At 54.1% G+C, this 48,580-nt stretch carries 45 protein-coding genes and 2 tRNA genes (1 of these 47 cut by a window edge); 22 read left to right on the forward strand and 25 right to left on the reverse strand.

Translation table 11 applies throughout. From position 1 onward, the window contains the following. Positions 1 to 276, forward strand: the end of a protein-coding gene (gene lexA, locus HMPREF0574_RS01655; RefSeq protein ID WP_004006934.1) for a transcriptional repressor LexA. Its footprint begins 408 nt before the window's first position; 276 of the gene's 684 nt are visible here — the last part of the coding sequence; its start codon lies off the left edge, out of view; its stop codon occupies positions 274 to 276. A gap of 20 nt (positions 277 to 296) precedes the next feature. Here the strand turns inward: lexA and HMPREF0574_RS01660 are convergent, their stop codons facing one another. Then, positions 297 to 2,432 (reverse strand): ATP-dependent DNA helicase, encoded by a 2,136-nt coding sequence (locus HMPREF0574_RS01660; protein WP_004006935.1) that lies wholly within the window; start codon positions 2,430 to 2,432, stop codon positions 297 to 299. Next, a complete protein-coding gene (hflX, locus tag HMPREF0574_RS01665) occupies positions 2,383 to 3,957 on the reverse strand; it encodes a GTPase HflX (RefSeq protein ID WP_004006936.1) in 1,575 nt (524 codons plus the stop codon). Before hflX ends, HMPREF0574_RS01660 begins: the two co-directional genes overlap by 50 nt. A 15-nt stretch (positions 3,958 to 3,972) precedes the next feature. On the opposite strand from hflX, the gene HMPREF0574_RS01670 reads away from it, so the two are divergent. The 3 genes from HMPREF0574_RS01670 (at position 3,973) to HMPREF0574_RS01680 (ending at position 6,716) form a co-directional block, all read left to right on the forward strand. Continuing rightward, a complete protein-coding gene (locus tag HMPREF0574_RS01670; protein ID WP_004006937.1) occupies positions 3,973 to 4,944 on the forward strand; it encodes a hypothetical protein in 972 nt (323 codons plus the stop codon). An 18-nt stretch (positions 4,945 to 4,962) separates the two neighbouring features. Beyond that, positions 4,963 to 5,607 carry a class I SAM-dependent methyltransferase gene (locus tag HMPREF0574_RS01675; RefSeq protein WP_004006938.1) on the forward strand — a complete coding sequence of 215 codons (645 nt, stop codon included), beginning with the start codon at positions 4,963 to 4,965 and terminating at the stop codon, positions 5,605 to 5,607. Between the two features lie 179 nt (positions 5,608 to 5,786). Further along, on the forward strand, positions 5,787 to 6,716 hold the full coding sequence (locus tag HMPREF0574_RS01680; protein ID WP_236585867.1) for a type III secretion system chaperone family protein: 930 nt from the start codon (positions 5,787 to 5,789) through the stop codon (positions 6,714 to 6,716). Here the strand turns inward: HMPREF0574_RS01680 and miaA are convergent. The 5 genes from miaA to recA all read right to left on the reverse strand — a co-directional run bounded on the left by miaA (position 6,657) and on the right by recA (position 11,374). After that, positions 6,657 to 7,616: a tRNA (adenosine(37)-N6)-dimethylallyltransferase MiaA gene (miaA, locus tag HMPREF0574_RS01685; protein WP_004006940.1), complete on the reverse strand. Its 960-nt coding sequence runs from the start codon at positions 7,614 to 7,616 to the stop codon at positions 6,657 to 6,659. The two genes, HMPREF0574_RS01680 and miaA, sit on opposite strands and share 60 nt — an antisense overlap. Before the next feature lie 10 nt (positions 7,617 to 7,626). Beyond that, a complete protein-coding gene (gene miaB / locus HMPREF0574_RS01690) occupies positions 7,627 to 9,123 on the reverse strand; it encodes a tRNA (N6-isopentenyl adenosine(37)-C2)-methylthiotransferase MiaB (RefSeq protein ID WP_004006941.1) in 1,497 nt (498 codons plus the stop codon). A gap of 96 nt (positions 9,124 to 9,219) precedes the next feature. Continuing rightward, entirely contained in the window at positions 9,220 to 9,705 is a 486-nt protein-coding gene (locus tag HMPREF0574_RS01695; RefSeq protein WP_004006942.1) for a CinA family protein, read from the reverse strand. 29 nt (positions 9,706 to 9,734) lie between these two features. Next, entirely contained in the window at positions 9,735 to 10,265 is a 531-nt protein-coding gene (locus tag HMPREF0574_RS01700; RefSeq protein ID WP_004006943.1) for a regulatory protein RecX, read from the reverse strand. Then, complete coding sequence (recA, locus tag HMPREF0574_RS01705; RefSeq protein ID WP_004006944.1) at positions 10,262 to 11,374, reverse strand: recombinase RecA; 1,113 nt, start codon at positions 11,372 to 11,374, stop codon at positions 10,262 to 10,264. Before recA ends, HMPREF0574_RS01700 begins: the two co-directional genes overlap by 4 nt. On the opposite strand from recA, the gene HMPREF0574_RS01710 reads away from it, so the two are divergent. Both HMPREF0574_RS01710 and HMPREF0574_RS01715 read left to right on the forward strand, forming a co-directional pair. Then, on the forward strand, positions 11,374 to 11,742 hold the full coding sequence (locus tag HMPREF0574_RS01710; RefSeq protein ID WP_004006945.1) for a hypothetical protein: 369 nt from the start codon (positions 11,374 to 11,376) through the stop codon (positions 11,740 to 11,742). The two genes, recA and HMPREF0574_RS01710, sit on opposite strands and share 1 nt — an antisense overlap. A gap of 7 nt (positions 11,743 to 11,749) precedes the next feature. After that, complete coding sequence (locus HMPREF0574_RS01715) at positions 11,750 to 12,655, forward strand: exopolyphosphatase (protein ID WP_236585866.1); 906 nt, start codon at positions 11,750 to 11,752, stop codon at positions 12,653 to 12,655. A gap of 85 nt (positions 12,656 to 12,740) precedes the next feature. Here HMPREF0574_RS01715 and HMPREF0574_RS01720 read toward each other — a convergent pair whose 3' ends face one another. From HMPREF0574_RS01720 to HMPREF0574_RS01730, 3 genes are all read right to left on the reverse strand, one after another. Beyond that, positions 12,741 to 13,601: a metal ABC transporter permease gene (locus HMPREF0574_RS01720; RefSeq protein ID WP_004006947.1), complete on the reverse strand. Its 861-nt coding sequence runs from the start codon at positions 13,599 to 13,601 to the stop codon at positions 12,741 to 12,743. Next, the gene (locus tag HMPREF0574_RS01725) at positions 13,601 to 14,449 is read right to left on the reverse strand and encodes a metal ABC transporter ATP-binding protein (RefSeq protein WP_004006948.1); all 849 of its coding nucleotides are present in this window, start codon (positions 14,447 to 14,449) and stop codon (positions 13,601 to 13,603) included. The genes HMPREF0574_RS01720 and HMPREF0574_RS01725 overlap by 1 nt, the downstream gene beginning before the upstream one ends. 125 nt (positions 14,450 to 14,574) lie before the next feature. After that, a complete protein-coding gene (locus HMPREF0574_RS01730; RefSeq protein WP_004006949.1) occupies positions 14,575 to 15,666 on the reverse strand; it encodes a metal ABC transporter solute-binding protein, Zn/Mn family in 1,092 nt (363 codons plus the stop codon). Positions 15,667 to 15,797: 131 nt separating this feature from the next. Between HMPREF0574_RS01730 and HMPREF0574_RS01735 the strand changes: the two genes are divergently transcribed. Next, a complete protein-coding gene (locus HMPREF0574_RS01735; protein ID WP_004006950.1) occupies positions 15,798 to 16,223 on the forward strand; it encodes a Fur family transcriptional regulator in 426 nt (141 codons plus the stop codon). Between the two features lie 22 nt (positions 16,224 to 16,245). Here HMPREF0574_RS01735 and HMPREF0574_RS01740 read toward each other — a convergent pair whose 3' ends face one another. Beyond that, positions 16,246 to 17,523: an alpha/beta fold hydrolase gene (locus HMPREF0574_RS01740; protein ID WP_004006951.1), complete on the reverse strand. Its 1,278-nt coding sequence runs from the start codon at positions 17,521 to 17,523 to the stop codon at positions 16,246 to 16,248. 37 nt (positions 17,524 to 17,560) lie between these two features. Between HMPREF0574_RS01740 and rlmC the strand changes: the two genes are divergently transcribed. The 5 genes from rlmC to HMPREF0574_RS01765 all read left to right on the forward strand — a co-directional run bounded on the left by rlmC (position 17,561) and on the right by HMPREF0574_RS01765 (position 22,867). Further along, complete coding sequence (gene rlmC / locus HMPREF0574_RS01745) at positions 17,561 to 18,817, forward strand: 23S rRNA (uracil(747)-C(5))-methyltransferase RlmC (protein ID WP_236585864.1); 1,257 nt, start codon at positions 17,561 to 17,563, stop codon at positions 18,815 to 18,817. 181 nt (positions 18,818 to 18,998) lie between these two features. Further along, positions 18,999 to 19,550 carry a hypothetical protein gene (locus HMPREF0574_RS01750; protein WP_236585863.1) on the forward strand — a complete coding sequence of 184 codons (552 nt, stop codon included), beginning with the start codon at positions 18,999 to 19,001 and terminating at the stop codon, positions 19,548 to 19,550. 295 nt (positions 19,551 to 19,845) lie between these two features. After that, on the forward strand, positions 19,846 to 20,325 hold the full coding sequence (locus HMPREF0574_RS01755) for a hypothetical protein (RefSeq protein ID WP_004006954.1): 480 nt from the start codon (positions 19,846 to 19,848) through the stop codon (positions 20,323 to 20,325). A 257-nt stretch (positions 20,326 to 20,582) separates the two neighbouring features. Continuing rightward, a complete protein-coding gene (locus tag HMPREF0574_RS01760) occupies positions 20,583 to 21,920 on the forward strand; it encodes an MFS transporter (RefSeq protein ID WP_050748343.1) in 1,338 nt (445 codons plus the stop codon). A gap of 50 nt (positions 21,921 to 21,970) precedes the next feature. Further along, a complete protein-coding gene (locus HMPREF0574_RS01765) occupies positions 21,971 to 22,867 on the forward strand; it encodes an aldo/keto reductase (RefSeq protein ID WP_004006956.1) in 897 nt (298 codons plus the stop codon). Between the two features lie 47 nt (positions 22,868 to 22,914). Here HMPREF0574_RS01765 and HMPREF0574_RS01770 read toward each other — a convergent pair whose 3' ends face one another. From HMPREF0574_RS01770 to HMPREF0574_RS01785, 4 genes are all read right to left on the reverse strand, one after another. After that, positions 22,915 to 24,228 carry an AAA family ATPase gene (locus HMPREF0574_RS01770; RefSeq protein WP_394339651.1) on the reverse strand — a complete coding sequence of 438 codons (1,314 nt, stop codon included), beginning with the start codon at positions 24,226 to 24,228 and terminating at the stop codon, positions 22,915 to 22,917. Between the two features lie 304 nt (positions 24,229 to 24,532). Continuing rightward, complete coding sequence (ileS, locus tag HMPREF0574_RS01775; protein WP_036324831.1) at positions 24,533 to 27,820, reverse strand: isoleucine--tRNA ligase; 3,288 nt, start codon at positions 27,818 to 27,820, stop codon at positions 24,533 to 24,535. Positions 27,821 to 28,172: 352 nt separating this feature from the next. Continuing rightward, entirely contained in the window at positions 28,173 to 28,391 is a 219-nt protein-coding gene (locus HMPREF0574_RS01780) for a helix-turn-helix domain-containing protein (protein WP_004006959.1), read from the reverse strand. Beyond that, the gene (locus tag HMPREF0574_RS01785; RefSeq protein ID WP_004006960.1) at positions 28,392 to 28,874 is read right to left on the reverse strand and encodes a DUF2975 domain-containing protein; all 483 of its coding nucleotides are present in this window, start codon (positions 28,872 to 28,874) and stop codon (positions 28,392 to 28,394) included. A gap of 214 nt (positions 28,875 to 29,088) precedes the next feature. Here HMPREF0574_RS01785 and HMPREF0574_RS01790 point away from each other — a divergent pair, with 214 nt between their 5' ends. After that, positions 29,089 to 29,478 (forward strand): MmcQ/YjbR family DNA-binding protein, encoded by a 390-nt coding sequence (locus HMPREF0574_RS01790; protein ID WP_004006961.1) that lies wholly within the window; start codon positions 29,089 to 29,091, stop codon positions 29,476 to 29,478. On the opposite strand, the gene HMPREF0574_RS01795 is transcribed toward HMPREF0574_RS01790, so the two are convergent. The 7 genes from HMPREF0574_RS01795 to guaB all read right to left on the reverse strand — a co-directional run bounded on the left by HMPREF0574_RS01795 (position 29,463) and on the right by guaB (position 38,709). Then, positions 29,463 to 31,340 (reverse strand): ABC transporter ATP-binding protein, encoded by a 1,878-nt coding sequence (locus HMPREF0574_RS01795; protein WP_004006962.1) that lies wholly within the window; start codon positions 31,338 to 31,340, stop codon positions 29,463 to 29,465. The genes HMPREF0574_RS01790 and HMPREF0574_RS01795 overlap by 16 nt on opposite strands. Next, positions 31,337 to 33,055, reverse strand: a complete 1,719-nt coding sequence (locus tag HMPREF0574_RS01800; protein ID WP_004006963.1) for an ABC transporter ATP-binding protein/permease — start codon at positions 33,053 to 33,055, stop codon at positions 31,337 to 31,339. The genes HMPREF0574_RS01795 and HMPREF0574_RS01800 overlap by 4 nt, the downstream gene beginning before the upstream one ends. Beyond that, on the reverse strand, positions 33,052 to 34,170 hold the full coding sequence (locus HMPREF0574_RS01805) for a GuaB3 family IMP dehydrogenase-related protein (protein WP_004006964.1): 1,119 nt from the start codon (positions 34,168 to 34,170) through the stop codon (positions 33,052 to 33,054). Before HMPREF0574_RS01805 ends, HMPREF0574_RS01800 begins: the two co-directional genes overlap by 4 nt. Positions 34,171 to 34,250: 80 nt before the next feature. Beyond that, positions 34,251 to 35,564: a tRNA guanosine(34) transglycosylase Tgt gene (gene tgt / locus HMPREF0574_RS01810; RefSeq protein WP_004006965.1), complete on the reverse strand. Its 1,314-nt coding sequence runs from the start codon at positions 35,562 to 35,564 to the stop codon at positions 34,251 to 34,253. Between the two features lie 56 nt (positions 35,565 to 35,620). Continuing rightward, entirely contained in the window at positions 35,621 to 36,361 is a 741-nt protein-coding gene (locus HMPREF0574_RS01815; protein ID WP_004006966.1) for a queuosine precursor transporter, read from the reverse strand. Positions 36,362 to 36,407: 46 nt separating this feature from the next. Continuing rightward, the gene (locus tag HMPREF0574_RS01820; RefSeq protein ID WP_004006967.1) at positions 36,408 to 37,130 is read right to left on the reverse strand and encodes an exonuclease domain-containing protein; all 723 of its coding nucleotides are present in this window, start codon (positions 37,128 to 37,130) and stop codon (positions 36,408 to 36,410) included. A gap of 43 nt (positions 37,131 to 37,173) precedes the next feature. Then, positions 37,174 to 38,709 (reverse strand): IMP dehydrogenase, encoded by a 1,536-nt coding sequence (gene guaB, locus HMPREF0574_RS01825; RefSeq protein ID WP_004006968.1) that lies wholly within the window; start codon positions 38,707 to 38,709, stop codon positions 37,174 to 37,176. Positions 38,710 to 38,970: 261 nt separating this feature from the next. Here guaB and HMPREF0574_RS01830 point away from each other — a divergent pair, with 261 nt between their 5' ends. Next, a complete protein-coding gene (locus HMPREF0574_RS01830; protein WP_004006969.1) occupies positions 38,971 to 39,261 on the forward strand; it encodes a WhiB family transcriptional regulator in 291 nt (96 codons plus the stop codon). Between the two features lie 176 nt (positions 39,262 to 39,437). Here the strand turns inward: HMPREF0574_RS01830 and ddaH are convergent, their stop codons facing one another. Beyond that, complete coding sequence (gene ddaH / locus HMPREF0574_RS01835) at positions 39,438 to 40,220, reverse strand: dimethylargininase (RefSeq protein ID WP_036324229.1); 783 nt, start codon at positions 40,218 to 40,220, stop codon at positions 39,438 to 39,440. A 118-nt stretch (positions 40,221 to 40,338) separates the two neighbouring features. Between ddaH and HMPREF0574_RS09345 the strand changes: the two genes are divergently transcribed. Then, positions 40,339 to 40,653, forward strand: coding sequence for a hypothetical protein (locus HMPREF0574_RS09345; protein ID WP_004006971.1), 315 nt, complete (start codon positions 40,339 to 40,341; stop codon positions 40,651 to 40,653). An 81-nt stretch (positions 40,654 to 40,734) separates the two neighbouring features. After that, entirely contained in the window at positions 40,735 to 41,616 is an 882-nt protein-coding gene (locus HMPREF0574_RS01840; protein ID WP_004006972.1) for an integrase catalytic domain-containing protein, read from the forward strand. A gap of 201 nt (positions 41,617 to 41,817) precedes the next feature. Here the strand turns inward: HMPREF0574_RS01840 and groES are convergent, their stop codons facing one another. Beyond that, positions 41,818 to 42,111: a co-chaperone GroES gene (gene groES / locus HMPREF0574_RS01845; protein WP_036324231.1), complete on the reverse strand. Its 294-nt coding sequence runs from the start codon at positions 42,109 to 42,111 to the stop codon at positions 41,818 to 41,820. 201 nt (positions 42,112 to 42,312) lie between these two features. Here groES and HMPREF0574_RS01850 point away from each other — a divergent pair, with 201 nt between their 5' ends. The 4 genes from HMPREF0574_RS01850 (at position 42,313) to HMPREF0574_RS01865 (ending at position 46,838) form a co-directional block, all read left to right on the forward strand. After that, positions 42,313 to 43,578 (forward strand): THUMP-like domain-containing protein, encoded by a 1,266-nt coding sequence (locus HMPREF0574_RS01850; protein WP_004006974.1) that lies wholly within the window; start codon positions 42,313 to 42,315, stop codon positions 43,576 to 43,578. 30 nt (positions 43,579 to 43,608) lie between these two features. Then, positions 43,609 to 44,721: a tRNA (adenosine(37)-N6)-threonylcarbamoyltransferase complex transferase subunit TsaD gene (gene tsaD / locus HMPREF0574_RS01855; RefSeq protein ID WP_004006975.1), complete on the forward strand. Its 1,113-nt coding sequence runs from the start codon at positions 43,609 to 43,611 to the stop codon at positions 44,719 to 44,721. 178 nt (positions 44,722 to 44,899) lie between these two features. Next, on the forward strand, positions 44,900 to 45,763 hold the full coding sequence (purU, locus tag HMPREF0574_RS01860; protein WP_004006976.1) for a formyltetrahydrofolate deformylase: 864 nt from the start codon (positions 44,900 to 44,902) through the stop codon (positions 45,761 to 45,763). Between the two features lie 22 nt (positions 45,764 to 45,785). Beyond that, entirely contained in the window at positions 45,786 to 46,838 is a 1,053-nt protein-coding gene (locus HMPREF0574_RS01865; RefSeq protein WP_004006977.1) for a diacylglycerol/lipid kinase family protein, read from the forward strand. 203 nt (positions 46,839 to 47,041) lie between these two features. Here the strand turns inward: HMPREF0574_RS01865 and HMPREF0574_RS01870 are convergent. Further along, positions 47,042 to 47,115 (reverse strand) — tRNA-Pro (locus tag HMPREF0574_RS01870). A gap of 75 nt (positions 47,116 to 47,190) precedes the next feature. On the opposite strand from HMPREF0574_RS01870, the gene HMPREF0574_RS01875 reads away from it, so the two are divergent. Both HMPREF0574_RS01875 and HMPREF0574_RS09350 read left to right on the forward strand, forming a co-directional pair. After that, a tRNA-Gly gene (locus HMPREF0574_RS01875) sits at positions 47,191 to 47,264 on the forward strand. A 248-nt stretch (positions 47,265 to 47,512) separates the two neighbouring features. Further along, positions 47,513 to 48,580 (forward strand): IS1249 family transposase (locus HMPREF0574_RS09350; protein ID WP_139041188.1); only part of this gene is annotated, 1,068 nt, incomplete at its 3' end.

The following is a 48,580-nucleotide window of genomic DNA, read 5'->3' on the forward strand; positions in this document are numbered from 1 at the left end:
ACCGGTTCGGGCGAATTGTTCATGCTCACGGTAAAGGGCGATTCCATGCAAGAGGGCGGAATTTTAGACGGCGATTGGGTCGTGGTACGCCACCAGAACGAAGCTCGCAATGGTGAAATCGTAGCAGCGATGCTTGACGGCGAGGCTACCGTAAAAGAATTTTCCCGCGCCGACGGTCACGTTTGGCTGCTGCCCCACAATGAAAACTATGCGCCCATCCCCGGCGACACAGCCACCATTTTGGGCAAGGTCGTCACCGTAATCCGCTCTCTGTGACGTTTGGGTCGCAGCCCGCTCTAGGGAACTTGCTTTTGTAGTCGTCGCAAAGCGTCCAACACTACCTGAGCGTCTTCCGTAGGCCACAAGGGTGGCAAGGAGGCTCGCAAAAATCCTCCGTACCGCGCAGTCGCCAAGCGTGAATCCAACACCGCGACTACCCCGCGATCCGTGGCTGAACGCAGCAGCCGCCCGGTTCCCTGCGCCAGCAACAGGGCGGCATGTGTCAGGGAGACTTCCATGAAGTCGCTGCCCCCAGCACGTTTAACCGCGTCACAGCGCGCCTCGATTACCGGGTCGCTGGGCACCGGGAAGGGGATGCGGTCAATCAACACTAAACGGCACGTATTGCCGGGTAAATCCACCCCCTGCCACAGGGAGAGAGTGCCCATTAAACAGGCGGAGGCGTCTTCGCGCATATCCTTGACCAGGGCTGCCATAGAATCCTCACCTTGGACCATGATGGGCAAATCGGTACGTTCTCTGAGCACCTCCCCAGCGCGCTCTGCCATCTTGCGTGAGGAAAACAGTCCCAATGCCCCACCCCCCGAGGCTTCCACCAAGTCGACCAGTCGATTCCAGAACACGTCGGGGTGCTCCCCCCGCGTGGGAGCCGGTAAGTCCCGTGCCAGGTACAAAATTCCTTGACGATCGTGACGGAATGGAGAACCGACGTCTAACGTCTCCGGCTTCGGAGTGTCGAGCTGCAAACCCATCTTGTGCATGAGCGGCGCAAAGGTACCCCCTAACTTGAGCGTGGCAGAGGTCGCGATGATGGCGTGTTCATTCCACAATCGATTCGCGAGCTTTCCCGCCACATCCAAGGGAGCGGTGTACAGCCGGGGTTCTTGGTCGCCATCACGTCCCCGAGTCAGCCACAGAATCGTTTCCCCGTTCGCAACAGATTCTGGGGTCATCGTCTCAAGCGTATCTAACAGGCTGGTCAGTGCGGCTTTCGCGACAGCAATCTTGGCTGCATCCGCGCGTTGCCCTCCGGTGGATTCTGTGTCAGCTCCGGCTTTCGCGCTTAATTCTGTCAGGGCAGTTTTCAGGGGTGACAGGGCCAGCATCCGGCATTCCGCTACCGCCGCGGGCATTTCCGTGAAACGGCTATCTTCCAAATTTTGCAGTGCCACGCCTAGCATGATGGCTTGCTGCGCGAGTTCCTCGCTACCGGAAACCCCCAAACTGGCTGCTGCTTTGGCACAGCTGGCCAACATATTGGCACTGAACTCAGTGGATGCCTGGGAACGTACCCTCTCGGATAGCTCATGAGCCTCGTCAATGATGATGGCCTCACACGGGGGTAAGGGATTCTGTTTTCCGGCAGCCTCCAGACCAATCATGGCGTGGTTAGTTACAACAATCTGCGCCTGCGCTGCCTTATCGCGAGCTGAAACTTGAAAGCATTCGGAACGAAACGGGCATTTTTCGCCGACACATTCCAAGCTGGACAGGGAAACCTGCCGCCAGGCTCGAGCGGTGATACCGCGCGGAGCTTCATCTCGATCCCCGGTCGTCGTTTCCCGAGCCCACTCGTAGAGTCTTTTCGTTTCAGCAGCAAATCCCTGCATTTGGCGTGTGGTTCTCGCCCCCGGTCCCGCCGTGGTCTCGCCACTTCCGGCAATCCCAGAAAACGGGGAATCTTCCATGGTGGAGAACAAATCGTCCTCGCTCCCTTCATATCCACCGTTCAATTTGTGCAGGCAGACATAGTTTTGCCAGCCTTTGAGGACCTCCACACGCAGGGCTGAACCGGTAACATTTTGCACCGCTTCCACCGCCAGGGGGGCATCTTTAGTGATAATTTGGCTTTGCAGAGCCAAAGTTGCAGTAGAAATCACCACGCGTGCGTCCTCGTGCAGGCAGTACAACAACGCCGGCAGTAAATATCCCAGAGATTTTCCGGTCCCAGTCCCAGCCTGAACTGCTAATTTTCCGCCTGAATGCAGTGTTCGTTCCACCGCAGCTGCCATCGCAGCCTGTCCTGGTCGTTCACTTCCTCCCAATAGAGACACCGCCGCAGTAAGCGCCTTTTGCAGCTCTGAACTGGGAATATAACCAGCAAAAGAATCCCCCGAAGCAGTCGGGTCGACCGCCGTCTCGTCATCTCTCGTTGGCGCCACTGTCGTCTCCCTCGCTGGTACCGCAATCATCTTCCATTGCTTGATTTAACAGTTTTGCCCCCAAAGCCGGAGGCACCCAAGCGTCTATGAAAGTGCCGTCTGCACGGTTCTGACGAGTCAAAAGTTTGCCGTCACGATATATTCGTTCTAGCAGACCCGTGTTTTCCCACTTCACCACCACCCGGACTCGTTGCCCCGGCCACGGTAGACGGTCAGCGATGGATTGCTGCAGAGCTTCGATGCCTTCCCCAGTCCGGGCGGAAACATAGTATGCCTCTGGTAAGGAATGACGCAGCAACGCGAGGGCGGGAGCCGAAGCCTGATCGATTTTGTTTACCACCATCATCACGGAAATCTCCTCGATACCCTCCACAAGTTCCAGAGTGGCATCCACCGCCGCAACCTGCGCCATCGGATCCGGGTTAGAACCATCCACAACATGCAAAATCAAATCAGCCATGGCGGTTTCTTCCAAAGTGGAACGAAACGCCTCAACCAGCTCGGTGGGCAGACGTCTCACGAACCCAACCGTATCTGCCAGGGTATATTCCCGACCCTCGGGAGTATGAGCCCGACGTACACTGGGATCAAGCGTGGCGAACAGGGCATCATGCACCAGCAGATTAGCCCCTGCCAAACGATTCAGCAACGAGGACTTACCAGCATTGGTGTACCCCACAATCGCGACCGCGGGTATTCCTCCCGCTTTACGACTGGCTCGTTTGGCCTCCCGGGTCGGAGCCAAAGCCTTCAGATTGCGCCGTAGTCTTGCCATCCGGGACCGAATTCGACGCCTGTCGAGCTCAATTTTGGTTTCGCCCGGACCACGAGCGCCGATACCATCTCCCGCGGCAGCGCGTCCCCCGGCTTGCCGGCTCATTGATTCACCCCAACCGCGCAGCCGCGGCAGCAAGTATTCCAGCTGTGCCAGCTCCACCTGGGCTTTACCTTCCCGTGAGGTAGCGTGCTGGGCAAAAATATCCAAAATGAGGGCAGTGCGGTCGATGACCTTAACTTTCACCACGTCCTCCAGGGCGCGACGTTGACTGGGGGCTAACTCATCATCAACGATGACCGTGTCTGCCCCCAGAGTAGCAACCTGAGTTTGCAGCTCGTGGGCTTTTCCCCGTCCCAAGAAAGTTGCCACGTCAGGCTTATCACGCCGCTGCAACAACCCGGCAAGCACGACGGCTCCCGCCGTTTTCGCCAAGGCAGCAAGCTCTTGCAGAGACAGCTCAGCCTCGTCTCGGTCGGCGGCAAAAATCCCCACCACGATGACTTTTTCTAGGCGAACCTCACGGTACTCGACCTCACTAATGTCCTGCAGCTCGGAGCCAATAGATTCTACCCGCCCCAAGGCATAGCGATCAGCCCATCGCTGGGCTTGCTCAGCAGTGTCGAGCTGAGACCAGGATGCCATGTCGGACTCGGGCTCCCCTCCCGCCGGCGGCACAGCAGCGGGCGAAAGGAAATCCAAGTTCGGGTAATCCTCCGTGTTTTCCTGCAAGTTATAGTCCTTCCGCCTAGAATTTAGGGTATCTCCTAGCCCATGCAAGTAAAGGTTTGAGCTTTGGCTTTAAAGGATACAACGGACCCCGGAGACGAAAATTTCGATGCTCCGTCGGTTCGGCGTGTCTCCCCATTTGGTCAGTCGCTTCCACGCACGGCTCCCGTCCCCAGCCCCACCGACGATCGCCTCAAGAAGCGCCACAAATCCTTGTTCAATGTGCCTGACTGGCGCCCCGAGGAAGAAATTATCCTCGAAGCTGCTGAGCTCGATTCCACCATTATGGTTCCCGAAAGACTGCGCCGAACTAAGCCGAAGGTCATTGACTCCACCCCCGATAGAACCCCCACGGATTCCGCGCATCCTGCCGAAACAGATTCTTCGACACGCCCTGCTGCAGAAAACTCCGCTACATCACCAGCTGCGGGAACGACCGCAGATCAGACTGTCTATCCCGAACCTGGCACCCCCGCTTCATCTCCCCCAATAAAACCCGATAAGCCTGCGGACAAGCCCGGCACCGCTGGTGCGTCCAATCCTTCAAGAGCAGCGCAAAAACCCATTATTGCAGGCACTTCACGTCTAGTTTCGCAACACCCGGAACGCCCTCATGTAGCTTCGGGTCGGTCTGTCGAATCAGCAAACTTACGCTCGCCGGTGGAAATCGCCAATATCGGGGCACAATTGCTGGGAAATTTGCTGGTGTTAATGATTCCCACTCTGTGCGTGCTGTTACTCTCCGGGTGGGGTCCGCAAGAAATCGCGATTATTTTTGAAGATTTTTGGTCCTTTCTCGGTCTGGCAATCCTGGTCACCATAGTTCTAGTCGTTTTGGACGAAGCGGCACAAGTCGTGGCAGCACGTCTGAGTATTCCGCAACTGTTGGAGTGGATGATTGAGTTCGTGCTTTCCGCCTTGGGCGCGGGCGCTTGCCTATTTTTCTTTACGCACAGCATTTTGGGGGCGTTCTTGCTGGGGCTGATTGTTAGTGTACTCACTTCGTTAATTAGCCACGTGGTCGCTAAACTTTTCTGAGACAAGTTAGGAGGTCCCTTGAGTTCGCAGCCTGCCGGCGAGCACTATTTCGCATCCACCCCCCATTCCGAGGGTTCCGTTCGGGAACTAACGGTTTCTCTAGCCGGTCGTGATTTTCGCGTCACGACTGCGCATGGAGTTTTTTCCGGACAAGGTTTGGACAAGGGCACCGCGGTATTGTTGCGCAAGGTTCCCCCTCTGCCTTCCTCACAAGAGCTGGGTGGTTCCGGAGTTTTGGTCGACGTGGGCTGCGGATGGGGACCGTTAGCATTGACTTTAGCCGCCGAGCGTCCCTCCGCTCAGGTTTACGCCGTGGATGTAAACGCCCGCGCCCTGGAACTGACCAGAGCAAATGCGACCGCAAACGGACTGCACAATATCCAAGTGCTGAGTGAAGCTGACGCTTTTGCCGCATTGGGACCAAACTCTGTAGATGTGATTTGGTCGAACCCGCCGGTGCGCGTGGGCAAAATGGCACTACACGCCATGTGGGAGGCTTGGCGAACTCGCCTGAAGCCCGAGGGGGTTGCTTACCTGGTGATGGGACGCAACCTGGGATCCGATCCGTTCCTGGCATATCTCAATGAGCACGGCTGGACCGGGGAAAAAATCGCCTCTTCGAAAGGATTCCGGGTACTGCAGCTGCGTCGCAGTGCCGCCTGACATAGTCCCAAAGACTCCTAGGTGATACGCCCTCCTTGTAGACTTAGGTAATTACATTCCCGCGCCGGCATTCCTGCGAAATGCCCACTTTCCTAGAAAAATATGACTTTACGCGGCGCGAAATTAATCGCGTCCCCGTTTTTACCCCAAAGCAAGAGCGTGCCCCGTAACATTTATGTATGCCGCAGCTGACCGCTCAACGTCCGCGGGTGGTGACACTAGATCGTATCTGCGAAGCTCTAGACGGCGTTTCTCGCAGTTATGTTGTGGACGTTTACGACTCTAGGCGCACAGTGATGATACCTGGCGCGACCGCCACCAGTTATATTGACTTGGTGTCGGGAATTTTGCGCGTGCGCTCGGTTTGGCGAGCCAGAGTTTCTATCCACGAACGTTCCCGGCTGCTGCCTTACGTCCTGCACCACAATCGCGAGGCGGTCGGTCCTCGAGTAGTGACTTTTTTGCACGATAATCACTATCACCTCTGCGCCCAAACGAGTGTCCAAGTCGCAGTTGGTATGGGCGACCAGCAGTTAGAAGCCCATCTGCTGCTGGCTTTGATTATGGCTGAACGTTTCTTTTCTGGCGTGGAAGCGGATTTTCCGTGCAACCAGAATGCGGAAAAGGACTTTTCCCATCATCTTCTGCTCCCGAAGCAAAACGTTATTCAGATTGTTCCGGGGTTTTCGGATAATTCTCTCACTGCACCGGTCAGCGTGGACTCAGTAGCTCAGGCAGCAGCCCGACTTGACCTGCGAGTGTACCGTGACGGCACGGTACTGCGCCTGCGTGATTCAGACGACTTGATAGTTTTGCGGATATTTGGGGAGGATACCTGGCTGTCCACATCTCTGCTGGTTGAGTTGGGGCAACCGTTTCTTGCCGAAAACTTGTTTACTGCCATCAATGAGTTAAATACCTGCAACGCCTTGGGCATAACTTCGGTTCTGGGGATGCGAACCCAGCCCTATCTGCGTTTTGATTATTTGGTTTCCGTAGGTGAAGGTTTGAGCGACCGCCAGTTAGACACAGAAATTGTGGCAGGAATGTCAGCGACCCAGAATCTGGCTGCGAACCTGCGCAAAAAAGCTCCGGCTCTGTTCCTCTAAGCCAGTTTGATTCCAGGTCATTTCCACCGTCCGCTTGTCGCGGCGGAACCACTTGATTTGTCGCCGCGACAGCTGCCGAGTCGCTAGCGCAGTGGCAGCGATACCGTCCTCCACCGTCATCTCCCCGCGCAGCACCGCCAGAGCCTGGCTGTACCCGGTGGCCTTTTGCGCGGTGATGCCCCAGGGGTGAACCCGGTCGGCAGCGAGTCGTGCCGTTTCCTCAAGCAGTCCTTGGATAAACATTTCACGCGAACGCGCGTTGATACGTTCGTCCAGTTCATCAAGTTTTCGCGTCAGGTAAAACACGTGGGTGTCATGCTGCCAGTATTCCCCGCGTGGCAAAGTCGCGGAAAATGGGCGTCCGGTAATTTCTATGACTTCCAAGGCCCTGACCAGGCGACGCGCATTGAGCGGCTCAATGGTTTCGGCTGCTTTCGGGTCCTGGCGCTGCAAGATTCCATGAAGTTGTCTCGCTCCGAGCTGTTCCGCTTGCGCCTCCCATCTAGCGCGAACCGCGGGGTCGGTGGGAGGAAACTCCAGCACATCCAGCAATGCTCGCACGTACAGTCCGCTACCACCCACTACCAGAGGCAAAGCTCCGCGAGATTGAATCTCTGCCACGTCGGCGCGAGCATATTTCTGGTAAGCCGCCACCGAGGCTTCCGCATCGGGCCAGAGCACGTCTATCTGATGATGTGGAATTCCCTGACGTTCAGATTCCGGAGTTTTGGCAGTGCCTATGTCCATGCCTCGATACAGCTGAAAAGCATCCGCACTAATAATCTCTGCCCCGCCCGGAAATCTGGCGTTTAACTCCGGGTCATGGGACATTCGCTGCGCGAAATCCAACCCCAGGTTACTTTTTCCCGTAGCAGTCGGACCCACAATCGCCACAATCACGGTTAAGTTCCTATTTTGCCAATCCCGACTTAATACCGGGGATTCCCAAGAGGGTGCCACGAGGTTTTTCGAGATGCGCCACTTCCCACAAATCTCCGGCGTGAGTAGGACGTACGGTGAATTCACCATCCGGAATGAGGGCGGAATCTGCCACGAGGTGATGCGGCGCGCCGTGGGTCACACGAACCGTCACGAAGTCTCCAGGACGAACTTTGATACCTTGCGGAACTGCAAAGTGAACCAGACGATTGTCCTGGGCGCGTCCGCTCATTCGAGCAGTGGCTTCGTCTTTGCGGCCGCCCGCAGTGACCAGGACTTCCACGATCCTACCCTCTTGTTTTTCGTTTTCCTCCAAGGTGATTTTTTCTTGCAGTTCCAAAAGTCGTTGGTAGCGTTGCGCTACAATTTCCGGATCCACCTGGTCGTCTCGGTCGGCAGCAGGGGTGCCGGGTCGGCGTGAATAAATGAATGTAAACGCGGCTTGGAACCGCGCCTCGCTGAGAACGTCAAGCGTGTCTTGGAAATCAGCTTCGGTTTCTCCGGGAAAACCGACGATAACATCTGTGGTAATAGCAGCTTCCGGTATCGCTGACCTGACTTCCCGCAGAATCCTTAAAAATCGTTCCGACCGGTAGGAACGCCGCATCTGCCGCAAGATTCGGTCCGAACCAGATTGCAGCGGGAAGTGTAGCGATGGCATTACTGTTGGAGTTTCCGCCATTGCCGCGATAACTTCCTCGGTAAAGGCAGCGGGATGGGGAGAAGTAAACCGGAGACGCTCCAATCCCGGCGTTTTTCCGACTTCTCGCAATAAATCTGCAAATGCGCCGCGTCTTCCGAAGCTCATTCCGTAACTGTTTACGTTTTGTCCCAAAAGGGTAACTTCCAAGGCACCTGCGTCTACTACCGCTTTGACCTCCGCCACGATGTCGGCGGGATTACGATCCCGTTCCCGCCCCCGCAGGGAGGGCACGATGCAAAAAGTACAGGTGTTGTTGCAACCTACCGAGATGGATACCCAAGCCGAAGCCGGAGATTGCCGATGCGCTGGCAGGACGGAGGGGAATACTTTCAGGCTCTCCTCGATTTCCACCGCGGCCTCTTGGTTATGTTCAGCCCGCTTCAGCAGTACCGGAAGGGCATCGATATTATGCGTCCCAAAGACTGCATCCACCCACGGCGCCCGATCAATGATTTTCGAGCCTTCCTGCTGTGCGAAGCATCCGCCCACTGCAATCATCATTCCGGGGCGGTTACGTTTCACATCTGCCAGCTGTCCCAAATGACCATAGAGTTTCGTACCAGCAGCCTCACGTACCGAACAGGTATTTAAAACGACCAAGTCAGCCCCACCGTCTCCGGCATTGGTGGCTCGTGCAGCTTTCTGCGGAACCTCAGCAACCGGCACCCAGCCGGCAGCATCAAGCAGACCTGCCATGCGTTCCGAGTCGTGTTCGTTCATCTGGCAGCCCAGCGTTTTCACCAGATATGTTCGCGGAGTATCCATCACCGGCTCATTTTATGTCATGCCGCTTGCGCCCGTCACTTTCGCTATCTAACGCAACCTCGACGTCTGCCGCGACCGGCGCCAGGTCTGGAATCCTCAGCCGAGATAAGACACCATTAACTCCAAGGCTGCCCGTACAAAAGCCACGCGGATTTCGGCACGAGTGCCAGGCTGGTCTATCGCTTGCACTTCCGTCCCCTGTGGCGTGGTCAGACTGACAAACCCTTTCCCCGGTGCCACGCCTTCATCCGGACCAGGACCTGCAACTCCGGTGGTAGACAACGCAAAATCAGAGTGAAACATCTCTCGTACCGCAGTGCTCATCTGCTGTGCAACCTGGGGGTCATACGCGGTGTTAGTTCGCAGCAGCTCAGAGCTCACACTCAGTACCGCGGTTTTCATCTCATTGGTATAGGTCACCACTCCGCCGCGAAATGTTTGGGAAGCTCCGGGAATCCTGACAAAGGCATCTGCCAGCAGACCCCCGGTCAGTGATTCCGCACAAGAAATCGACATCCCTCTCTCAGTGAGTTTCCCCAACGCCTTGGTAGCTAAATCATCAACCGGTACTGCCTCACTCATCGTTTCGTCCCTCCAGGTTCCACCCCTCGTCAACTCAGACCGTCCGCTTTCAAATCGTCCAGCACAGCATTAACTACTGTGGTGGCAAGCGCTGTGGAAAATCCACGTGTCGCCACATAGCGCCACAGCTTAGCTTTCAGCTTCCGGAAATCCTCAAAATTGCTCAAATCTAAGCCCCGCCGCGCTGCCGCAAGTTTGCTCTCTAGCAGGGTCCGGGCGTTTTCTGTTTCCCATTCTGGATCCTCAGCGTCCAAAGCCGCTATGCCCGCGGTGATTGATTGCGTATCTAACCCACGCTTTTCCAAATCCGCGACCAACTTCGCTCGTGACATTCCTGGACGCCGGCAACGTTGGCGTAAGAATTCCACGGTGTAGTCGCGGTCATTGAGCCACCCACGGGCAGCGAAAGCTGCCACTACGTCATCAATAGCCGTCTCGCCGAATCCTTTGGCAGCGAGATAGTCGCGCATCTGTGACTCAGTGACTGCCCTGCGATCCAGCAGGGACAAACCAGCTTCCGCGGCGGCATCCGCCGCCGCGTCCACTACCCGTAAACTCATGAGGCTTTTTGAACTTTCTTGGCGGATGCACCTTTATCTGCAGCTTCATCGTCCATCACGACAGCGAGTTTCTGGCTCGCGGCAGACTCCGGTTGCGATTCTGCATTCGGGTCCTCACGCACACCTAAAGCAATGAGAATCTTGTCTTCAATTTCGGCACTAAGCTCGGGGTTATCCACCAAGAACTTTCGCACGTTCTCTTTTCCTTGACCCAACTGCATTTCGCCGTAGGTAAACCAAGAACCCGATTTCGTCACAATGCCTGAGTCCACCCCCAGGTCAATCAGACCACCCTCACGGGAAATGCCCTGACCATACATGATGTCGAATTCCGCTTGGCGGAAAGGCGGCGCCATCTTATTCTTCACAATCTTGGCACGAGTTCGGTTGCCGACGGCGTCCCCATTTTCTTTCAGCGTCTCAATCCGGCGCACGTCGATACGTACCGATGCATAGAACTTCAACGCTTTCCCGCCGGTCGTGGTTTCGGGAGAGCCAAAGAACACACCAATCTTTTCGCGCAACTGGTTAATAAAAATTGCGGTAGTACCCGTAGCCGACAGCGCTCCGGTAATCTTTCGCAGCGCTTGGCTCATCAAACGAGCCTGTAAGCCCACGTGGGAATCCCCCATATCCCCTTCGATTTCAGCCTTCGGCACCAGAGCCGCGACCGAGTCAATGACGATGATGTCCAGACCACCACTGCGAATCAACATATCCGCAATTTCTAGCGCTTGCTCTCCGGTGTCGGGTTGGCTGACCAGCAGATTGTCAATGTCAACACCGAGCTTTTGCGCATAAACCGGATCCAAAGCATGTTCCGCATCAATGAAAGCTGCGTTTCCGCCCTGCTTCTGAGCATTCGCCACCGCGTGTAAAGCCACAGTGGTCTTACCGGATGATTCTGGACCATAAATCTCAATAATGCGCCCCCGCGGAAGCCCCCCAATCCCCAAAGCCACGTCCAGGGCTACTGAACCCGTAGGAATGACCGAAACATTTGTGTTCACAGCCGAGTCGCCCAGCCGCATCACGGAACCTTTGCCAAACTGCTTGTCAATCTGACCTAGCGCAGTTTGCAACGCTTTTGCGCGTTCGTCTTTTGCCATTGCGTATTCCTTTCATCTACGCGGCTCTCCGCCGCCCCAATAGTTCGGGTGTGATCGTTGAGCTCCTCTCCGAAGCTCTCAAGATGAACTTACGCCCCACCCCGGAAGCGAAAAATCGAAAGTTTTTTCACCTGTGGAAAAGTCCCTTTCAACTCATCTGTGGAAAACATTATATCGAACATGCGTTCGAATCATCCGACACGCCGACCGACCGCAAGAATTCCACACTACCCGCCCTTTTGCATCCATCCATTCCCACCCCGCTAAAGCAAGTCGACCTGGTCCCGCCCGAAGCTACTGCAACTTTTGACGATTCTTTTACTAAAGAAACCTGCGCGAGAAGCCACTCGAAACGCGTGATTGCCTAAAATTCTGGTGCATTTTGCCGATGTAGAGACTGTCGCTAGGAAAGTGACCGGAGTCTATTTAGCCACGGAGGGCGAGATGGCCACAATGTTTGCCATGCGTGATTTCGGGATACGGAATCTTTACGTTCCCGGAATGGCTCAGCGTGCCGAAATTCGCTCTTTTGCCCAAAAGAATGGCACACTCACCGATGAGCACAAAAAGGCTCTGGATGCCCTCGATAAGTTTGAAATGGAACAAGCCCGCGCCCGCGCTTTGGCAAAGCAAAAACAAACAAAATCACGAAATTTCGGCGCCTCCGCGGGGACTAGCATCTCGATTGGTTTTGCCGCTGATTCCGCGCAGGCCAAGAGTTTGGCACGCAGCTATGAGGCCGATGCGATGACATATTCAATGCAGGCTCGCGTCGCCGCGGACATGGGCAATGATGCCGCCGCTCGCTGCTTTGAGGCCAAAGCTCGCCAGGCAGTGAGCGACGCTAACAAAATGTATGCCAAGGCCGCTGAGCTGGGTCGACAGGAAGCTGAGAGGCGCAAGGAAAAAATCGAACGCGAAGGCAAAGAGCGAATTGAACGGCGCAAGGCGATGGAAAAAGCCCGCGAAGCTGCTGCCGAAGCGAAACGCAAGCGTCTGGAAATCGCGCAAAAGAAAGTTTCAGAGGGCTGGACACACCTGCGCGAAGCCGAAAAGGCAACTCAAAAACGCAAGAAGGCGGAAGCTGAGATGTGGGCTAAGCGCATCGAAGAAAGCCAGTTCTGGATTCATCAGATGCACCTGGTTCAGATGGGTCAACACCCTGACCAAGCCATCGCTCAGGCTCAGATTCAGGCCTTTCACGATGCAGCTACCTCAGTCGCCGTAGTCGCTCCGGACTTTACTCCCGCAAAAGCTCCTGCGGAGCAAGTAATCGTTTAGGATTCCGCTTCATTTTCCGTCACTGCACAAGGGCGGTGAATGGATCTTTCGGTCCTGGTATTGTTTTGGGGCTCGTCCCGTGATTTCAGGAGGACAACCCCTGTTTTCGCCGTGACCAGGTGGTTTGATTGCGCAGCGTTCCAACAGCCCAGCAAATCAGGAATATCAGGAAAGAAATCGTGGTGATATAGGGCGAAATTGGCAATCCCGGTCCGAGAGAGAGCAGGATTCCTCCCTCCGCGGCAATCAGGGCAAACAGCACTGACCAAGCGTGCTGGCGCAGTGGATTCGCAGAGATGCGCGCAGCCGCTGCCCCCGGCGTAATCAGCAGTGACAAAACCAACAACGCTCCCACCATCTGTACCGCTAGCGCCACGACCAAACCGAGAATAAGCATGAAACACAAATTCATCACGCGAGGGGAAACCCCTTTGGATAAAGCGACTACCGGATCTACCGCTGCATAATACAGGCGGCGCCCAAAACAAGCTATAGTGACCAAAACCAAGATTCCAACAACGGCAAATACCGTCAGCTGGTTTTCATCCACGGACACAATCTGACCCGTCAGGAGCCCAAATTTGTTGGCAGAACGCCCTTTGTAAAGCGCTAGGAACAGCACCCCAATACCCAATCCAAACGGTAGCAGCACTCCGATAAGGGCATTGGTGCCCCAGCGCCGGGTGTAGGTTGCGGACATTAATAGTGCCGCCACGATAGAGCCTGCGATAGCTCCCCCGGTGACACTGGCTCCGAGGAACAGCGCCACGGATGCTCCGGCAAAAGATAGTTCAGACGTTCCATGAACTGCAAAAGCCGCATCTCGCAGCTGCACCAACGGACTGAGAATCCCAGAAACAACAGCCAAAATTGCCGCTGCAACCAGCGATTCCCGAACCAGCGGTACCAGTTGCCAGAAGTCATGAAAATTGATGATTGCATCCATTAGTGACCCGCTTCCTTCGGATTGTGCGGCGACTCGGCTGATTCAAAATGGCTGGCATGATGGTGTCCATGCAGAGCTTCCTCTACAAAGCCGGAATCGGTCCCGTTCTGGGCACCCACCACGAAATAGGTCCCTCCCAAGTTAACGACGCGAACTTCTTCACCGTATAAAGCCGACAAAGTTTCACTGGACATGACTTCTGGCACCGAGCCGACCGCAGCTCGTCCGAGGGCGATATAGACTACTGTATCCAGCAGTTTCTCCACCGGGTTCAGCTCGTGTGTGACCAACAGAATTGCAGTGCCCTGCGATGACAGGTTGTCAAAAATCTTCACAATGTCAGCTTGGTGTTTGAGGTCAAGCGACGCCAAGGGTTCATCGACCAGCAGCAAATCGGGACGTTCCACGATGGCGGCTGCGATACGCAAACGCTGCAGCTCACCCCCGGAAAGTCCACTAATCGGTACGTCTGCGTAGCTCTGTGCCCCGACCAGGGCTAAAGCCCGCTCGACTTTATCCCGCGCGCCGGCGGAACTCCAGAATCCCAGTTTGGCTCCGTCAAGCCCTAAGTACACCACGTCCCGTCCGCGAATCTGCACAGATTTCGGGAAACGCCCATGCTGTGGAAGATACGAAATTTTTGCGGTGTCTTGGCGGAAAATAATGCCGTTGGCAGGCTTCACATCACCGAGCACCGACTTTAGCAGAGTCGTTTTGCCAGCCCCATTTTGCCCCAAGATTCCGACTACCTGCCCCGGTTGAACCCTGAGATTCAAACCGGAAAACACCTGCCGTGTCCCGTATCGCAGTGTCACGTCTCGCATTTCTAGGAGCGGTTCTTCCCCCATCTGAACTTTTCCTTCCCCGTCCCCCGGTTTATTTCCTGGCTCCGTCTACCTTAACGTATTTTGTCCGGGCTCCAGGAGCTGCGCTCTGATCTGAAGCCCGGACAGTTTTATACCCTACTCATGTATTACTTTAAAGCATTGTCAATCTGATCTAGGGCTGCACCAATCCAGCTGACATAGTCGCTGGCTCCTGCCAAGGTCTCGGTTAATGTCACCACCGGGATACCCTTCGCTTTCGCAGCGTCCTGCAAGTCCTGAGACACCGGGTCTTCCGTCTGGGAGTTAAGCAGCAGCATATCCACTTTCCCATCCGTAATCAGAGCCTTGGTATCAGCTTGCGTCTTCACGCTGGGACCAGATTCAGTTTCGGATTGTTCCACGTATTCCTCGGGAGTCAAGTCATGAATGCCGGCATCTTCCAACAGATAGTTCGCCAACGGTTCAGTGGCGAGAGAATGCTTTTCGCCCCGTGCCTTAATCTGTTCCGCCTGCGATTCCAATTCATCCAGCTTGCCTTGGAATGCTTTTGCTGCATCTTGGTAAGCCGCGGCATTATCGCTGTCTGCCTTGCTCATCGTGCTAGCCACAGCTTTCGCAACTTCGCTTACCGCGTGCAAGTCATAAAAAACGTGTTCGTTTACCGCGCAATGGTGGTGGTGATGGTGATGGTGGTGCCCTTCGTGCTCATGGCCTTCTTCATGAGCTTCTTCATGCTCGTGCTCATGAGCTTCTTCATGCTCGTGAGCTTCCTCATGCTCATGACCTTCCTCGTGCTCGTGCGCATCTTCATGCTCGTGTCCGGCCTCATGATCATGCCCCTCAGCGTCACCACAATCTATGCCTGCCAATTCCACAGCATTGAGCACAGTTGGTTTTTTGCCTGCTGACTTAGCCAACTGCAGCGCCCAATCGTCATAGCCGCCTCCGTTCACGATTACCACAGAAGCTTGGTTCACAAGTTTCTTGTCCTTGACACTCGCTTCGTAGGAATGCGGATCCAGGTTTGGCTGGTCAATCGACGTAATCACATCGGCTTTATCCCCCACCACAGCTTTAGCCACTGATGCCCACACATCAGTAGACGCGTACACCGTAGGTTTCGCCGCAGCGTCCCGTGCCGCGTCTTTGGTTTGCGTATCGTTTGTGGTCGAACAGGCGGACATACTCACGGCTAATGCAGCGGCGCCCAACAAGGCGCCAACAGTTTGCAACTTCATGTTTTCCTTTCCCTCACGGGTTTAGTTTTATTCTTATTGCGAATCGTTCTCATTATCACTCAACTGGAAAACACTGTCAAAACGAGACACAATGTTAGGCAAGAAGCGCAAAAATGAGAGGGAAACTATCAATGGGCAACGATAAACCGACACCCCCAAGCCCCGCCCGTCAGCGCAAAACGCGGCAGCTAGAAGCCGTTCTCTCCACCGTCAGAGGAGTGACCGATTTTCAATCTGCCGCTGATGTCTTTACAAAACTCCAACTCAAAGACAATCCTGTGGGGTTGGCGACCGTTTATCGTAATCTCGCAGCACTGGCTGATGAAGGCATCCTGGACACGGTAAGGTCCACCGACGGCACGACGCTGTACCGAGAATGTGAGAGCTCCGAACACCATCACCACCTGGTGTGCCGCAGCTGCGGAAAGACCGAAGAATTCCACTTGAAAGGGTTAGAGAAAACGCTCAACGAGATGGGTCAAGAAATGGGCTTTTCCGCATTGAATCACATAGTTGAGCTGACCGGCATCTGCTCGGAATGTGCCGATAAGGAATAATCCGTTTTTATGTATATTGAGTTTATTGCAAGATTTGTCCTTTGAGCAGTCCGATGAGCCTATCTAATACCCGCGGGTCTTGACGCAGACCGTTGTGCTCGTATTCACTGGTGACCCACAGCCGGCAATCCTTCAAGAGCCGGGCAGTCTCGACAGAAAACCGCAACGGCACATAAGCATCTTCGTAATACGCTGCCGCCGCGACTGGTACGTCGGCGCTTGCCAGACGCGTAGCGGAATACAATTGCTCCCATTCCTGATTGGCAATTATCTCAGCAGTTTCACGTAAAGGTCGCAGCTCAGATGACTCCTCAAACAGGTCACGAGGTAGGTGCTCTCCCGCGAAAAATGTCCCATCATCTTTTACTTCTGGTGGCATGGTACGGCTAGCCGCCCAGCGCGTGCTTACTCCGTCCGCATAACAAGACTCATGCAGGATGGCATAAAGCGGATTGCGTCCCCCAAATGGCAGCATATCTGCTAAATCATGACGAAATGCGGGCGAATACGGATCATTTTCCAGCAGTTCATGCAACTTCATACCCCCGCCTTGCGCTCCCAAGACAATTCCGACGGTACGCCACCAATCCGCGCCGACTTTATCACCGTTTGGTGTAACAACCTTCCCTTCCTGCGCCAGGTCATAAATCTGTCGCACCCGGTCGCGATCCTCAGGAAATCGGCGATAGTAGGTTTCGGATTTGTCCATCATTATCCGCCAAGTTTCCGCGTAAACGTCCTCGATGGGGCGACCCACCGCTGTCAGACCACCCGTCAGGATAGCTCCAGACAGACCTTCCGGATGAGAGCTGAGATAACGCACGGAAGTAAATCCCCCAAAGGACTGCCCCAACAGCGTCCAGGGCTCCCCTCCCAGGTAAGCACGCAGGGCTTCGGCATCTCGAACAATCTCATCAGCACGCAAGTGCGTCAGATATTCTGCCTGTGCAGATGGGGTCAGCCCCGCCAGGGGACCAAAATCCAAATCTGCCGAAACCGGGGTAGAGCGCCCCGTACCGCGCTGATCAAGCATGACGACTTGATAGTCCTCGAGAGCGCGCGGCAACCAAGATGGCTGTGGCGAAGGGTACAGTGAAGGTCGGGCTGCCTCGTGTCCGGGACCACCTTGCAGGAACAGCAGGTAAGGGCGCTTTTCCCCCTCCTGACCGGTGACGACTCGCGCAAAGATGTCAATCATCCCTGCAGCGGGGTTGCGGTGATCCAGCGGTACTTGCAAAGTAATTTCACGGAGTTTCAGTCCCGGCAACAATTTCACTTCTTCACTCATGTGTTTCAGCATAATGCCAGCCACCAGACTTAGCCGTAGACTTGGAGGTATGTTTTGCGAATACTTTGAGGCGCGAGTCTGCCGTTCGTGTCCCCTCATAAGAGAGCCTTACGACCTGCAAGTGCGAAACAAGGAACGGTCCATCCGCCGGGTTCTGGCGTCTCTCAATCGCCCCACCTCGCGCCGCACTCCCGCGCATCCCCCCGCAATAAAGTCGCGTTTCGAGTGGCTACCAACCTACCGCAGTCCGGAGACAGGTTTCCGTAATAAAGCAAAAATGGTGGTGTCGGGGTCTAAAAAGTCGATTGTCCTGGGACTGGCTCCCAACGAGAAACATCCCACCGGTATAGATTTGCAGTCTTGTCCACTGTATGCCCCGGCAATTCACGCCGCTTTCACGCCCATCAGAGCTTGGCTGCAGCGACTCGGAGCTCGTCCCTACAATATCCCCACTGCGAAGGGCGAGGTGAAATATGTGCTGGTCAGTGCTAATCCTGCGGGCGACTTGATGGTGCGCCTGGTGCTGCGTTCCAAAGCTGCCTTGCATCGAGTTGAACACACTTGGTCCGAACTCCAAGCGGAGCTGCCTAATCTGCGCGTGTTTTCGGTAAACATTCAGCCGGAACATACCACGGTTATTGAAGGTCGTGAGGAAATCATCCTCTCTTCGGAGAGATATATACCCATGCCCGGTATTGGCACGGATTTATGGCTAGCACCAGGAGCGTTCTTTCAAACAAATACCGCAGCTTCTCAAGCCCTGTATGCACAAGCTGCCACTTGGGCGCGGGAACTCCAACCGGAAACCGCTTGGGATTTATATTGCGGAGTGGGTGGTTTTGCCTTTGCCCTGAGTTCCGCCGGGGTCGCGCAAGTGACTGGTGTAGAAGTCGTGGGACCCGCTATTGACGGCGCGAAACATGCCGTTACCGAACTAGCGAGTGCGACGGCAACTGTTCCGGTAGAACCAAGCAATAAAAATGACGGCACTCCCAATACCCCCAGCGCAGCTCCCCGTCCACATTTCATCACTGCCGATGCAACTAAGTGGGCAGTTAACCAAACACTGATGCCACCAGATTTGGTAGTGGTGAACCCGCCGCGGCGAGGTCTGGGACCTGATTTATCGTCCTGGCTGGAACGCTCCGGCATCCCGCACCTCATCTATTCCTCCTGTTTCCCCGGGACGCTGGTGGAGGACCTGCGGCGGATGCGTTCCTACCAAATTAGGGCAGCCAAGCTGGTAGACATGTTCCCACATACTTCACATGTTGAGTGTGTCGTTTTGATGTCAAGGGCTGACTAGATGGGTCGGTCCACGCTACCCCTCCGTGAGGTGCACGAATCCGGTTCAGACTAATTTTGATGTTGAAAAATCAGTTTTATGCTAGAATGATTTCTAAAGCGTGAGACTCGCTCACAAGGGAGGCAATAAAATGGCGAATAGCAGGAAGTTCGTAGCAGTGACGAGAGATGTTAGACTAACTGTGAAGAGAGCTGATTCATTCAATATTAGTTATGTTAACTGCGAAAAAGGCAACTTTAAAATCGAAGAAGATCAATACGGTATAAGACTTATTCAAATAGAAAAAATATCACCTTTTTACTGGTTACAGTGGCTAACTAAAGGCAGTCCTGAAGTCATCGTTACATTGCCAGAAAATATCGATATCTGCGAGATTGAAGCTGAATCAAATCAAGCCATAATAACAGATATCAAGACTGACAAGATTTATGCAGAGGTACAAAATGGCAAGGTAGAAGCAAGAAATGTTGAAGTTAACGATATCTTTCTAAAATGCCTTAATGGTTCTGCGGTGGCTAAAAATGTAGAAGTAGCCAACGTATGCACGGTTGAGACAATCAATGGCGCGAGCGTTTTAGAAGGATTAATTGCCAAAGACGCCGGTCTGGAAGTAGCCTGCAAGAATGGCATTACTGAAATTTCTGATAAAAATAAAGCCAATCTTGGTTATAAATCAGACGAATGTGCTCACTATGTCGTACATTGCCTTAATGGAAAAGCTGTTGTGAAGTAATATGCTTAGGGCGTTTTTATATCTAACACCAACACCAGTTACAAAAACAGACCATTGATAACTACTGCAAGTTGGATGCTGAGATGACAAGCTAATCCGCGTTCTATGATGCGACTATTTAATCCACAGTGCACCCTGTTACTCAATAGAATGCAGATGTACTCGAGGTGCTTGCAATATACGTAAGGCGCTTGGCATTGCTTTCACGAAATGACACACTTAAATAAGTTTTCTCCTAACAGCTAGACATCAAACCGTCACAAGGCAAAGTTAGCAATTAATGGGATTAATACGTATGTTGTTTACAGAAGCAGTCGTATTATGTGCGGTATTTTTTATGCTCTGCTTTTTAGGAACCGGAACTGACGCCAAAAACTTAAAGAATTACAGTTCTTATCCTGATGAGGCACAGATCAGAATTCGCGCTATCCCGGAATACCAAAACCAATTCAAGACAAAGGGACAAATCGTAACCTTTATAACGAATTTCCTTCTCTTTCTGGTCATACTATTCTTTTTCGGGATATTTATCCGCCAGGGCAGCTTTACACACAATTTTCTCTCAATGTTGTTCCTCGGACAAACCTTGAACGTTTTCGACCTCATTGTGATTGATCTGCTCTGGTGGCGGCACACCCCTCGAATTCGGCTCTCCAAGGTACCACAACCTGATCTCTATCAAAATCCTCGAAAGCACCTCTACGCTTTCATTAAGGCTTTTATCATGTTCCTTGCCATAGCCCTGATTGACGGATACCTGCTGACGCTGTTTTGACGCCACCTCCTGAACACAAGACCGGTCCGAGGCTTACCACCACGGTTTTCCCGCCCCACGGGACTTGTGCACCGCCCCTCATGTCGGCTTTCGTCGGCAATATCACGGAAACTGTATTCGCGCTCTGACTATCGTTTACATTACCCCACACCTTGCTGTCTCAGGGTTGCACCCACAAAGCTTAAATTCTTTACAAAATTAACCCAAAATTATCCCAATTATTCCTGTTATCTAAAGTTTTGCGTTATGTTAAAGAGGTGAATAACCCGGAGCTAACTCCTGCAACGAGAGGACCACGCAGGTGGCCACGTTCTTGGACACCCGGCATCTTTCACGCCAAGACGGAGACAATTGCTCCCCTAGAGTTCCCTGTTACCAAATGGAAATTTGCCCTTCTGCTGACCCAAGTCGGCATTTATGCTTGTTTATTTGCTCCCATTCAGCTTCTCATCGGCATGCAGGCCTCGATGATAACGCGCGATTACAAAGAGATGGTGCTTTCCGTGGTCACCGGTTGCGGCGCATTTATGGCAATGTTCGCGACCCCCATTTTTGGAGCTTTGTCTGACCGGACTTATTCAAAATACGGACGCCGGGCACCTTGGGTCCTAGGCGGAGTATTATTTGGAATTTTCGCGATGATGGGGCTGACTCTGTCTTGGTCTCCTTGGGCTTTGGCAGGATCTTGGGTTTTGGTTCAGGGCGCGTTAAACGCGTCGTTCATCGCAATCAACGCCATTCCGAACGATTCGGTCAGGGTTGAGTACCGTGGCGAAATGGGTGGCTGGTTGGGCGCCGGTCAGAATTTAGGCGCTTTGCTGGGAGTAGGTTTAGCTACCTTATGCACGAGCCTGGTCGATGGCTACCAGGGAATCGTGGTGGCGTACGTCATTCTCGCTTTGTTACTGACCGTCTGTGTGGCTCCCTACCTGTTGAAATCTAATGACCGTTTCCTCGGCGCCCGTCGAGACCCCATCACCGTCACACAATTTTTCCGGCGCTTCTGGATTCCTCCGCACAAATACCCGGATTTCATCTGGACTTGGCTGTCTCGTCTCTTTATGTTCACCGCTTTCATGACCATAGCGCTTTACCTGCTGTATTACCTTGAAGATGTGCTGCATTACCCAAATCCAGCCACGGGTGTCCTGATTTTGTCCACGATTTACGCGGTGCTGACCATGATTACGTCTTTCATCATTGGTTTCGTTGCGGACTACTTGATGAAATACCGCCGGCTCATCTTCATTTCTTCGGTCATCATGGGCATTGGTAGCCTGATTCTCGCGTTCTTACAAACTTGGACCTGGACAATTTTCGCTGCGGTGTTTATTGGGATTGGTCACGGTATTTTCATTGCGGTGAGCTTTGCAATTACCACCCGAGTCCTGCCGCCTACCGATGATTCCGGTCGTGACCTTGGTGTCTTTAACATGTCCGCGACCTTCCCACAGGTACTGTCCCCCATCTTCGGAGTGCCGGTGATTGTCCTCATCGCCAGCTATTCCATGGGTTACACGGTTTTGTTTGGCGCTATGACCGTGATGTTCCTCATCGGCGGGCTGATGATATATAAAGTGAAATCTGTAGAATAATCGAGATTTCGGAGTAACCTCGGGTGGGATGACTGCCAGAATGGAGGGAAATGATGCCGTCACAAGTCATGGTGGACAGTTTTGGGGTCCCGTTACTTCCTCTCGGTGGAGATGACGAAGGGTCAAGCAAGCCCGTTGCGAGAATTCCTCAACTTGGTTTTGGCACCTATAAAATAGCTCCCGAAAATGCTCAAGAAATCGTAGAAAATGCGCTAGAAGTAGGGTACCGACACATTGATACCGCCCAAATGTATGGCAATGAATCGGAAGTTGGCGCTGCGCTTCAGGCATCGGGAATTCCGCGCAGTCAGGTTTTCTTAACCACTAAACTGAACAATCCCAATCACGAGCCGGATATTGCCCGCCGGGCTTTCACGGAGTCATTGCAGCGTTTACAAACTGATTACGTGGATTTGTTCTTGATTCACTGGCCGATGCCCGAGGCTTACGGTGGGGATTATCCCGGTTTGTGGCGAGTGTTGCAGGAGTTCGTGGCAGAGGGTCGAGCTCGTCATGTGGGGGTGTCCAATTTCGAGGTCTCACATTTGCAGCGACTGCTGAACGAGACAGGGATTTTTCCGCAGGTCAACCAGGTCGAAGCGCATCCGTGGTTTGCCAATAACGCAGTGCGTGATTTCACCAAAGCAAATGGAGGAGTTATTGAGGCTTGGTCTCCCCTGGCACGGGGACGATTCTTTGACACGCCAGCATTGCTCGAAACTGCCAAACGCTTGGGACGGACTCCTGCGCAAGTGGTGCTGCGCTGGGCTATAGAACGTGGGGATGTGGTTATCCCGAAGTCGAATCACGCTGAGAGGATGCGAGAGAACTTCGCGGTGTTGGAGTTTGAACTCGATGCGCCCGCGCGAGCAACCCTCGACAGTTTGAATCGAGGCGAGTCGGGTCGCACCGGTTCCCATCCTGACCGCGTGAACGGTGCGAAATAAACGTTTCTATGACCTCTGGATGATATATCACCAGCACGTTGCGGTAATCAGTCCCGCGGCTCCCGATACTTGTGAATCTGCCCCTCACCAGTGATACCGTCAATGGCGTAAACCGAGAGCCAACCGTCCTTTTCCACGCCAGATTCGAGGTCAATTACCCCTGGGTTTACAAAGTTTTCCCGGCTTTCGTTGCGGTGCCCGTGCAGTTGGACGATTTCAGGGTCCCCCATTTCGGGGAAATTCTTAAACTCGTAGCGCCGCCGATAGGTGTTGGCTCGGGTTCCGACTCCAAAGATAAAGTAATCATCGGGTAAATCGCAGTAGCCCTGACGGCGAATTTCCCGAATAGTTTCGGGATATACCCCACCGTGGGATACAAAGTATTCACGCGCCCCCTGGCGTTTTTCAAATCCGGATTGCGTTCCCGGCTCATCGGATCTGAGTGGTTTAGCGACTGTCCCTCCCACGCGGAAGTCATAGAACGGCACAGTGGAACGATACCAATCTTCGAGTTTCTGATGTGTCGCGCCAGCTGACAGCAACTGTTTCACAGATTCTTCTGTGGCGCTCTTCGTTCCTCGTCCTTTCAGTGCGTTCAAAAGGGATTTCTCGTGGTTTCCGGTAACCACTACATTGTCTACAGAGCGCAGGATTTTCCACACTTTTCCGGCATCGGGACCGCGATCAAACAGGTCGCCCACGAAAACCCATTTGGCATCTGGGGCACCAAGTTCTGCCACGGCATGTTCCAAGGCTCCACCACAAGACTGCACATCACCGACTACGCGTACCGGTCGATTGCCCAGGTCTACCTGGCAAGTTTTGAAACAATCCAGCATCTGTGCCGGGGTAATGGTCTGCGGTGGCGGAACGGAATCGAAACGATCCAAGAATGACTCAATATCGGGAATTCGGTCTCCCCCGCGTTTGAGATTACGGGATAACAATTCCTCACGGCTGACTTGAGTAAAGTCCACCGCCAAAACGTCGTAACCGTGCGAATCCGCTAGTGCTTCCCATTGGGAACGTGAGCGCGGGGAAGCATTGACCGCATCAATAATGACCGGAGAGCCTAGGAACATCAAATTATCGGCTTGTTCCTGCACGATGCGACGAGTCAAACGCTGCAAATGCTCGCCGGCGATTAATACCTTTTCTCCATCGAGAGCGGGGACATAACGGGAAAACATGCGACGCACTTCATCAGCATTGACGGAAAATTCGTCTAACTTATTTTCCTGCACAAACGTAGTCTTACCGGCTCCCTGCGGACCATACAGTATAAAAAGTTTGCGCATTTCTCTGCCACTTTCGCGTGTTTTCGCCTCTTTCTCTCGGGATTTTAGGAAGATTACCAGAATTACTGTGACCTGGTATCCACCTAGATGAGGCTCCTCTTACTTTTCATTTCTATCAGATTATCAGTGCTTTTTACAAACAATTGACTTCAAGACATTTTGGAATACAACCGAAAATAGCCGTGAATCGCTCGCTGTCGGTAGCGCCTGTCCCCGTACCCGTCTCAGTATTATTTCAGTCTTGTTGCCGCGCTACACAAAGTAACCTGAGAGACAAAATGCCACGGGAAAATGCATCGTAAATAAGTCGAAGGGCGATAATCAAGCAGATTACCGCCCTCCGCTATGAAATTTTGCAAAGAAATCCCTAAGCGTGCTTGCTTACGTTGATTTCAAATTCCGCACCCGTGCTGGGTTTGATTTCCACGCTACAAGCGAGAGTCTCGCCAGCGATGAGCGCCTCGTGAGTCTTAACCCACGCAACTTTTTCTGCCGGTACTCCCAGTTTCAGGTCAATCCGGTCAGCCACGTCCAGCCTCGCGTTCTTGCGAGCATCCTGCACCGCACGAATCGCGTCGCGCGCATAGCCTTCTGACTCCAGTTCCTCGGTCACTTCCGTATCCAGCACCACGAACGTACCACTGTCCAGAACATCGGCAACGGTACCTGGCTCGGCAGCAACCTTCGTCACTAACCCGAACTGTTCACCAGTGAGATGCACCGGCTGCCCGTCGAGTTCCACCTTGTCAAACGCTACCGTGTCACCATCCAAGTGCCACTGACCGGACTTTTGCGCCTGGAACAGCGCAGAAGTCAGTTTGCGTACCTCAGGCGCAAAAGCCTTGGGGTTGAGAGTCAGTTCTTGTGTCGACTGCAATCCGGACTCGGCGACGCTGAGTACCTCCACAGACTTCACGTTTACCTCGGAGGCAATGAGCGATGTGTAGTCACGCAGCGTTTCCGGATTTGCGGCGACCACTTGAAGCCGGTTCAGCGGCAAACGTACCCGCAGGTTAGCTCCCTTACGCAGAGCATGAGCAGCGGAAACGACATCACGGACCTCGTTCATGGAGTCTACGAGTGAGGCATCGTGCACAGCGTCATCCCAATTCGGGTAATCGGTCAGATGCACCGAGCGCTCTCCGGTCAACCCTCGCCAGATTTCTTCAGCTATCAAAGGTAACAGCGGAGCCATCGCCCGCATCAGAGCTTCTAACACGGTATAGAGCACGTCAAATGCGGCTGGGTCTTCATCCCAAAAACGCTGGCGGGAAATGCGAATATACCAGTTATTCAATACTTCGGTGAATTGGCGTACGTGTTCGCAGGCCTCCGGGATGTGGAAATTATCCAACTCCGTGCGCAAATCATGGAATAGCTGCCGGGCAGCGGACAGCAGGTAGCGGTCCATCATCGGCAGCGCGTTCACACGCGCCGCATCGAACACGTCCACGAGCTTTGCCTCGTAGCCAGCGCCCTTCTGACAGGTGCCGGCATAGAGAGTAAAGAAGTAATAAGCATTCCACACCGGCAAAATCGTTTGCCGCACCGTGTCACGGATGCCCTTATCGGTCACAATCAGGTTGCCTCCGCTGACCACCGGGGAACTCATCAGGAACCAGCGCATCGCATCGGCACCATACTTGTCAAAGACTTCGTTAACATCCGGGTAGTTGCGCAGAGATTTACTCATCTTGCGCCCGTCATCACCCAGGACGATACCGTGGGAGATGCAGTTTAAGAACGCCGGTCGATCAAACAGCGCGGTAGCCAGGACGTGCAAGGTATAGAACCAGCCACGGGTTTGACCGATGTATTCCACGATGAAATCACCGGGGTAATGCGTTTCAAACCAATCCCGATTTTCAAATGGATAGTGAACCTGAGCGTAAGGCATGGAGCCAGATTCAAACCAGCAGTCCAGCACCTCCGGGACGCGGCGCATCATGGATTTTCCGCTGGGATCATCAGGATTAGGACGAGTCAGCTCATCAATGAACGGGCGGTGGAGGTTCTCGATTTTGACTCCAAAATCACGTTCCAGCTCTTCAAAAGAGCCATAAACGTCAATTCGCGGATAGGCAGGATTATCTGATTTCCATACTGGAATCGGGGACCCCCAGAAACGGTTGCGTGAAATTGACCAGTCTCGCGCTCCTGCCAGCCAGTTACCAAAGATACCATTCTTGGTATGTTCCGGTGTCCAAGTGATTTGCTGGTTCAATTCCACCATCCGGTCACGAAACTCCGTAACTCGCACGAACCACGACGATACGGCTTTATAGATTAGTGGTTTGCGGCAGCGCCAGCAGTGCGGATAGGAGTGCTCGTAAGAGGCGGCTTTCACCAGGTAGGGACGCTGCCGCGCGTCACGAGTCGCTACCGGTCCGGTTTGGTCACGTAGATCCGCGATAATGTAGCGGTTTGCCTCAAAAACGTTCTTTCCCGCATAATCTGTGACTTCCGCGGTGAGGACACCATCACCGTCTACCGGCATGACCACCCCGATTTGATTCGAGGCACAAACGTTCATGTCGTCCTCGCCAAAGGCTGGGGCGAGGTGCACCAACCCGGTACCGTCCTCGGTAGACACAAAGTCGGCGCCGATGATGGTCCAGGCATTTGAACCGGGTCCCACGTGTCCCGGCTGGTCTGCCGTGCCATCAGCGATAGCGGCAGCTTTGGCGTCTTCAAAGTAATCAAAAATGGGATAGTACGCCTTGCCAATCAATTCGGAGCCTTTAAAAGGCGCGGATACCTGCGGGTTTTCCCCAAGTTCCTTTTCGTAGGCTCCCAAGCGAGCCTGGGCGAGGATTACAGTTTGTCCCTGCAGATCCCCTTGAGTCGGCGTGACCCGCACATAGTCGATGTCCTCCCCGACGGCAACCGCCAAGTTACTGGGCAGCGTCCACGGTGTCGTGGTCCAAATCAGCACCATCTCGTCTGTATCGCGCAGGCGCAGCCCCACTGTAACGGTCTGGTCGGTGCGGTTTTGATAGATGTCGTCGTCCATCTTAAGTTCGTGGTTCGACAGGGGCGTACCGTCGTGCCAGCAATAAGGCAGCACTTTAAAGCCTTCATAGATGAGACCCTTGTCGTACAGGGTCTTGAACGCCCAAATGACCGACTCCATAAAGGTGGGGTCGAGGGTCTTGTAGTCGTTTCCAAAGTCGACCCAGCGCGCTTGACGCGTCACGTACTCTTCCCACTCTTTGGTATATTTCAGCACGGAATCGCGACATGCCTGGTTGAAGGCTTCAATGCCCATCCCGCCCGGACCTTCGATTTGTTCCTTGTCCTCGATGCCCAGAATGCGTTCCGCCTCCAGTTCGGCAGGCAGTCCGTGCGTGTCCCATCCGAAGCGACGCTCCACGCGGTGACCCCGCATAGTCTGGTAACGCCCCACGATGTCTTTCACATAGCCAGTCAAGAGGTGTCCGTAGTGTGGCAAGCCATTAGCGAAGGGCGGTCCATCATAAAATACGAACTCGTTACTGCCGTCCTGCCCGGCTTCACGGGACTCTACTGAAGCCTGGAACGTATGGTCCTCAGCCCAAAAAGCCAGGGTTTCGGTTTCTTGTATGGGAAAATTCGGGCTGGCGTCTAGGGAAGTATCCCGGTGTTTGGGGTAAAACCCGCGTTTTTTCTCGCTCATCTTCGTCCTTATCGCGAATCGTTCATTCACGAGGACGCCTCCGACACTTTGTCGGTGGACGCGGTACCACCTCGCTTGCGCACGTGGTGCTGTCGTAGTCTGGGCGCCGACCTATCCGGTGCGGTCAAACTATGCAGGCGACCAAGTGAGCCGCTCAAGACAGCTGTGACGGGCCTACCCGTCGGAGTCTAGTGAGTCGCGTACTCGGCACGCGACCGTTCTTTCCGAAGCTCCCCGGCGATACCCGGACTCAATGACCCCGGACCGGTTCAACGCGGATTCCACTCTATCCAGTTTTTTCTCTGGACTCAAACAAGGTGACCTTTTGCCTGAGTTTCAGAAAGACCAACGGTTAGGACGGATTATCTCCCTGTGGGGTGTAGCTCAAAATGTCTCCCGGCTGGCACTCCAAAACTTGGCAGATTTTATCCAAGGTGGAAAAGCGGATTGCCTTGGCGTGACCATTTTTCAATATCGAAATATTCGCCGCGGTGATGTCTACAGCCTGTGCAAAGTCCTGAACCGACATACCCCGCTGGGCCAGCAACACCGACAGATTTACCGTAATCACTTAGATGACCTCCGCTAATTCTGCGGCATCGTCCAGCGCGGCTTGAAAAATACTCTTAGCCAGGCTGACCAGGGAGAACAGCCCCACTCCCAAAACTATTCCGCCGAGGAATAAAAGTGGCGGCTCCGGTCTGGTTGCCGGTGCAAAAATGCTCATATGCCCACCGGTTAGCGCGACGATACCGGGACCGATAGCAACCATGAGACGCGCTAAATTGATCCATTTCATGGTTTTAGCACTAAAAAAAGCTCCCTTGCTAACTGCCCTTACCAGCATAATCAACGCCACAATCAGTACCTGCACGCAAATGAGCGCCGCAACGGCTGCCAGCGCGTAGGGTACAACTAGGTGTCGAACCTCGGGGAACTCCTCTCCTGTTTCCCATGCCGCATATGCGCAAAACAACTGGAGCAACAACACCCCTGGAAGAGCTGCAATCAAGGCAATTTGTGACAGAATTACGTAAATTTGAGAAAACTTCATATATCGATTATCGATACTTATATATCGTTTGTCAATAGATATTACTGCACGAACTGGCACGTAGCCACGCCCGGTTGCACCTCTGGAACAATTCACTCACCGACCAAAGACCCATAAAACCTGTGAAAACGCTACAGTTTAGAGTGAACATCCTGCCAGAAAAACATCTGGGCACTTCAGATTGAAGCCCAACTAGCATCTACCAGGGGGACGTATGAAAGCCGAGGAATTGTGGGATCAGGCTCGTGCAGTGGCGCTGGAGCTGCCCGGCGCTGAGCCGTGGGTGTATTCCCCGCAGTGGGAGGCTGTAAAAGTTTGCGGGAAGTGGTTCGTGGTGATGGTGGAGGTCCACGACACTCCGGTCGTGAACTTGGCCGTATTGCCAGAGGACGGCCTGGCGCTAACCCAGCGCTACGCGGAAATCACCCCCGGCTGGCACATGAACAAAGACCGCTGGATCAGCGTATATCCCGGCGCGGAAGTCAACCCAGAACTGTTGAAAGAACTGGTCGAAGAATCTTACCTTAACGTGGTATCACGGCTGCCGAAACTGGTACGGCAAAAACTAGCGCGCCACTCCAATATCCATCAACCCCGCAGATGACGCAACGCCGATTCTGGATTTGCCAGCAGGTCCTCCGGTTTCCCCTGTTCCACGATGTGCCCTAAATCGAGCACTGCCACCCAATCAGCTTGGGCGATTTGATCCAGGTTGTGCGTAATCTCTAAAACGGTGGGACGCGGCACCATAGCGCGCAGATTATCATTGATGCCCGAAGCTAGAGACGGCGGCAAATGCGCAGTGTGCTCGTCCAAGATAAGGACCTGAGATTGACGCAGCAGGGCACGAGCCAGAGAAAGCCGCTGCCGCTGCCCCCCACTGAGGTCGGTTCCCTGCGAAGCCACTCGATGCTGCAGTCCTCCCGACATCGCTTTCACTTCCTCATCCAACCCTGCCATCGCCAAAGCCCACCAGAGCTGCTGGTCACTGGCTTGCGGACGGGACAAACGCAAGTTTTCGGCAATAGTCATATCGAAAATTGTTGATTCGGCGTTGACTAAAGATACAGCGTCGCGCAGGGACGCCAGTCGATAATCTCGCAAACTGCGCCCGTCTAAGCGGACCGTTCCCGTATCGGGATCATAAAACCGCAACAGCAGGCGAGCCAGGGTCGACTTGCCACTGCCCGTTGCCCCCACCAGGGCGGTCCACGAACTGGGTGCTAGTTTTAGGCTCACCTGTGCAATCGTCCCCGGCGTCGGGTTAGTCTGCGAAATCGTGTGGGTGGATTCGGGATAGCGGAAGCTAACATTGCTAAATTCCACTGCTACAGGGGTGGTTTGCGGCACGTCTTCCGTCCCCTCGCAAAGTTCCAGCCCGGCATGAGTCAGCTGGTAGACGCGCCGTGCTGCGGCGAGGGAGGTATTCAGTTCGGTACCGAAATCCACCACCGCGTTAAACCCATCCCAGCAACGCAAAACGGCAAAAATGATTGCTATCCAGGCTGCCATTCCCAGCGCCTCCGCCTGATAGAGTGGCGCGCCCACCGCCAGCAGAATTAGCACGGCAGCCATTCTCCACGCCGAGAGGAAAGCCCCTCGAAAAGCGGACTTGCTAGCTTCTTGCAGACTAGCTTGGACCAGCGCTTCACCCAACTTGTCACTGCCGGTCAGACGGGCACTGCACAAGCCGTATCCGACGACTTCCGCCAAGCCTCCCAACGAGTCGGTAACATCGACAGCAACGCGTCCACGAGCAGCAAGTTTTTTGCGTGCTGCCAAATGCCCAGAATATATACCGAACCAGGGTATCAATAGTCCCACTATGAGAATTCCTACCACAGTTACACCTATTTGCCAAGGTGCTACCGCAAAAGTCGCCACGGTAACAATGCTGGGAATCAGGAAAGCGGTCAGCGCTGGAGCAAACGTGTGCGCAAAGAAAACCTCTATACGATCTATATCTTTCGTGAGACGCGACAAGAGGTCCCCGCTGTGATTATCGGTCACGATAGCGGGAGCTTGGGGGAAAATGGCTCGATACGCCTGAGCCCGCAAGAGTTCCAAGGCTTTAAACGCAACCAGGTGCCCCCAGTATTGTTCCAGATAGCGTGCCAAACCTTTCAAAAGCGCGGTTCCAGTCATTATCGTCACTAACCCACCCACGTTAGCAAAGGAACTGTGGATGCAACCGCAATCCAGATAACTCTTCACCAGGTTAACCAGCAGCACTGCAGGTACGGCAAAGAGCACGATACCCAGAATTTGATCGACTAACCTAGCCATGGCGGACCCCGCGAGGGGACCCAGCACGGAGCGAGTTGAGGACAGCAACCAGCGGATGACTGACCGCACCCCCACCGCAGCTTCTGCGGAACCGCCTGCGGAGGAGGGTGTGCTATCGCTCTGGCATGAGAGAGCAGGTGCCGTGTTTGTTGAGCCAGAAGCGTGTTCCACAGGTTTCACCGAACCACCAGCTCTCCGTGCTCGACCTGCAAAACGCGGTCTGCCAACGCAGTCAGTGCTCCGCGGTGCGACACCATGATAAGCGTGTAGTTTCGTCCCAAGGCATTGAGGGCATCCAAAATTTTCCTCTCAGAATTCAAATCAACTTGAGAAGTCGCTTCATCCAGCAACAAAATTTTTCGACCACTCCCGATGGCTCGCGCCAAGCTGAGACGCTGTTTTTGTCCGCTCGATAGCCCCACTCCGTTCTCACCCAGAGGAGTATCCAGCCCCAGGGGCATCTGTTTAATTTCGTCGTCAAGATGAGCTAACCGCAGAGCATCCCATAACTCGGTATCAGAAGCCTCCGGGGCTGACATCTGGAGGTTTTCCCTCACGGTTCCGGTAAATAGCCAGGTGCTTTGGCTGACCAAAGCCGAGCACTGCGCTAAGTCGGTGTCTGTCCCGGAGATCATCACCCTCCCCTCACTCGGGGTCAAGAACCCTTTCATTACATTCAAGAGGGTGGTTTTTCCCTGTCCGGAATCGCCCACAATCGCCACGCGCTCACCCTGAGACACGCTGAGGTTGACTCCTTGCAAGACTTCGCGGCTCCCGTATCGCACCTTGACATTTTCCAGATAAACCGCGGGAATCTCAGTCTTCTCCGCCACAAGCTCATCATCTGGGATTCCCGCATCGCTGGGACGCGCCGTGCTGACGTTCCCACAGTGAGCAGCCGATTGGTTAGCGTGTGAGTTGAGGAATCCTGAAATGGCGCGACCGGCTGCCCGCCCGCTCATCGCTACATAGAAAAACGCCCCGAAGTGGTCAATCGGTTCCAGCAGCAGCATTGCCAATCCCAGCGCGGTAACGGATTTACCCAGAGACAGCTCCCCCAGGGACACCAAGTACATTGACAAGGCAGCTACAGACGTGATGACAAACAGTGAAAACACCGTATCCAGGACAAAAATAATGACTTGATTGGACCGCAGCAGACCCATAGTCGCACGTCGATTATCTTCGCCCACTGTCTCCAGCTCATCGCCCATGCGACCTGCCGCCCCCAGCAGCTGCAGAGTCGTCAGTCCCTGCAATACTTCCAGGTAGTTTGCCGCTAATGCCGCCCGCGCCCGCGCGGATTTCGCCGAAGAACGCCGAAAGAGCTTTCGAAAAAGCCAGACCGTCCCTACTGCTAACGGCAGGCACAGGGCCAGTGCGAGCGCCAGAAAGGGATGGACCAAAAACCCCATTGCCACCACTATCAACACTGGCGCGCTAAAGGAACCTTGTACCTCAGGCAGGAATCCTTGACGATACCGGGTAAACTTTTCCGCTGACTCGGTTGCCAACGCCACGATTTTCCCGGTGCTGTCCTGGTTCATCCGCGCGGGTCCAGAGCGGAATGCTTCGCGCAGCAGAACGCGTCGCACGTAATTTTCTTCACGTATTTGAGAGCGGGCCGCGCACCGTGAGAGCGAAAAATTCGCCCCAAAGACCAGGGCAATCCCCGCAATTGCCAGCGCCCACGAAAGGGCTGGTGCAGACGACCACTCGGGGTGGAGGTAATTGTCGAGAATGTCTCCTGCTGCGACGACCACCGTAATCATGCCGAGGGTCATGAGCCAAAACAGTCCCAAGATTCCACGATTAGCGCGGCGTCCATCGGCAGTTTGCAACGCGGCAAACTGGACTTTACCCGGTTTTTTCGGAACTACATGGGGGGCGTTCAATAGCTGGTAACCACTTCGACTCGTTGGAGTTCTTTGACGTCGGTATAACCCGTCGTTGCCATGGTCCGACGCAGGGCACCCATCATATTGAGGGTTCCTTCGGCATTATCAGCAGGACCGAACATAACCTGTTCCAGAGTGCCGACGGTGCCGACTTTGACCCGAGAACCGCGTGGCAATGTGGAGTGATGTGCCTCACTACCCCAATGCCAGCCGTGACCGGGCGCCTCAGAAGCCCTAGCCAGAGCGCTTCCCAGCATTACGGCATCCGCTCCGCAAGCGATGGCTTTTACCACGTCTCCCGCAAAACCAATGCCACCATCGGCGATAACATGCACATATCTGCCACCGGATTCATCCAAGAAATCCCGGCGCGCCGCTGCCACATCCGCTACGGCCGTCGCCATCGGCACATGTATCCCCATGGTACGACGGGTCGTAGATGCGGCTCCTCCCCCAAATCCCACCAGCACCCCGGCAGCTCCGGTGCGCATCAGGTGCAGCGCTCCAGTATAGGTAGCGACGCCTCCCACTATGATTGGAATGTCTACCTGATGCACAAATTGCTTCAGGTTTAGCGGCTCTATCTGGGAGGACACATGATCAGCGGATACGGTAGAACCGCGCACCACAAACAAATCCAATGCTGAATCTGCCACTTGCTCCCATAATTTTTGGGTGCCTGCCGGACTCATAGCCCCTGCCACAATGACATCAGCAACTTTGATTTCCTCTAACCTGGCACGCATCAGCTCCGGTTTAACCGGCTCAGTGTAGATTTCCTGCAACTTGGCGGTGGCTTTGGCTCCGACTTCGTCAAGCTCTGCCAGCTCTTCGTACAAGGGTAGGGGGTCATCATATCGAGTCCACAGTCCCTCCAGGTCCATGACTCCGACTCCGCCCATTTTCCCCAAGGCGATAGCATTTTGAGGGCTCATCACCGAATCCATCGGCGCGCCCATGACCGGAACCTGCATGTAATAAGCGTCAAATTGCCAGGCTAGAGACACGTCACGAGGATCTCTGGTACGGCGCGAGGGCACCACCGCGATTTCATCAAAAGAATAGGCTCGACGCCCCCGCTTGCCACGTCCAATCTGAACTTCTTCATTCATAGATTTAGCCTACCAAAATGCACCCCAGCTGGAGCGGCTGGCAGGTCCGAGAGTCAGGTCCCGGCACTCTATCGCGGTAATCATGCCCGCCCCAACTGGCTTAGAGTCCGGTGTTTAAAGTCCTGATACGCATCCTCACCGGCGATAATAGCCTGACGGATGCTATCTACCAAGTGAACGGTGTAATACTCGTTGTGAATGGTCAGCAGGGTAGAAGCCAGCATTTCCTTGGCTTTCAGCAGGTGATGCAGATAGGCGCGCGTGTAGTTTGTGCAGGTGTAGCAGCCACACCCCTCTTGGAGCGGGCTGAAGTCCTCGCGAAAAGCGGCTCGCGCCATATTAGTCCTGCCTGTGGGCAGATACGCTGCTCCGGTACGCGCCACGCGAGACGGAGATACGCAGTCGAAAGTGTCGGCTCCGTTTTCGATGCCGGCAAAGAAATCTTCTGGTTCTGAAATCCCCAAAAGGTGGCGCGGACGGTCTTCGGGCAGCTCCTGGCACACCCAGGAACAAATCAAGCCGAGATTTTCCTTTTCCAGGGCACCTCCGATACCAAACCCGTCAAAGTGGCGACCTGAAATTTCCATCTTCCCGAGGTCATGCGCGGCTTTCCGGCGTAAATCCTCCCATTGAGCTCCTTGAATTACTCCGAAAAGCATCTGATAAGGCTTGCTGGCACGTTCCAGGGTGAGCCGCTCGTGTTCTGCAAGGCAGCGTTCCGCCCATCGCCGCGTGCGTTCCAGGGAAATCACCTGGTAGTCGTAGGAATGCAACAGGGATGTGAGTTCATCGAAAGCGAAAATAATATCGGCACCTAGGTGGTGCTGAATCTGCATAGAAATTTCAGGCGTGAACCGATGTTTGGTTCCATCCAGGTGCGAACGAAAATTCACACCGTCATCATCGACTCGCGCCAGACCGGGATGTGCCTGGCGTTTATCGGGAGGAGCTAGCTCGGCGGATTCTTCCGACTGCTCCAAAAGTTTGCGTTTGTCTCCGGAGCGCTCATGGTTGCCGTGTTCGCGCGAAGCCGTACGCTCTCGAGATGAGGCGGCGAATTCTTGACTGAGGACCTTCTTGTATCCCGCCCCCAGGCTGAGGACTTGAAATCCTCCCGAATCAGTGAATGTGGGACCATCCCAATGCATAAAAGCTGCCAGCCCCCCGGCTTCATCGACTAATTCCGGTCCCGGCTGCAAATACAGATGGTAGGCGTTTGCCAGCACTGCCGACGCACCAAGCTCGCGAATCATCTCTGGAATCAACGCTTTCACAGTCGCTTTTGTACCAACAGGTACAAAAGCTGGGGTGGGAATATCGCCGTGGGGAGTGTGGATAACCCCGGCTCGCCCCAATTGCCCCAGACGAGCCACAACCTCAAAGTTTTCACTCATTTAAACATCATCCCAGGTTAGAAACATTTAGTCGAAACAGTTTCTGTACTGATTGGTCAATTATTTGTCACCAGAGGGCGCTCTGCGAGAGTTTCTGTATCAATCGGTACATAATTTTTTTCGCCCCGTTTCACTAATCCGATGACCTGAATACTAATTGGCGACATGACAATCTCCAAAGCACATTTGTACACGTAGCCAGTCAGCACATAGTTGAGGAATTCTGGACCTGAAATCAAACCGGCAAAAGCGATGGTGCAAAATGCTACAGTGTCTACCAATTCACCGACCAAGGTAGAGGCAATCATACGAACCCAGAGAAAACGCTCCCCCGTGTGACCTTTGATCCGTACCAAGACCAGAGCATTTAGCAATTGCCCCAGTACATACCCCACCAGGGAAGCTGCCACGATACGTGGAACAAACCCAAAAACTTGAGAAAAAGCGGGAGTAATGAAGTCTCCACTGGCGGGCGGTGCTTTAGCGACCAGGAAAAACAGTCCAGAAGCCAAGATAGAAATCCCGAATCCAGTCAGCACCGCTCGACGCGCCCCGCGGAATCCATAAACCTCCGAAAGAATATCTCCCAAGATGTAGGTGAAGGGGAACATGACAGCTCCCCCATCAAAAATCAACCCCAGGGGTCCACCGATGAGTTTGGTGGCGGAGATATTAGAAATTAGCAGCAGTGCGACAAACAAAGTCATGAAAATATCAAAAAAACGTCCCTTGCCCATAGCCACGAAGTTGACCACTGGGCGCGAGGTCGATGGCACAGAGCTTTCGACCGATTCCACTGTTTTATTCTCCCTTACTATTAATCTGACGTAGCGACCGACAACGCTAAAACTGCGGCCAGTGCAGTGACACCGGGCGGAAATCCGGCTTCCGCGCCGACATAAACTCATTAAAACTCCGCGCCCATTGACTATGCCCCTCCGCCTGGAACTGCATCATCTCCCCCGGACCCATTTCCAGTAACTCCGGAAATCTCTCAGACATGGCACCGAGCAAATCCAGAGTCGCAGAGACATCGGCTTGTGCATTATGGAAGTCCTCACGCAGTGGCAAATCGTAGGCGGTGCAGACGGATGCCAAATTACGTTTCCCCTTGCGATAACGATCCAGAATTCGGTCTAAAACTAGCGGATCAACGATTGGTCCAACTGATCCTTCCAGGCGCTGTCGCAAAGTTGGCAAATTATGACGCGCCAACTCCGCCTCCAGAATCGCGAAATCAAAGGTAACGTTGAAACCCACTACGGGCACTCCCCGGCGCATTGTTTCCGCGATGATACCAGTGACTTCCTCGAGACCAACCCGCGGGTCAACCCCGTGAGCTTGCAAGTATTCATCAGTCAGACCGTTAACCCGACCAGCAGCAGGAGGCATCGGAACGCCGGGATTGATAATCCAATAACGTGGCGAATCCGTACCGTTTATCCTGCGTATCAGCGACACCGTGGCGATACGGTCACGCGACGTAAAGACACCCGTCGTCTCCGTGTCAAAGCCCAAGACCTCCTGATTAAGCCAGGGAGTATTCAGCTGGTTCACTTCATTCATAACCAAAGTCTCTCACACACCCTGCAGGCGAAAATCTTTGGTCTCAGTGACGCTGATAGTTCGGGGCTTCCACAGTGACTTCAACATCGTGAGGATGAGATTCCTTTAAGCCTGCCTGAGTGATGCGCACGAAACGCCCCTGGTGACGCAGCTCGTCAATGGTATGCGCCCCGGTATAGAACATAGATTGGTGCAGCCCTCCGACCAGCTGATAAATCACCGAACCGAGAGTGCCTTGATAGGGAACCTGCCCTTCGATGCCTTCGGGAACAATCTTGTCATCGCTGGTCACATCAGCCTGGAAATACCGGTCCTTTGAATAGGACTTGCGTCCCCGCGAGCTCATGGCGCCCAGCGAACCCATCCCGCGATAGTGTTTCCACTGCTTTCCGTTCATAAACACCAGTTCACCTGGGGATTCCTCACAGCCTGCCAACAGGGAACCCAGCATTACCGTATGAGCACCAGCAACTAGGGCTTTAGCAATATCGCCGGAGTACTGCAAACCACCGTCGGCGATAAGCGGTACATCCGCACGGGCACACGCTTCTGCAGCCATCATGATGGCAGTAATCTGAGGCACGCCCACCCCCGCTACCACACGAGTGGTACAGATTGACCCCGGACCAACACCGACCTTCACGCCGTCGACGCCCGCATCAATCAGGGCTTGTGCCCCCTCCCTGGTGGCGACGTTACCGCCCACTACTTGCACCCCGGAGAAACCAGAGTCGGTCTTGATTCGCGAAATCATCTCTAAAGCCAGCTTTGCCCCGCCATTAGCGGTATCCACAATCAGGGCATCCACGCCTGCCTCCGCCAAGGCTTCAGCACGTTCCCACGCATCGCCCCAATAGCCGATAGCGGCGCCCACCACCAAACGACCTTGAGAATCCTTAGTCGCATGGGGGAATTGCTCCGTCTTTACGAAGTCTTTGACCGTAATCAGACCGGTCAACTTGCCGTTTTCATCAATCAGAGGCAGTTTCTCAATACGATTTTCTGCCAACAGTTTCATCGCTTCTTCGCGAGAGATGCCGGTGCGTCCGGTAATCAACGGCATCGGGGTCATGCAGTCCCGGACTGTCTTAGTGCCCCACTGGGCAGTAGGCACGAAACGCAAGTCACGATTGGTGATGATACCCAGCAGCTCATAGTCATCAGTCACGACCGGCAAGCCCGACACCCGATATTTAGCGCACAGTTCGTCCAGCTGTTCAATAGTGGCATTAGGTCCGATGGTGACAGGGTCAGTCACCATGCCCGACTCGGAGCGTTTCACTTGACGCACCTGCTGGGCTTGGCTCTCGATAGAGAGATTACGGTGCAAAATCCCGATGCCCCCCTGGCGCGCCATAGCGATTGCCATCCGTGATTCAGTGACGGTGTCCATAGCGGCAGAAATCAGCGGGATATGAAGTTTGATTTCTTTGGAAAAGCGCGTGGAGGTATCCACTTCGGCGGGAATCACATCAGTGACCTCTGGCAACAACAGCACATCATCGTAGGTCAAACCGGTCAAAAACCGCGGTTCGACGTCATTTTCAAGGTCTCGCAAGGGATTCGTGATTTCGCTCATATGCCTTCCTTAAATGCCTGGGAATAATTCTTTCGACGTTGATGCTTATTCTAACGCTCTCGCGCTAGCGGTGCTGACGGGGTGAGAAGCACAGTTTATGTGGACTTGTCGGGAAGTCACAAGCACGGGATCACAAGTTTGGTTCACTACTACTGAAGGACGGTGCGGTGACCCTAAATCGTCCTGTGGTAGGACGCAGGATTGCCAGCACACCACCTAATCTTGAAGGGTAAGAGAAACCACGCGAGGGAAAGGAAGAAAATGAGTAATGTAACGTATCTCCCCGCTCCGACTATTGAATCTTGGGAATGGCAAGACGAAGCTGCCTGCAAGGATTTAGGGACGGCGGCTTTCTTCCATCCTGACGGTGAACGTGGTGGCACTCGGCGGCGTCGCGCTGCGCAGGCTAAAGCAATTTGCGCGACTTGCCCGGTATTGGAACAGTGCCGCAATTACGCTTTGAACGCACATGAACCTTATGGAATTTGGGGCGGCATGACCGAAGAGGAACGCGCCGCTTATTGGAAGGAACGGGAGGCTAAATCCGCATAGACCTGTAGAACCCGGCGAGGGTGAACCCGCCACTAGAAATTGCATTTGTTTTGGGGGCTGAGCCAGTGGCTCAGCCCCCAAAATGTATATATAAACTTAAACCGAATCGCCTGCCCGCCCCGCCAAAACACTATTTTCGGACGCGCCGGATTGTGGCGAAAAATCCAGTTTACTCGCTAACCCACGTCACCGCGCAGACGCACGGACAGGCAGGTCACGCAACCTTCGAGCTTCTCGTACTCGCCGATGTCTACCGCGACCACTTCGTAACCCATGCTCTCAAAGAGTTCCTTGGACTTGGGAGCGGCGGCGGACATCAGAATCTTGTTATCCTCGAGCAAAACGACGTGCGAACCGGGTTCTTCGGGAACTTCCATGAACTTGTCCCACACGGTCGGGTCGTCCACCAGCGGTTTGTAGCCGACTACAGTGCCGTCGTACAAGGCGGTGACACCGCTCTTGAGGTGGAGCACCTTAGTCATTTCCACGGGGATGACTTCCGCGTTGAATTCCTTCAAGTACTCGGCAAGCTGGCGCACCCCTTCTTCGTTGGTGCGGCCACCGGGCGTTTGTCCGACCCAGACTTTACCGTCAAACTTCAGGATGTCTCCCCCGTCCACGGTGCCGGGTTCCTTAATGTAAACCACGCGGTATCCGGCATCCCGAACCGCTTTTTCGACTCCCGCAACTTCAGCGCGGCGCTCCGGAGCTCCGGAGCGAGTGATGATGGCGAGATCTCCATAGACAAAAACAGGATCCTCAATGAATACCGAATCGGGGCAATCAGGAGCGGGCTCGACCTCGACGGTTTCCCACCCATTATCATTGAGTGCCTTGACGTAGCCTTCCCACTGGCGCAAACCCAGATCATAAGAGACAGCAGATTTTTCAATGTGCGTCACAATCCCATCAGCCATTTTGGGGCTGGGGCGACGAACTAATGCTAATTTCCTAGTCATAGCTTCCAGCGTAGTGGTGGACCGAAAACCCGTCAAGGGATCGGCGTACCTTATGTATTTTGAGCGCGAGGGTGATGTGGTGCCTCATATAGTTTGAGCGCGAAAATAGGTTGTTGGTATGAATGATGGAGTGGTTTCTATGGGTGCGCGTGTTGAGGTCACGAAGCGGTTACGCCAGGCGTATCGCGGGGCTTCTAAAAAGGAAAAGGGCAGGGTGCTGGATAGTTTTTGTGAGTCTACGGGATTGTCCAGAGCTACCGCGAGGAGGTATTTGACCAGTGATGTCACTGGGAATCCTGGCGTGGTCAGGATTGATTACCGTAAGGCCAGGGCGACAAAGTATTCAACGGTAGCGAAGAGGATACTACAACGGGTTTGGGTGCTATCAGGATGCCAATGCGGTAAATATTTGGCAGTATCGATGCGTGTTTAGCTTGATTCCCTTGAAACGCATGAGGAACTGGTGATAGGAAGAGCCGGGTATAGCCAGAAAATACGTGACGAGTTACTGGGAATGTCTGCTTCTACGATAGACCGGTATCTCAAAGAAGCCCGCCAATCTCTAGAGCTGAGGGGTATTTCGAGTACGAAACCAGGAGCATTGTTACGTAACTCGATAAAAATCAGGAAAGCCGGGGACGAGATTGCTGACGAGCCAGGATTTTTCGAGAGGTACACGGTGGCGCATTGCGGGCCGAGTCTCAAGGGAGAGCTCGTCCGTACCCTGACGTTAACCGACGTGAACACGGGCTGGATACATATAGAAGCCCTGCAGAATAACGCCCGGGTGCATATGCTCAAAGCTCTAGACTCTGCGATAGAAACCATCCCGTACCAGGTCCAGGGCCTGGACTGTGATAACGGTAGCGAGTTCATTAACCGGGAAGTCATTAACTGGGCATCTAGCCTGGACGTATTCTTCACACGCTCGCGCCCTTACAAGAAGAACGACCAGGCACATGTGGAATCTAAAAACAACCATGTAGTGCGTAAATACGGCTTCCACTACCGTTATGACACACCCAAAGAATTGAAAGTCCTGCGCAAGCTATGGAAAACAGTGTGCTTACGTATGAACCTGTTCACTCCTACCAGGAAACCCATAGGCTGGAACCAAGACAGTGTAGGCAGACGTAAACGCGTCTACGACACACCAGCCACACCCCTAGACCGTTTACTAGCCTCCGGGATACTCTCAAGGACACAAATCAAAGAACTACAACAGTTACGCGATTCCACGAATCCTGCCGAGCTAACCCGCGATATCCTACGCTACCAAGCCATACTCACCGACCTAGCCAGAACCCCTACCGAGGTACTCACTATCAACATGGAACAAAACCACGCTAAACATAAAGCCCTACTCACCCAAGGCATCAAAACCCGCAGCGCCTAACCCCCACTTCGCGCTCAAATTGACATGAGGCACCACGGGGATTTGCGTGCTGAGATGACTGGGCTCGCTGAGATATCGGTGGAGCCCTCATATTTTCTATGGTTTCGGGGCCACGGCGCTGGAATGTGCCAGGAGAAGTGAGGTTATAGCTTAACAGAAAAGACCGGACATACGTCCGGCCTTTTCAAAAATGTGTCTCGATTACTCGACCACAGCGAGCAAGTCGCGAGCAGAGAGAATAACGTATTCCTCACCCTGGTACTTGACTTCGGTTCCGCCGTACTTGGCGTAGATAACCTTGTCGCCTTCCTTGACATCCATCGGCACACGCACGCCCTTGTCGTCAACACGACCGGGACCTACCGCCACGACGGTGCCTTCCTGCGGCTTTTCTTTTGCCATATCCGGGATGACCAGACCCGAAGCGGTAACCGTTTCCGCTTCCAGCTGCTTAATAACAACCCGATCTTCCAAAGGTTTAATGCAAACCGACACTGCGATTGCCCTTTCTCTAAGTTTCTGATGATATTTCACCAACCGAGCGCCGTCGCGGGTGGCACCCTGCCAGTCAATTTATATTTTATGACGTATTTAGCACTCTCGCAACCCGAGTGCTAAGTCAGTTTCAAATCACTCGATTTTATTGTCGCCCCGCACGGTTCTCCCCTTTCCCTCCCTGCCCTTTAAGATTGGACTATGGCAGAAAATTCGCTGGCGCCCCTGTTGCACAAAGAAGGATTCCAATTGCTGGAATCCTTGGGAACTCTGGGACCCTACTCCCCGACACTCGCGGACAAATTAAGCGCTGGTCTGCGCAAACGTGGGGTGGCACCAGCGCTGGTGGCAGCCATTTTGACCCAGCTGGAGCTGCGCGAAGCAGCGCGAGCAAAATTCGGGGATTTCGCGCGAGGAATGCTGTTCACGCGAAACGGTCTGGAGCAGGCCACGCGTTTGCCGGTAGCGGCTGTACACGCTGGACGTTTTCGCGACGCCGGATGTCACCAGGTCGCTGATTTGGGCTGCGGGTTAGGTACCGAGTCCCTCGCTTTGGCTGGTTTAGGGATGCTGGTAACGGCTTTTGAACTCGATGAAGCCACCGCAGCAGCGGCTTTGCTGAATCTCCGTGCCTATCCCGAAGCCCGTGTCACACAGGCAGATATTTTAGAACTGGATTGGGACCAGCTGCGTGCCGAGGGCGTTGATGGCGCCTTCGCAGACCCCGCCCGGCGAGACTCCTCTGGCAGGCGACTGCAGCCGGAGTCTTGGAAACCCCCGCTTTCGCGTATTCTCGCTTGGCAGGATGAGATTCCCCATGGAAACCTCGGCGTAAAAATCGCCCCTGGAATCAACCATCAAGTCCTGCCCGCACAGGGCGAAACCCAATGGATTTCTGTGGGGGGCGAGCTTGTGGAGGCGGGAATCTGGTTGGGTGACCTGATCCGTCAGAAGGGTCGGTCCGCCCTGTTGATGGATAATAACGGGAAAATCGTGGTTACGTTGCACGACGAAACCGCCGCCCCGTGCAACACTCCTGCCCGACTGAGTGAGACCATCGCGACAGAAGACGAACTGGGTAAATGGATCTTTGAGCCTGATGACGCAATTATCCGGGCAGGACTGCTAGCTCAGATTGCAGAACAAACATACACAAAGACGGTATCGGAAAAAATTGCCTACTTGACCAGAGATTCTGATCCAAATGGGGCTGACACGAAACTAGGGAGCTGGTTTGAGACACTCGCGGTCCTCCCTCTGGATGAAAAGAAGATTCGCACCGTACTAAAGACGCGACCAATCAGGTCTTTGGAAATTAAAAAACGCGGTGCCAACGTCTCACCCGCCCAACTACGTCGAAAGGTACTCACCAAGACCGTGAAAGACGGAGAGGACCTAACCTTGATAGCGACCCGTTTGGGCAGGCGACACCGCGCAATCTTGTGCCGACGCCGCACCGAGATTTAAACGCGGGGAAAAACCAACTAAACTGAACCCGTGTTAAACGGTGAGAAACTGACTTTAGGACTTGAATCTACCTGCGATGAAACTGGAGCTGCCATCGTCGCGGGGAAAACCCAGCTATTAGCGAACGTGGTCGCTACCTCGATGGATGAATATGCCCGTTACGGGGGAATTATCCCCGAGATTGCTTCACGGGCACACTTGGAATCATTCCTACCTGTGGTCAGTAAAGCCTTGGATGAGGCAGGAGTAAAGCTCGCAGACATTGACCAGATTGGAGTATCCGCTGGTCCAGGGCTGATTGGTTCGTTGGCGGTAGGAATTGCCGGGGCAAAAGCCCTGGCAGTCGCCACCGGAAAGCCACTATACGGAGTCAATCATGTCATTGGTCACCTGGCAGTTGACCAGCTGGTGAACGGTGATTTGGACCTGCCAGCGGTAGGACTGGTGGTCAGCGGCGGGCACACAAACCTGCTGCTCATTACCGATTTCGCAGCTCCAGATGGGATCAGAGAGTTGGGCGGCACTCTCGATGACGCCTCGGGGGAAGCCTTTGACAAGGTTGGACGAGTGCTGGGGCTGCCCTATCCCGGAGGACCACACGTGGATCGGATGTCCCGCGAAGGCAATCTGGGAGCGATTGATTTTCCGCGCGGTCTAGCAGGAGCAAAGTACGCCAAAACACACCCTTATGATTTTTCTTTCTCCGGACTGAAAACCGCCGTGGCTCGCTATGTTAGCCAGCTCGAAGCCACCCCGGAAGTACGCAACCGTCCGGACTTTACCGAGGATTTTGTACCCGCTCGTGAGGGCAAACCATGGCTGCCGGTAGCGGATATTTGCCGTGGATTTTCGGAATCTGTCAATGACTCCCTGGTCAGCAAGACTATGCGAGCGCTAACCGATTTCGAGGCAAAAACCCTGGTGGTGGGCGGCGGATATTCCGCGAATTCCCGACTGCGTGAATGGCTGACGGAGGAATGCGCGAGTGCTGGCGTTACCCTGCGGATTCCCCCACTGAAGTTCTGTACCGACAACGGCGCGCAAATCGCTGCCATCACGGCAGAAATTGCCGACGCTATCGCCCCCAGCCGCCCCGACTTTTCGCCAGTCTCCGCCTTAGAACTGACGCGCGTCGCCGTCTAGGGCAACCTGGGCTTCACATTTTTACAGGCTGGTTGCTTCCCTCGGAATCACAACTGACCCCCGTATAAGAAGCGGAACAAAACACAGTACGCTTCAATTTATTCCGTACGGAAACCTTTTTGCAGCCTCAATAGAGCCCTAGTTCCTGGTGAGACATGAACCGGGTATGCTAAGAACCATGACGGAAACAAAGTCGAGCGAAACCGTAAAGCTGGTGTTAACCCTCTCTTGCCCCGACCAACCGGGGATTGTCCACGCTGTCTCTGGCATGGTGGTCAGCGCGGGAGGCAATATCATCCAGTCAGCCCAGTTTGCAGATCTCGATAGCGGATTGTTTTTCATGCGGGTTGAGATGGACGTCCCCTGTGCTCACGATATTCGCTCCCGTGTAGAAACCCTAGCTGCCGAGTTTGATATGGCTTGGGAATTGGATGAGATTGGTCGGGCACTGCGCACCGTCATCATGGTTTCCAAAGAGGGGCATTGCCTGTCCGACCTGCTCTATCGCGTGCGGGATCACTCGATTCCGATTGATGTGAAAGCGGTCGTGGGCAACCATCCCGATTTAGCTCCCATCGCGACTTTCTACCAGGTACCGTTTATTTTGGTACCGGTCACGAAAGACAACAAACCCGAAGCGGAACGGCAGCTGCTAGACTTGGTCGCCGCGGAAAAGGTCGAACTGGTGGTGTTGGCGCGTTATATGCAGATTCTTTCCGACAAGCTGTGCCGGGAAATGAGCGGGCGAATCATCAACATTCACCACTCTTTCCTGCCATCGTTCAAGGGCGCAAAGCCGTATGACCAGGCTCATGACCGTGGCGTGAAACTCATTGGAGCCACCGCGCACTACGTCACAGCGGATTTGGATGAGGGTCCCATCATCGAACAGGACGTTTCCCGCGTGGATCACACATTTACCGCTATTGACATGCGTAAACAGGGTCAAGACGTGGAACGCCGCGTGCTAGCGCAGGCCGTAAAATGGCACGCCGAGCATCGCGTGTTGATGAACGGCGACCGCACCGTGATTTTCCGGTAACGACGCCGAATCAGAGTTTGCTATGTCGGACAAGTTGCCCCCGGACAGCCCACACGCCAACCGACACGCCCCGGACGGCACTCCTTCTGATAGCGCGCAACCCGGCAACCCCGAAACCGCACCTTTGGAACAAACTTATCGGCAAGAAACTCGCGACATCCGCCGTATCGCTTTCATTCTGAACCCTGCCTCCGCTAAAGGTCACGCCCGCAAAACTGCTCGGGTCGCCCGAAAAGTGCTGCACAAGCGCGGTCTGGAGATTGTGGATTTTCCCTGCGATACTGCGGCACAAGCCCGGGAATCGGCTCGCCAGGCCGTAGCTGATTCCACGGTGGACGCCATCGTCGTTTCCGGTGGAGACGGGATACTTTCACTGGTGCTCCAAGAACAGGTTGGTTCCGACAAGCCTCTGGGAATTATTCCCGCAGGTTCTGGCAATGATCATGCTCGCCACTATGGGATTCCGCTGAATCCACGTAAATCCGCGGGCATCATCGCGGATGGTTTCGTCAGCCAAACCGACCTGGGACTAGCGACTTTTACCGATATGCACGGCAAGGTACAGCAGCGTTGGTGGTCCACCATAACTTGTGTCGGATTCGACCAAATGGTGGCAGATAAAACCCAGGAAATGCGCTGGCCACACGGGTCACTGCGCTATATTTTGTCCCTGTTCATAATTCTGACAAAGTTCCATCCCCGACCAGTGCGGCTCAGTCTCGACGGGGTAACTTGGGGCGAGGAACACCTGACTTTGTGCGCCGTTGCCAACGGAAAGTGCTACGGCGGCGGTGTGGTTGTGGCTCCGCAAGCATCCAGCTATGACGGAGTTTTCTCGATAGCGACGTTGAGCTCAATGCCCCGCCGGAAAGTACTCCGCCCCTTGTTCGCTGCCAAAAGGGGGAGATTCGCTGGTGCTCCCGGGGTAACTTTTCACGAGGCACGCCGAGTCAGTTTAGAGATGGAAGGATTGGCTCCCATTGCCGATGGGGAACGCCTGGGATACGGGACGGTTAACTTGGAATGCGTGCCCAGAGCCGGGTGGTTTATTGTGCCGCATCATAGAGAGAAATAGGTCAAAGCTGCGAACCCGCCGTCTCAATAGTTTGCTCAAATCGACATCGCCCGTCGGGGGATTTGCAAGGACTCGCTCCGCTCGCCTTGCCCCCACCGCTCAGAATCATTTCGTCGGGGGATTTGCAAGGACTCGCTCCGCTCGCCTTGCATACCCCTCCTCGCTCGCGCCCATGAAAGTAAACTTTCATGGGCGCTCGCTCGTCGGGGTGACAGGATTTGAACCTGCGACATCCTGCTCCCAAAGCAGGCGCGCTACCAAGCTGCGCTACACCCCGGAAAAGGTACAGTTTATGGTACAGGAAAGTTCGAGTTGTAGGAAACCCATCCGAACCGGTAAACTCATTTCGTACGCGGGCGTAGCTCAATGGTAGAGCCCCAGCCTTCCAAGCTGATTACGCGGGTTCGATTCCCGTCGCCCGCTCCATTGACTAAAAGCCGGGCTTTAGCCCGGCTTTTAGTCAATCTGTGGGGTCGCGACGGGAATCGAAGGGTTAAAGGACAAATTGTGTGTTTTTATCCGGGGTTTTTCGTTGTGGTAGAGCTTTAAAGTCGGTTTGAAAGTTGGTTTGGCTGAACTTTGGGGTCGGTCAAATTGTGTGTCTGTTTTCCTGTGTTTTGCTTGTGTTGGCGGGGGAAAGTCGGGTTGAAAGTTGGTCGGTTCATGCTGATGGCATGAATATGATGAAATGCCCGGCGTGTAATACTCCTTTGAAACGTAATGGAAAGACTTCTTCTGGTTCTCAGCGTTGGCGTTGTAAGGAGTGTGGAAGGTCTAAGGTCGGAAAGATTGATAACTCTGCTAAAGAGCTTAATCGTTTCCTGAGCTGGCTGTTGTCGCGTCAGCGGCAGAAAGATATGCCCGGAGCGGGCCGGACGTTTCGTCGTCATGCAGCTAAGTTCTGGTGTTTATGGCCGTTCTCTCCGATCGTGGACGAGGTTCATGACGTGGTGTTTGTCGACGGGATTTATCTGGGGCGCAAGGCCGTGGTTTTGATTGCCTGTACTCGTCAGCATGTGTTGGGCTGGTATGTGGCTAGGAACGAGAACATTAACGCGTGGAAAGCCTTGCTGGATCGGATAGCGCCCCCGCTTCTAGTCGTGAGCGATGGTGGGTCAGGTTTCAAAACCGCTAGAGCAGCTTCTTGGCCGGGCACGCAGGTCCAGCGTTGCACATATCACGCGTTTATGCAGGTACGACGTTACATCACTATGAATCCGAAGCTGCCAGCCGGGAAACAACTCGGGAGAATAGCTCGCGACCTGTTACATGTCCATAACGTGGAAGAATCTCTACAATGGCTGGTCGGGTTCAACAACTGGTGCCTGGAATGGGAAGCCTTCCTCGCGGAAGAAACCATAAACGAATACGGCACAAGATGCTTGACCCACGAGAAACTCGTTCGCGCCCGGGACTCGCTAATTAGGTTCATAAAATCCGGTAACCTGTTCACCTATCTCGATCCTGACCTCGCAGACCAGACCCTGACCTGCCTACCAGCAATGAACAACCAGATCGAAGGCGGGATAAACGCTCAACTCCGTGCCATGCTCAAAGACCACCGCGGAATGAGCCTGACCAGGCGAATCAAAGCGATTTTCTGGTGGTGCTACCAACACATCGAAAACCCCGCGACTCCAGCAGAAATCCTGAAAATAATGCCTACGGATACGCAACTCGAGGAATACTACCTAAACCAGGAAAACCTACACATCACCCAAAGAAACCTCCCCGGATGGGGC

Origin of the sequence: Mobiluncus curtisii subsp. curtisii ATCC 35241, assembly GCF_000146285.1 — a bacterium.
GTDB lineage: Bacteria > Actinomycetota > Actinomycetes > Actinomycetales > Actinomycetaceae > Mobiluncus > Mobiluncus curtisii.

What these genes read in the sequence shown, in the direction of transcription:
- HMPREF0574_RS01660 (WP_004006935.1), bottom strand. Translation starts at nt 2,432, where the DNA reads ATGATTGCGGTACCAGCGAGGGAGACGACAGTGGCGCCAACGAGAGAT.
- HMPREF0574_RS01680 (WP_236585867.1), top strand. Translation starts at nt 5,787, where the DNA reads ATGCCGCAGCTGACCGCTCAACGTCCGCGGGTGGTGACACTAGATCGT.
- miaB (WP_004006941.1), bottom strand. Translation starts at nt 9,123, where the DNA reads ATGGATACTCCGCGAACATATCTGGTGAAAACGCTGGGCTGCCAGATG.
- HMPREF0574_RS01695 (WP_004006942.1), bottom strand. Translation starts at nt 9,705, where the DNA reads ATGAGTGAGGCAGTACCGGTTGATGATTTAGCTACCAAGGCGTTGGGG.
- HMPREF0574_RS01700 (WP_004006943.1), bottom strand. Translation starts at nt 10,265, where the DNA reads ATGAGTTTACGGGTAGTGGACGCGGCGGCGGATGCCGCCGCGGAAGCT.
- recA (WP_004006944.1), bottom strand. Translation starts at nt 11,374, where the DNA reads ATGGCAAAAGACGAACGCGCAAAAGCGTTGCAAACTGCGCTAGGTCAG.
- HMPREF0574_RS01720 (WP_004006947.1), bottom strand. Translation starts at nt 13,601, where the DNA reads ATGGATGCAATCATCAATTTTCATGACTTCTGGCAACTGGTACCGCTG.
- HMPREF0574_RS01725 (WP_004006948.1), bottom strand. Translation starts at nt 14,449, where the DNA reads ATGGGGGAAGAACCGCTCCTAGAAATGCGAGACGTGACACTGCGATAC.
- HMPREF0574_RS01730 (WP_004006949.1), bottom strand. Translation starts at nt 15,666, where the DNA reads ATGAAGTTGCAAACTGTTGGCGCCTTGTTGGGCGCCGCTGCATTAGCC.
- HMPREF0574_RS01735 (WP_004006950.1), top strand. Translation starts at nt 15,798, where the DNA reads ATGGGCAACGATAAACCGACACCCCCAAGCCCCGCCCGTCAGCGCAAA.
- HMPREF0574_RS01740 (WP_004006951.1), bottom strand. Translation starts at nt 17,523, where the DNA reads ATGCTGAAACACATGAGTGAAGAAGTGAAATTGTTGCCGGGACTGAAA.
- rlmC (WP_236585864.1), top strand. Translation starts at nt 17,561, where the DNA reads ATGTTTTGCGAATACTTTGAGGCGCGAGTCTGCCGTTCGTGTCCCCTC.
- HMPREF0574_RS01755 (WP_004006954.1), top strand. Translation starts at nt 19,846, where the DNA reads ATGTTGTTTACAGAAGCAGTCGTATTATGTGCGGTATTTTTTATGCTC.
- HMPREF0574_RS01765 (WP_004006956.1), top strand. Translation starts at nt 21,971, where the DNA reads ATGATGCCGTCACAAGTCATGGTGGACAGTTTTGGGGTCCCGTTACTT.
- ileS (WP_036324831.1), bottom strand. Translation starts at nt 27,820, where the DNA reads ATGAGCGAGAAAAAACGCGGGTTTTACCCCAAACACCGGGATACTTCC.
- HMPREF0574_RS01785 (WP_004006960.1), bottom strand. Translation starts at nt 28,874, where the DNA reads ATGAAGTTTTCTCAAATTTACGTAATTCTGTCACAAATTGCCTTGATT.
- HMPREF0574_RS01790 (WP_004006961.1), top strand. Translation starts at nt 29,089, where the DNA reads ATGAAAGCCGAGGAATTGTGGGATCAGGCTCGTGCAGTGGCGCTGGAG.
- HMPREF0574_RS01805 (WP_004006964.1), bottom strand. Translation starts at nt 34,170, where the DNA reads ATGAATGAAGAAGTTCAGATTGGACGTGGCAAGCGGGGGCGTCGAGCC.
- tgt (WP_004006965.1), bottom strand. Translation starts at nt 35,564, where the DNA reads ATGAGTGAAAACTTTGAGGTTGTGGCTCGTCTGGGGCAATTGGGGCGA.
- HMPREF0574_RS01820 (WP_004006967.1), bottom strand. Translation starts at nt 37,130, where the DNA reads ATGAATGAAGTGAACCAGCTGAATACTCCCTGGCTTAATCAGGAGGTC.
- guaB (WP_004006968.1), bottom strand. Translation starts at nt 38,709, where the DNA reads ATGAGCGAAATCACGAATCCCTTGCGAGACCTTGAAAATGACGTCGAA.
- HMPREF0574_RS01830 (WP_004006969.1), top strand. Translation starts at nt 38,971, where the DNA reads ATGAGTAATGTAACGTATCTCCCCGCTCCGACTATTGAATCTTGGGAA.
- ddaH (WP_036324229.1), bottom strand. Translation starts at nt 40,220, where the DNA reads ATGACTAGGAAATTAGCATTAGTTCGTCGCCCCAGCCCCAAAATGGCT.
- HMPREF0574_RS09345 (WP_004006971.1), top strand. Translation starts at nt 40,339, where the DNA reads ATGAATGATGGAGTGGTTTCTATGGGTGCGCGTGTTGAGGTCACGAAG.
- HMPREF0574_RS01840 (WP_004006972.1), top strand. Translation starts at nt 40,735, where the DNA reads ATGTCTGCTTCTACGATAGACCGGTATCTCAAAGAAGCCCGCCAATCT.
- HMPREF0574_RS01850 (WP_004006974.1), top strand. Translation starts at nt 42,313, where the DNA reads ATGGCAGAAAATTCGCTGGCGCCCCTGTTGCACAAAGAAGGATTCCAA.
- purU (WP_004006976.1), top strand. Translation starts at nt 44,900, where the DNA reads ATGACGGAAACAAAGTCGAGCGAAACCGTAAAGCTGGTGTTAACCCTC.
- HMPREF0574_RS01865 (WP_004006977.1), top strand. Translation starts at nt 45,786, where the DNA reads ATGTCGGACAAGTTGCCCCCGGACAGCCCACACGCCAACCGACACGCC.